This window comes from Bradyrhizobium sp. USDA 4461 (assembly GCF_054055655.1).
Genome location: NZ_JBSRXM010000001.1, coordinates 788,900 through 845,304, shown reverse-complemented (window position 1 = coordinate 845,304; position 56,405 = coordinate 788,900). Strand labels below are relative to the sequence as shown.

Here is a 56,405-nt window from a genome sequence, read left to right as displayed (position 1 = left end):
TCATCGAGGTCGTCAGCGTGGAGGAGGCGCCGGGGAATTTCTCGAACGCGAAGCGGGGAATCTTGGTGACGACGTAGTCGATGGTCGGCTCGAACGAGGCCGGCGTGGCGCCGCCGGTGATGTCGTTGGCGATCTCGTCGAGCGTGTAGCCGATCGCAAGCTTGGCCGCGACCTTGGCGATCGGGAAGCCGGTCGCCTTGGAAGCCAGTGCCGAAGAGCGCGACACGCGCGGGTTCATCTCGATCACGACCATGCGGCCGTCGTCCGGATTGATGCCGAACTGCACGTTGGAGCCGCCGGTCTCGACGCCGATCTCGCGCAGCACCGCAATCGATGCGTCGCGCATGATCTGGTATTCCTTGTCGGTCAGTGTCAGCGCCGGCGCCACCGTGATGGAATCGCCGGTGTGCACGCCCATCGGATCGACGTTCTCGATCGAGCAGATGATGATGCAATTGTCCTTCTTGTCGCGTACCACCTCCATCTCGAACTCTTTCCAGCCGAGAACGGATTCCTCGATCAGCACCTCGTTGGTCGGCGAGGCATCGAGACCGCGCTCGATGATGTCGAGATACTCTTCCTTGTTGTAGGCGATGCCGCCGCCGGTGCCGCCGAGCGTGAAGGAGGGGCGGATGATCGCGGGCAGGCCGATGTCGGACAGCGCCATCAGCGCTTCGGCCAATGCCTGTTGCTGGTAGCGCTTGCGCCGCTCGTTCTCGCCGGCTTCCCATTTGCGTTCGAAGGCTTCGAGCTCGGCGCCGGACAGCTTGGCCTGATCGGCGAGGTATTTGTCGCGGTCCGACTTCTTCAGCGCCGAGGCGTTGGCGAGCCGCGACCGCGGCGTCTGCAGCCCGATCTTCTCCATGGCGTCGCGGAACAGCTGGCGGTCCTCGGCCTTGTCGATCGCGTCCGCCGTGGCGCCGATCATCTCGACGTCGAACTTCTCCAGCGTGCCCTGCTTGCGCAGCGACAGCGCGCAGTTCAGTGCGGTCTGGCCGCCCATGGTCGGCAGCAGTGCGAAGCCGCCGGGCACGACATGGCGTTCCTTCTCGATGATCTTGGCGACGATCTCGGGCGTGATCGGCTCGATATAGGTCGCATCCGCCAGTTCCGGATCGGTCATGATGGTGGCCGGATTGGAATTGACGAGGACGACGCGGTAACCCTCCTCCTTCAGAGCCTTCACCGCCTGTGTGCCGGAATAGTCGAATTCGCAGGCCTGGCCGATCACGATGGGACCGGCGCCGATGATCAGGATGGTGGAGATGTCGGTTCTTTTGGGCATCAGCTCTCGCGGACTGGAATTTGGGCACAAAAAAAGGGCGCGCTTCCCGCGCGTCCCTCGAGCCCTGCGCTACATGTTGTAGCGCGGGAAGCGCGATCCCTCGCGCGCGGGTGGTCTTTAGACCAGTTTCCGCACCCGCGAAACCCCCAAAAACGCCCAATCAACCGCGATTCTGGGGGAAAATCCGCATTCGGCGTATGCCCGGTCAGGGGTGGTCAGAACGGCCGTGTATCCGGTAGGAGCCTGGCTTCGTCCTGCGGGCCGGTTGCCCAGTCCGTCTACGCCTCCGCCATGCTCAAGCTGCGCCGGACACGCTTTGCCCCGCCGGTCCGGCGTGGCTGGCTACGCGAAGCCCGTGAGGGCGAAGCGTGGAGGCCCGGCCTGGATTTGAACCAGGATAAACAGTGTTGCACCACTGCCGCGTCGACGCTTCCGCCACCGGGCCGAGCGGATCATTGCTGATTATTTCAGCGGCCGCTACGTTTACCTTTGGTTAACCCTAATTTCTTCTGCAACCTTGGGTCAGTGGTGGGCCACGAATGTCATCCGCCACGGGTTGTGCCCGATGTTGCGCGGCGCGCGGGTGGCGCTGAAGCCGGCGGCGCCGAGCTTTGCGATCATCTCGTCCTCGCGGTAGCGCTGCAGCCCGATCCGGGTGCGCAGCTGCCGATAGTCCGACAATGCGGTTGAGGCCAGCCCGACCAGCGCATCGCGCAGGAAGCCGTGGGTCGCCGCGAAGCGCAACAGCGCCACGACATCTCTCGCCATGCCGACTTCGGGCCGCAGGATATCGCCGAGCACGAACCGGCCCGAGGGTTTCAGCAGGCGGTGGATTACGTCGAACGCGTTGTCGAGCTCCTGCGGCGTCATGTATTGCGCCACCGAGTTCATCACCACGAGGTCGATCGTATCCGCCTCCATGTGCTTCAGGTCATCGAGCGAGCGGACACGGATCCTGGTGTCGGGCGCAAAGCGCGCGACCAGCCGGCCGCGCACGCCGGGCGCAGGCTCCGCCAGATAGAGCTGCGCGCAGGCATTGGCGACCTTGGTCGCCGACAGCGCCTCGCCGCAGGCATAGTCGAGCACCACGGCGTCGGGTGACGTGATGTAGCCGATGATGTCGTTTGCGATGACCTGGAAATGCAGGTCGCGGTGCAGTCGGCTCGCATAAATCGTATGTGTGGAATCGTAATAATCGATCCATTCATCCATCGCGTTTGGTATCCGGCAGAACGGGTTCCTGGTCTCCAGGAACGGGTGGGCTGATGATGCGTTAGCGGTCCGGCGGCCAATGTTCAATGCGCCGAAATACGGGGTTCCTAACAGGAAGGTTTACCGTGAGCAAAGCCAAGACTGACGCCAACAAGACCGACAAGATCTCGCCCGATCTCGACACGCCGAGTGACCTGCCGCAGGCTGCGGTGGACACGATCTCGGCCTCGCTCAATACGCTGCTGGCCGATGCTTTCGCGCTCTACCTCAAGACCAAGAATTTCCATTGGCATGTCAGCGGCCGGCATTTCCATGATTACCACCTGATGCTGGACGAGCAGTCGGAGGCGATCTTCGCGACCACCGATCAACTTGCCGAGCGGGTGCGTAAGCTCGGCGGCGCGACGCTGAAGTCGATCGGCGACATCGCCAAGCATCAGACCATTAAGGACAATGACGAGGCCTATGTCCCGCCGCGCGAAATGCTGCGCGAGCTGATGGAGGACAACAAGCACATCGCGGCCGCGATGCGCAAGGCGCACAAGGTCGCCGACGATCACGAGGATTCCGGCACCGCCGGTCTGCTCGAGACCTTCATCGACGAAACCGAGCGCCGCACCTGGTTCCTGTTCGAGGCCAGCCGCCAGGAAGGCAGCAACGCGGCCTGAGTTTCGCTCTGTGCTGCGGAGGGTGGGCAAAGGAGCGTGTCAGCGCCGTGCCCACCATTCCTGCTCCGTGCGCACGCTTCGCCCACGCTACAGGTGATCTCCGTTGCGCGGAGATGGATTGCTTCATCGGGCCTGTCGTCCGGCGGCGCTTGGCGCCGACCGGTGATCGCATTGACCGAGGATTACCGCTTCCACAACTGCAGCAGGGGCCCGGTCTTGCCGAGCACCGGATCGGTCGCAGGGATCGCGACCAGCGGGATCGTCTTAAGCGCCTTGACGTGGTTCTCCGGCGTCGGTCGCGTGATCTGCATCGGCGGCCCAGGCGGATAGGCGCCGACAACACAGAAATCGTCGCTTGCCGACAAGCACCGATGCCCGGTGCCGGCCGGCAGGATCGCGACGTCGCCGGCTGTGATGTCCAGCACACGTCCCTGCTCGCCGCCGAACTGCACGCGTGCACTGCCACGGGCAACGCCTAAAACCTCATGCACGGTGGCGTGGTAGTGGGTGTAATCGAAGACGCCGTTCCGCCACATCGCACCCCAGCCATTGCTCGCGAACAGCTGCTCGATCGTGGCCTCGGGATTGTCGGCAATGTCGACCGCGCCCTTGTAGACCAGGAACGGCATCGGGTTGTTCGGGACCAGCCCATCGTCCTCGAAGACGATCGCAAGCGGCTCGGCCCCGGCCTTGATTGCGGACATGGCATCCTCCGGACGTGTGAGCGAGACTATCCGCGGATCAACCCGCTGTCAGCGCCCGGCGTTCCTCGGGATGGCCGCCTCACCCGATCTTGGTCAGGTCGTCTTGGCCAGCCCGCTTTGGGCAGCGCGAACACCAGACAGGTCGTGGCGGCATGCGCGATCAGCTGCCGCGCACAAAGTTGAGCGGGGCATCGACAGCAATCCATCGCTCCATGCGGGGATAGTTGGATCGCTTCGTCGCTCGCGCTCCTCGCAAGACGGAGTGTTAAGCCGCGCTCTTCTTCTTCCGCATCAGGTCGGCGAACCGCTGGAACAGATAGTGCGAGTCGCGCGGGCCGGGCGAGGCTTCGGGGTGGTACTGCACCGAGAACACCGGCTTGTCCTCGAGCGCGATGCCGCAATTGGAGCCGTCGAACAGCGAGATATGGGTCTGGGTCGCGCCCTTCGGCAGCGTCGCCTGGTCGACGGCAAAGCCGTGGTTCATCGAGGTGATCTCGACCTTGCCGGTGGTCTCGTCCTTGACCGGATGGTTGGCGCCGTGATGGCCCTGATGCATCTTCATGGTCCTGGCGCCAACCGCGAGGCCGAGCATCTGGTGGCCGAGGCAGATGCCGAAGGTCGGCGTGCCCGAGGCAATCACCTTCTGGATCACGGGCACGGCATATTTGCCGGTCGCGGCGGGATCGCCGGGGCCGTTCGACAGGAACACGCCATCCGGCTTCATCGCCAGGATGTCCTCGGCCGCCGTCGTCGCCGGGACCACGGTCACCTTGGCGCCGACGCCGGCGAGCAGGCGCAGGATGTTGCGCTTGATGCCGTAGTCGATCGCGACCACGTTGAACTCCGGCGCGGTCTGCTGGCCAAAGCCCTTGCCCCATGCCCAGGGCGTCTCATCCCAGGTGAAACGCTGGCCGGAGGTGACCATCGGCACCAGATCCATGCCCTCGAGGCCGGGCCATTCGCGCGCCTCTTCCTTCAGGGCGTGCAGGTCGAACTCGCCGCTCCTGGAATGCGCGATCACCGCATTGGGCATGCCCTTGGAGCGGATCAGCGCGGTCAGCGCGCGGGTGTCTATGCCGGAGAGGCCGATGATGCCGCGTGCCTTCAACCATTGGTCGAGATGTTTGGTGGCGCGGTAATTCGAGGGATCGGTGATAGCGGAGCGCAGGATCACGCCGCGCGCGCCCGGCGTCGCCGCCATGTTCACCGTCTCGATGTCTTCCTCGTTGGTACCGACATTGCCGATGTGCGGGAAGGTGAAGGTGATGATCTGGCCGGCATAAGACGGATCGGTGAGGATCTCCTCATAGCCGGTCATCGCGGTGTTGAAGCAGACCTCGCCGACGGCGTGGCCTTCGGCGCCGAGACCGAAGCCTTCCAGCACGGTACCATCGGCGAGCACAAGGAGCGCGGTCGGTTTGTGGTCCGGCCAGGCGGGAGCGTTTTCAGGGGTTGTCATGAGCCCTTTAAATAGTCGCCGCACCCTGCGGCGTCAAAGCGAAAGGGCACGAATTCACACGGCAATGCCCCTCGATTTGACAGGCTGGAACGGCCTTTTAATCTAAAGTTCCCTGAAGCGGCCGTTTGCTTGCCGAAAATGACCCGGTCCGGAGCTCCCGCATGGATAACACGATGCCGATCCTGCTCGTCCCGGGCGTCATCTGCTCACCGCGGATTTTCGCTCCGGTGATCCCGGCGCTGTGGCGGTGCGGGCCGGTCACCGTCGCCAACCACGTCCGGGACGACAATATGGGCGCCATCGCCCGCCGCATCCTGGCCGAGGCGCCGCCACGCTTTGCCCTCGCCGGGCATTCCATGGGCGGCTACATCGCCTTCGAGATCATGCGACAGGCGCCCGAGCGGGTCGCCAAGCTGGCGCTGATGAGCACCCAGGCGCGGGCCGACACGCCGGAAGCCACCGGCCGCCGTCGCGGTATGATCGAGCGCGCCAGAAATGGCCAATATCGCAGCGTGGTCGACGAGCTCTATCCGGGCTTCGTGCATCCGTCGCGGCAGGGCGACGCCAGCCTGCGCCAGGTTGTTTATGACATGAGCGAGGATGTCGGCGCCGAGGCCTTCATCCGCCAGCAGAACGCGGTGCTCAGCCGGCCGGATTCGCGGCCGAGCATGGCCTGGATCAAGTGTCCGACCCTGGTACTGACGACGGATACCGACAACACCGTGCCGAATTCGCTGTCTGACGAGATGGCCAACGGCATTCCCGGGGCAAAGCTTGTCGTACTCGCCAATTGCGGTCACCTGCCGCAGCTGGAACAGCCGCAGGCTTGCGCCGATGCGTTGGTTGAATGGTTGCGGACTTAAGGTTGTTCTGCAGCCGCAAACTGCCTACATGAATGGATTACCGGTTCAAGGACACAGAGATGCTGCGCGACGATATCAACACTGCGGTCAAGGAAGCGATGAAGGCGAAGGACGAGCGCAAGCTCTCGACGCTGCGCATGGTCAATTCGACCATCAAGAACGCCGACATCGACGCGCGCGGGCAGGGCAAGCCGCCACTCTCCGATGCCGATCTGCTTGGGCTGCTGCAGAAGATGATCAAGCAGCGCCAGGAGTCGGTCGAGCTCTACGACAAGGGCGGCCGCGCCGAGCTCGCCGACCAGGAGCGTGCGGAGATCGCCGTGATCTCGGCATATCTGCCGAAGCAGATGTCCGACGACGACGTGAAGGCCGCGATCGCGGCCGTCATCGCCGAGACCAATGCCGCCGGGATCAAGGATATGGGCAAGGTGATCGGCACTCTGAAGGCGAAATACGCCGGCCAGATGGATTTCGGCAAGGCCAGCGGCCTCGTGAAGGCGGCGCTGGCGTCCTGATCTCGTGGCCCGGATGCAGCCAACGGGTCGCGCGAACGCGCGCCCGATGACAGGCTCCGCGAAATCCGGGTAAGTCCGTCCGATCGGTGAGGGCCCGGATTACGCTTGGCTCCATCCGGGCTACGCAGGACCCGCACTGTGCGGGTCGGATGGCAGCGGAGGCTTCCGATGTTTCGTGTCGCAGCGGACAGTCTGGAAGCTTACCTTGCCTTCGATCCCGGCCGCACCGCGGATCTCGAACAAGTGCATGCGGTGATGCGCAAGGCGGCGCCTTCGCTCAAGCGGCATTTCCATGCGGGTTCGCCGGCCGGCGGGGCGGGCATGCGCATGAACATGATCGGCTACGGCCAGTTTCGCTACGCCATCAAGTCCGGCAAGACGGCGGTCTGGCCGGTGATCGGGCTGGCGCTGCAGAAGAACTACATCAGCATCTATGTCGCGGTGACCCGTGGCGGCAAGCCGCTGGTGTCCTGCTATGCCGGCAAGCTCGGCGAATTGCGCGCGGGCGGCAACAATTTTAGCTTCGAGGCGTTTGTTGATCTGAAGGCGCCTGCGGTGGCAGCGCTGTTCGCCGAGGCTGCCGATATCTTCAAGGCGGATCAGGAGAACCCGGTCCGCTACATGCAAGGCAGCTGAGATCAGCTCACCGAAAAGCGGCGGCAGGGATTCCTGCAAGGCTTTCGGGTCGAAGTTCTGGATAAATGGAGACAGGCCATGGCCGATCAGCAAGCTCCTTCCGGTCCGGATCTGACACAAGGCGTGGCCCTCTCCGACTTCCCGGGCACGATGTTGCTCGGCCATGTCGGCGACGAGGACGTGCTGCTGGTGCGTTCGGGTGCGGACATCTTCGCCATCGACGCGCATTGCAGCCATTACCACGGCCCGCTCGCCGACGGTCTGGTCGAGGGCGAGACCGTGCATTGCCCCTGGCATCACGCCTGCTTCGACCTTCGCACCGGTGAAGCGACCGCCGCGCCCGCCTTCACCGCGCTCGCCGTCTGGAAGGTCGAGCGCGACGGCGATCGCATCATCGTGCGCGAGAAGCGCGCGCAGCCGAAACCCCGCGTCAGGGGTCCGGTCGATGCACCCGGCAGGATCGTGATTGTCGGCGGAGGCGCGGCAGGCTTTGCCGCCGCCGAGATGCTGCGGCGGCAGGACTATCGCGGCAGCATTGTCATGCTGAGCGGCGAGACCGCGCCGCCGCTGGATCGGCCGAACCTGTCAAAGGACTTCCTCGCCGGCAGCGCGCCGGAAGACTGGCTGCCGCTGAAGCCGGACAATTTCTACACGGACGCCGCGATCGACCTCCGGCTCAAGACCGAGGTCCAGTCGATCGACACCGGCCGCCTCAACGTCATCCTCGTCGGCGGCGAAGCCGTTCCCTACGACCGGCTGCTGCTGGCGACCGGCGCGGAGCCGATATGGCTGCCTATTCCGGGCGCCAACCAAGCCCACGTTCATGTGTTGCGCACCCTCGACGATTGCCGGGCGATCATCGCCGCGGCCGGCGGCGCGCGCCGTGCGGTGGTGATCGGTGCAAGCTTCATCGGGCTCGAGGTTGCGGCCTCGTTGCGCGCGCGGGAGATCGAGGTTCACGTGGTCGGGCTGGAGCAGCGGCCGATGGAGCGCGTGCTTGGGCCCGCCATGGGCGATTTCGTCCGTGCGCTGCACGAGAAGCATGGCGTCGTCTTCCACCTCGGCGACACTGTGACCACGATCGAGGGCAAGCGTGCGCATTTGAAGAGTGGGCCCGTGCTCGATGCTGACCTCGTCGTGGTCGGCGTCGGCGTGAAGCCGCGGCTGGCGCTGGCGGAAGCCGCCGGGCTCGCGATCGATCGCGGCGTGAAAGTCGACGCCTACCTCGAGACCAGCGTTCCCGGTGTCTACGCGGCTGGCGATATCGCGCGTTGGCCCGATCCGCATAGCGGCGAGAACATCCGGGTCGAGCACTGGGTGGTGGCGGAGCGCCAGGGCCAGACCGTCGCGCGGAATATGCTGGGGCAGCGTGAGGCGTTCGACGCAGTGCCGTTCTTCTGGAGCCAGCATTACGACGTGCCGATCAACTATGTCGGCCACGCCGAGCAGTGGGACGAGATCGCGGTGGACGGCAGCATTGCCGGACGGGATTGCGTGCTGCGCTACAAGCGCGGCGGGCGCGTGCTGGCGGTCGCGTCGATCTATCGCGACCTCGACAGCCTCAAGGCCGAGGTCGCAATGGAGCGGGCGGCGGCCTGACGGGTTTTCCCCTCAACGATGTTCGTAGCCCGGATGCAGCGAAGCGAAATCCGGGTGGGTCTGTCCACTTGATGAGAACCCCGGATTGCGCTTCGCTGCATCCGGGCTACGCATGATGGCAGGACTAAGCCCGGCCATGACAAGGGATGGAAGCAACGCAAGCCATGCTTAAGGAAGCCGCCACCTACGACGAGCTTTATCGGAACTTCCGCTGGGATATTCCGGCGCGCTTCAACATGGCGACCGCATGCTGCGACCGGCATGCCGACGGCTCGGGCCGGCTTGCGCTGATCTATGTCGACGAGGACGGCGGCACCACGCGCACCTCGTTCGACGAGGTCGCGGATGCCTCGCGCCGCTTCGCCAATGTGCTGACCGCCGACGGCCTGGTGCGCGGTGACCGCGTCGCGGTGTTCCTGTCGCAATCGCTGGAATTGCCGGTCGCGCATCTTGCGGCATTCCGCGCGGCTCTGATCTCGATCCCGCTGTTCGCGCTGTTCGGCGAGGACGCGCTCGAATTCCGGCTATCGAACTCGGCAGCAAAAGCCGTCATCACCGATGAAGCCGGCTGGGAAAAAATCGCAAAAATCCGCGATCGGCTGCCCCTGCTGAAGAGCGTCTATATCGTCGGCGACAAGACGCCGGCGGGGACAAAGCCGTTCTGGAGCGAGATCAAATCGGCGTCGCCGGAATTCGCCACCGTCGACACCTCGGCCGACGATCCCGCGCTGATCATCTACACGTCGGGCACCACGGGGAATCCGAAGGGCGCGTTGCATGCGCATCGCGTCGTGCTCGGCCATCTGCCCAATGTCGAGATGTGCCACAACTTCCTGCCGCGGCCGGGCGATCTGATGTGGACGCCGGCCGATTGGGCCTGGATCGGCGGGTTGATCAACGGCCTGCTCGCGTTCTGGTACCACGGCATCCCGATGGTCGGGCACCGCGCCCGCAAGTTCGAGCCGCAGGCGGCGATGCAGATGATGGCAGAGCTCGGCATCCGCAACGTGTTCCTGCCGCCGACCGCCCTGAAGCTGATGCGGCAGGCCGATGTGAAGAACTCCGGCGTCAGGCTGCGCAGCATCTTCACCGGCGGCGAGTCGCTCGGCGGCGAATTGCTCGGCTGGGTGCGCGAGACCTTCGGCATCGACGCCCATGAGGTGTTCGGCCAGACCGAATGCAATTTGGTGATCGGCTCCAACTCCAATCTGTTTCCGATCCGCCCTGGCGCGATGGGCCGCGCCACGCCGGGCTTCGATGTCCGCATCGTCAACGACAAGGGCGAGGAACTGCCGCGGGGACAACGCGGCATCATCGGCGTGCGCCAGCCCTGTCCGTGCACCATGATTGAGTATTGGCGCAACCCGGAAGCGACCCGTAAGAAATATGCCGGCGAATTCCTGCTGACCGGCGATCTCGGCGTGCAGGACGAGGACGGCTATTTCTGGTACGTCAGCCGCGAGGACGACGTCATCACCACGGCCGGCTATCGCGTCGGGCCGTCCGAGATCGAGCACACGCTGATGAAACATCCGGCGGTCGCGATGTCGGCGGTCGTCGGCATCCCCGATCCGATCCGCACCGAATCGATCAAGGCCTGGATCGTGCTGCGCCCGGGCTTCGCGCCGAGCGACGTGCTGGCGCGCGAGATCCAGGAGTTCGTCAAGGTGCAGCTCGCTGCCCACGAATATCCGCGCTTCGTGCAGTTCGCTGATAGCCTGCCGATGACGGCGACCGGCAAGGTGCTGCGGCGCGAGTTAAGGGCGTTGGGGTAGTCGGGCGCGCAGTCCCTCCACCGTCGTCCCGGGCAAGCGGAGCGCGACCCGGGACCCATAACCACGGGATGTAGTTGTTGCGCGACGCTGTGGCCCCAGCTAGCTCCATCCCCATGTTCGGTGGTTATGGGTCCCCTGAGTTCACAAACGAAGTGCAACACTTCCTTGAGGAGGTGTTGCGATGGGGCGGAGTTACGAGCAGCTATCCCTGGACGAGCGATGCGAGATTGCCCGGCTTTCAGCCAATGGCAGCTCGGTGCGGCAAATCGCGGCAGCTCTGGATCGCTCGCCATCAACGATCTCTCGGGAGCTGAACCGCAATTCTGGCGCCCAGGTCGGCTACAAACCCAGCTATGCCCAGCAACAGATGCGAGCGCGGCGCTGGACGGGCGTACGCCTCGAACGGGAGCCCGGCCTGCGCCGCGCGGTCTTGGAGCGCCTTGGTCGGGGCTGGTCGCCCGAGCAGGTCGCGGGCCGGCTGGCCCGCGAACACGGCCGCAAGGTGATCTCCCACGAGACCATCTACCGCTTCATATACGCCCAGATCCGACGCACCTCGGACTTCAGCTGGCGGCGTTATCTGCCACGCGGCAAGAGCAAACGCGGCTACCGCGGCAAGAAGGGCGGCAGTCCCGCAAGCTTCATAGAAGGCCGTGTTTCCTTGAACAAACGGCCTATCGAGGCCGCCGATCGCAATGCCCCCGGTCATTGGGAAGCCGACCTGATGATGTTCTCCAAATACGGTCAGGCGATCCTGACCGTGCACGAGCGCACCTCGCGCCTGCTGCTCGGCATCCGCATCGCCAGCAAGCTCGCGCGCGGTATCGCCCGTCATCTCGTCCGCTTGTTTGCTGCCTTGCCGGAAGGCCTGTGCCAGACCGTTACCTTCGACAATGGGACCGAGTTCGCCTGTCACCTGGAGCTGCACCGCCTCGCGATCGAGACCTTCTTCTGCGATCCGCACGCGCCCTGGCAGAAGGGCGGCATCGAGAATGCGATCGGTCGGATGCGCCGCTTCATTCCACGCAAAACCGATCTCGCGACCTTCCCGACGCGCCGCCTCCGCCAGTCGATCAACGCCTACAACAACACCCCGCGCAAATGCCTTGACTTCCAAACCCCTCTCGAGGCCTTCTCTCAAGTGTTGCACTTCGAGTGTGAATCCACCTCCCTGCTTTCGCAGGGACGACATCGGAGTATGGGACGGCTGTATCGCCAACCTCACCCCGGCATCGCAATTCCCAATTCCTTCAGCGCCGCCAGCATGCGTGCCGGCGGCTGCATCGGGATCACCATGGCCCTGCCGGTCTCGAGCAGGCTCTTCAGGCTGGAGAGGATTGCCGGCCAGCCGGTGCGGCCGCCGGACAGGATGTCGTCGCTGATCGGGCGGTCATGCGATTGCAGCAAGGTCAGCTTGACGCCGTCGCCGGCGGGCTCGATCTCCCAGGTGACGAGCGTCGGGCCGAGCTTCTCGACCAGCTGCGGCCAGTTGACGTTGAAGGTGACGGTCAGCCGCTTCAAGGGATCGCATTCGATCACCTCGCCGGAGATGTGCAGCGCGCCGTCGGGCGTGCGCACGATATAGGCGCCCCCGATCCGAAGCTCGACCTCGACCGCGTTGCCGGAGAAATACTGCCGGCTGAGTTCGGCATTCGTCAGGGCCTGCCACAGCTTGTCGGGCGTGGTGGCGATGTAGATCGCGTAGACGATCGCCGGCTTGAATGTCTCGATGTTCATGTCCGCACGGGTCCTTCGATAGATTTTCATGGTCATGCGAAGCCGTCGATCCCGAGCGCGGCAGGCGGGATCGGGACCACCTTGCCGGTCTCGAGCAGGCTCTTGAGTCCGGACAGGATCGCCGGCCAGCCCTTGGAGATGCCATCGAGCAGCTTGCTGCCGACGCCGAAGCCCTCATGGGTCACGGTCAGCTTCACGACGTTGCCGAACGGCTGCAGCGTGAACACGACCCTGGTGGCCGGTTCCTTGCGCATTTCAGGGTCGGCCTCGTGCTTGAACGTGTAGGCGAGGCGCCGCGGCCGGTCGGCCTCGAGGATCTCGCCGGTGTCGGTGGTCTGGCCGCTCATCACCAGCGCAAGCGGCGAGCCGACCTTCCAGTCCGATTTCAGCTCGGTGTCGAACCAGTACTGCCGCGTGAATGCGCTCGATGTCAGCGCGTCCCACAGCTTCTCCGGCGTGGTCTCGATATAGGTGACGTAAACGAATTCGGGCTTAGGCATGGTAAGCCTCCCTCGCACCGCTGGTGAGCAGGTCCGCCGGCAGTTCGCGCCCGGTCTCGAGGAAGCTCTTCAGGCTGGCAATGACCATCGGCCAGCCGCCGGAGATGTCGCGCAGTGTCTTCGGACCGAGGTTGTCGTGCGTCATGGTCAGCTTGACCACTCCGCCGTGGGGTTCGATGTCGAAGGTCACGCGCGAAACCTGCTCGCGCTCGGCGCCTTCCTTCACGACGTCCCAGCTGTAAGCGAGCCTCCTGGGTGGGTCGGCGATCAGCACCTCGCCCTGCACGCTGCGGCGGCCGTCCTTGGTCAAATGATAGGGCGAGCCGACCTTCCAGTCGGAGCCGACGCGGTATCCGAACCAGAAGCGCTCGGTGAACTCGCTCGATGTCAGCGCATGCCACAGCTTCTCGGCCGTGGTCTCGATATAGGTGACGTAGACGTAGTCCGGCTTACTCATCACGCTTCTCCAACTGTCGCTTCAATTCGCTGAGCGCGGCAAGTTTCCCGCGCTCGAACTTCCTGATCCACCGCTCGCCGATCTGATGGATCGGAACCGGGTTGAGGTAATGCAGTTTCTCGCGGCCATGCTTGATCGTGGTGACGAGATTGGCCTCCTCGAGAATCACAAGGTGCTTGGTGACGGCCTGACGCGTCATGTCGAGGCCGTCGCAGAGCTCGCCGAGCGTCTGCCCGTTCTGTTCGTGAAGCCGGTCAAGCAGCGTGCGCCGCGAGGCGTCCGCGAGGGCTTTGAAGACTTCATCCATGGTTCGAATAATAGGCAACCGAATGGTTGCATGTCAAGAGCGTGTGTTTGGACGCCCGCATCGTCGTGCTAGCGTCCCGCGCAGCCAACGCAGATTGGCGTGGAACATGGGTGGTGCGCATGGATGGTCGCGTTACGGCGGTTTGCTGCACGTTTGTTGTCGTCTTGCTCGCACATGCTGCGAGCGCCGAGCAGCCAAAGATCGGCGACCCGCCCGAAGCCTCCAACATGCGGCTGGTTGGAACCAACGATCTGCAGGCGCGTAGCGCCTATCAGCCGACCATCCATCACCAGGGCGACCGCTGGATCGCCTATATCGGCCATCACGGCGGCACCGACGACATTCCCGATCCGGTCAATCCGATGACCGGCAAGGCCGAGCCGAACGGCACCTCGATCGTCGACGTCACCGATCCCGCGCATCCCAGATATCTGCGGCACATTCCCGGGCAGGAGGGCAAATATGAATCCGGCGGCGCGCAGATGGTGCGGATCTGCGACGGCAAGGATCTGCCGCAGGGCGATCGCAACGCGGTCTACATGCTGCGCGCGGTTGGTACCGAGGGGCATGAAATCTGGAATGTCGCCGATCCCGCCAATCCTGTTCTCGTGACCCACATTGGCGAAGGCCTGAAGGACACGCACAAGAATTTCTGGGAATGCAGCACCGGCATTGCCTACCTGGTGTCGGGCGCGCCGGACTGGCGCACGCGGCGGATGACGCAAATCTACGATCTCTCCGATCCAGCGCATCCCCTGAAGATCAGGGATTTCGGCCTGCCCGGGCAGGAGCCGGGAGCGACCGGCGCGGTGCCGACCGAACTGCACGGGCCGATCTCGACCGGACCGCAGGGCAACCGCGTCTATTTCGGTTACGGCACCAACAAGGGCGGCTTCCTGCAGATCGTCGATCGCGACAAGCTGCTCAACGGACCGAAGCAGCCGACGCCGGACAATCTGACATTTCCCGAGATCGCGCGGATGCCGTTGTCGGCGATGAACGGCGCGCACACGGTGTTTCCGATGCCCGGCATGCCGATCGCCGAATTCGCCCGTGACAAGGACGGCAAGACCCGCGACATCGTGATGATCGTCGACGAGGCGATCCAGAACGAATGCGGCGAGGCGCGGCAGATGGTGTGGTTCGCCGACGTCACCACCGAAGCGCGGCCGATGCTGATCTCGAGCTACACCGTGCCCGAGGCCTCCGGCGCGTTCTGCGAGCGCGGCGGCCGGTTCGGCTCGCATTCGTCGAACGAGAGCATGGCGCCGGTCTACTACAAGAAGCTGGCCTTCATCGCCTTCTTCAATGCCGGCGTCCGCGCGCTCGACATCCGCGATCCCTATCACCCCAGGGAAGTCGGGTACTTCATTCCCTCCATCACAGCGGCGACCGACAAACGCTGCGTCACCATCGACGGCCGCGACCGCTGCAAGGTCGCGATCCAGACCAACAATGTCGAGACCGACGAACGCGGCTATATCTACGCGGTCGACCGCGCCAACACCGGCCTGCACATCCTCGAATTGACCGGTCAGGCGCGCGCCATCGCCGGTTTGCCGTGAGCGGGCGATGCGCGGCTGGCCGGTCATCGCGGCGATGTTCCTGGCGCTCGGCGGCCTGTCGGCCGTGGCTGGCTACGAGATGGCGCCGCCGCAGGCCGCTGCGTGGCGCGAGATCGCCTGGCCGTTCCCGCGCGACGGCTGGCCCGCCGGCCGTGCCTTCCGCTGTGGCGCGGCGGAGTGCGCCACCGAAATCGAAATCTATCTCAGGCCGAAGCTCGGCTTCTGCAATTGCGACAGCGGCGTCGCCGATGACGATGAGGTCGATCGCGTCGCCGATGCCGACATGATCAGCCCGCGTTTCGTGCCGCTGAAGGCGGGGAATCCCGTTGATGTCGCAGACATGCACGGACGGATCAGGGCATATGATCTCGATGGACATCGCGCCGCGATCGGCATCGCCGTGTCGCATCGCTGCGATCTGATGGCGATTGCGGCGCAAGGCGGCGGCGATGCCGCGCGGGTGCAAAGGGCGACGTTGAAGTTTCTGGGGTCACCAGAGATCAGGATGTGGATAGCGGCGGCGATGGAGGGGCGTTAAGCCGCGGCGTTCTGGATACCCCGCTTTCGCGGGGCATGATGGCGATGAGCAGGAATGGCTTCCTCTTCGCCCGTCGGACGTGCATAGTTCACCTTCACCGTCAGTGAGATTTCCATGTCCCTGCAAGCCTATTTCGCCTTTGTCGCCGCCTGCATTGCGCTGGCGCTGTTGCCCGGTCCGATCGTCACGATGGTGATCGCCAACGGGCTGCGCTACGGCACGCGCGCGGCGCTCACGAATGTGCTGGGCGCGCAGGTCGGGCTTGCGATCGTGATCGGCATCGTCGCGGTCGGCCTGACCTCGCTGATGGCCACCATGGGCTACTGGTTCAACTGGGTGCGCTTTGCCGGCGCCGCCTATCTGGTCTGGCTCGGCATCAAGCTGATCCGCTCGCCGGTCGAAGGCGTCGGCACCGACGACAGGCCGCCGCCGCCGCGCGGTGGCTTCTTCCTGCAGGGCTTTCTGGTGCTGCTCTCCAATCCGAAGGTGCTGGTGTTCTTCGGCGCCTTCATCCCGCAATTCATGGACATGGACAAGCCGCATCTGCCGCAGGTTGCGCTGCTCGGCGTCACCTTCATGGCAACCGCGGTGCTGACCGATGCCGCCTACGCGCTGGCGGCCGGCCGCGCCCGCACATTCTTCTCCAAGGAGCGGACCCGGCTGATGTCGCGGATCTCCGGCGGCTTCATGATCGGCGGCGGCATCTGGCTGGCGCTGACCCGGGCGCGGTGAGGCTCAGCTACGCTGCGATCCGTTCGACGACGTCGCGCACCAGGCCCGTCAGCAGCTCGAGCTTGTAGCTGGTCATCGGCAGCGGCTTGGCTCCCGTGACCGCAAGCTCGGCGGCTTGCGCAGCACTTGCCGCATTGGCCGGCTTTCCCTGTAGCGCCGCCTCACTTGCGGTGAGACGCAGCGGCACCGGCGCGATGCCGCCCGCGGTGATGTAAACCTGCTGGAACATGCCGCCTGAAACCACCGCCCGCACGCAGATCTCCACCAGCGGCCATTCCGCATAGGAGCGGCTGATGGCGCGCTTGTACAACGCCCGCTCGCCCGCGAGCGGGGCAAACAGCTCGATCCGTTCGATCCGTTCGCCCGCTGCGAGCAGATTGTCGGCGGTGCCGTTGCTGCCGTCGCCGAGCAAGTCGGGGATCGACAGTCCGCTGCGCCGGTCCGTGGTGACCGTCGCATCATAGGCCAGGAGCGCCGTCGCCATCGTCGATGGATGCGGCGCCACGCACGGGCCGAGATCGAACGCGACGTGATAGAGGTGGTTGCCCGATCGCGCCGGGCAGTCGGAGCCTCCCTTCTTGAGACAGCCGATCTGCGGATTGCGGAAATACCAGCAGCGCGAGCGCTGCGCGAGGTTGCCGCCGAGTGTCGCCATGTGCCGGATCTGCGGCGTCGCGAGGCCCTGCGCACTTGCGGCGATGCCGGGATAGGCCTGGGCAAGCCGCGTGTCGGACGCGATCGCCGCGATCGCGGTCAGGGCGCCGATGCGCGCCGCGCCGTCGGCGCCCCACGCGATCCCGATCGTCTCGGGACCGGCGGTGAGGTCGATCACCGCGCCGCATGACAGGCCGCTGCGGCGGCGTTCCGACAGGTCGGTGCCGGCGGCGCGGAATTCGGGCGCGCTGATGACTTCTGCGGTTGCGGCGCTCATGCAGCGTTCCTCCCTTTCAGCGCGGCGAGGATACGGTCGGGCCGGATCGGAATCTCGGTGAGGCGGATGCCGATGGCGTCATGGATCGCATTGGCGACGGCGGCCGAGGTCGGCACCGTCGAGGCCTCGCCGATGCCGACGCTGTTGCCGAGCACATGGTCGAAGCCGGCTTCGTCGAAATGCACGTCGATTTCGGGCGTGTCGGCGATGCCCGGGATGCGGTAATCCTCCATGCCGGCGGTCAGCACGTCGCCGCTGTTCGGATCGAGCTCGCGCGCCTCATACAGCGCGTAGCCGAGGCCCTGGATCACCGCGCCGCAGGCCTGGCTGCGCGCCAGCGCGGGCGACGCGATCTTGCCGACCGCAATGCCGGTGTGGACGTTGAGCACGCGGACATGGCCGAGCCAGGTGTCGACCTCGACCTCGATCACCTGCACCGAACTCGGCACGCCGGCGCCGACCGCGATGTTGGAGGAGCGCCGCATCATCCAGCCGAAAACCATGCCGATCAGGCCGAGCTCGCGCAGCGGCGAGCGGATGCCGGGCGCGGTGTTCTTGCCGTCCTCGCCGCGGGCCTCGGTCACCGCGATGTCGGGCGAGCGCGCGATCAGCTCGCGCCACGGCGCGTTCGAGCCGGGCGCAGGCTTTCGTGTGGCCTGCTCGAGGATCGCGGCCTTCAGCTTGCGCACCGCCTGCAAGGTCGGCGGCATCACCGAGGCGGTGACGCGGCTGCCGCCGGAGCCCGGTCCTTCGGGCAGCGCGGAATCGCCGATCCGCACATCGATATCGGAGGGCTCGAGATCGAACTCGCGCGCGATGGTGTCGGCAAGGATGCTGCGGGTGCCGGTGCCGATGTCCTGCGTCGCGGTGCTGGCGACGATGCGGCCGCCCTTGACCGCGACCTCGACCTTCACATTGGGCTGCCAGAGATAGAGCCAATAGCCGGTCGCGACTCCGATGCCGCGGCGATAGCGGCCGGTCTGCGATGGTTTGCGATTGCGCCAGATCTCGAGCCCGGAGGCCCAGTTGTAGAGCCGCTGACGGTTGGGATCGGGGTCCCAGCGCTTGCGCAGCGCGATTGGGTCGACCTTGAGCCGCAGCGCGGCCTCGTCGATCGATTGCTCGACCGCGAACGCCATCGGCGGACCGCCGGGGCCGCGGAAGGCGGCGCCGGGGGGCAGATTGCTGATGACGTCGAAATCCGAAAGATCCTTGGCCTCGGCCGGATAGATCAGCCGCGCTAGGCCCGCGATGGTCGAGTTGGTCGCGGCGCCCGTGTCGGCATGTGCGGTCACGGAGAGTGCTTTCAGCTTGCCCTCATCGGAAGGGAGCAGCGCGACCTTCAGTTCGGCGGCCGGCCGATAGCCGGCGACCGAGAGCTCTTCCTGCCGATCGTAGGCGACGCGCACCGGCGCTTTCGCCGCGCGCGCCAGCTCGATCGCGGCGATCGTCTCGGTACCGAGGCTCGACTTCGATCCGAAACCGCCGCCGACGTGTTCGGCGATCACGCGGACCTTGTCGTGATCGAGCTTGTAGCGTTTTGCGATCTGCTCCTTGAGGTGAAACACCTGCTGGGTCGAGGCGTGCAGGGTCAGCCGGTCGCCGTCGAAGCGCGCCACTGCGGCGTGCGGCTCGAGGCAGGCATGCTGCTGCGTGGCGGTGCGGAAGGTCGCTTCGACCAGCAGCCTGTTGCTCGCCTGGCGCGCCTCATCCACCCAGCTGCGCGCCTTCTTGGCGCGGGTCGAGAACACCGCGGTCGGGCCACGGATGTTCTGGTTCCACGGCGCCGGCCCGCCGGCCGCTTCCGAGACGTTGCCGGCGCGCTTGCGGCTCGCTTTGTCGAACACCACCGGCGCGCCGTCCTTGCGTCCGGCGTCGAGCCCGACCACCGCGGGCAACTTTTCGCAAGTCAGCTTGATCGCGGCGAGCGCTGCCAGCGCGGCCTCGCGATCGCTCGCTGCGACCGCCGCAATCGGCTCGCCGACATAGCGCACGATCTTGTCGTCGCCGAGCAGCGACACCGCGGTGACGCCGGCGAGCGCCCGTGCCGGTGCGAGATCGAGCGCGGTGATGCGCGCATGCGCCTCGCGCGAGCGCAGGATCAGGCCTTCGAGTTGGCCGTCATGCTTGATGTCGACGGTGTATTTCGCCGCGCCCGTCACCTTGTCGCGCGCTTCGATGCGGGGTGCTGCGACATTGTCGCCGTCGAAGCGTCCGGTGCAGGCATCCGCCACCGCGCGGAAGATCCCGTCATAGGCGCCGCAGCGGCAGAGATGGCCCGACAGCGCCGCGCCGATCTCCTCGCGCGACGGCACGGCCGTGCCCCGGGTTGCGCGCCATTGATCGCAGAACGCGACGGATTCCACGATGAAGCCCGGCGTGCAGAAGCCGCATTGCAGGGCGTCATGCGCCATGAACGCCTTCTGCACCGGATGCAGCCCGGCGGCACCGATGCCTTCCACTGTCGTCACCGCTTTGCCGGCGGCGGCCTGCGCCGGCATCAGGCAGCTTGTGACCGGCGCGCCATCGACCTGCACGGTGCAGGCGCCGCAGACGCCGGCGCCGCACACCAGCTTCGTGCCGGTGAGTTTGAGCTGGTCGCGCACGATGTCGATCAGGAGCGCGTCGGGATCGTCAGGCAGGGATTCGACGCGGCCGTTGACGGTCGTCGTGGTCATGACTGTCCTCCGATTATCCTGCGTGTCGGCTTGTTGCGGATTGCCGCCTTCCTGGCGGGCGGCTGTTGTGATTTCGACGAGGACTTTGTCTCGGATCTCGGCACAGCGCCGGCGCAGAGCGTCCGCACCATGATCGCCATGTCCTTCAGGAACGCATCGGCCGGCTGCATCGCCGGATATTGCGACTTCGCGGCGTGCATCGACATTTCGACCAGCCGCGCGAATTCCGCCGGCGACAGCCGCTGCGGCAGCATAAGCTGCTGCTTGCGCACGACCCGCGCGATGGTGGCGGCCATGCGCTCCGCGTGGCGCGCGGCATAGGTTTGATAGAGGTCGCGCGCGTGCACCAGGTGCTCGGAATACAATTCCTCGATATGCGGCGAGCCGTCCAGCGAGGCGATCATGGTCGAGATCCGCGCGGTCAGGCCCGCGGCGAGGATGTCGCCGAGATCGCCGCCCGCTGCCTCCGCCGCGGCGACGGTGCTGTCCTCGGCCGCGATGGCGCTCTCATGCACGCGCTCGATCACGGCGCGGAACAGCGCCTCCTTGGATTCGAAATGGTGATAGAGCGCCTGCCGCGTCAGGCCGGCCGCCTCGGCGACCTGCTCGATCGAGGAGCGGCGAAAGCCGTGCCGGCGGAAGACCAGCATGGTGGCATCGAGAATCCGGGTTTTCGGTTCCATTTGACGATTTTGACAATTTCAGGAGAACTGTCAAATCGCGATTTGGTGAGGGAGCGCCCGCGCCGCCCGTGCCTGTGTGAGCGGCGTCACGGATGGTCGCGCGCCGGCTGCGTAAAGCTTCGTCATGCGAGGGCGAGCCCGATCGCCCGGCGCTTGCGAGGATACGGACATGACACAGGTCTATTTCCATTGCTCGAATACGCGCGGCGTGCTGATGGATCGCCGCGGCACGTCGGTGGCCAGCCTCTCCGAGGCCTGCGAGGCGGCGACCTGCATGATGCGCTCGCTGGTTGCGACGGACAGTCTGGAAGATTGGCGCGATTGGGCCGTGCATGTCAGCGACGAGGACGGCGAGGAGATCGTGATCCTGCCGTTTGCATTCGTTCTCGGCAAGCCGCACTGAGGGCGAGCCATGCCGTCGTTGCAGCCGTCATTGTCATCTCTTCGCCGCGGCATGAATGCGATTACGGCCGGCTGGCGCAATTTGATCGCACGAGTTCGCGATCCCTACCGGCCCGAGCTGCACTACATGCGCGGGCCGGGCCCCAAATGGCATGCGAAGCATCCCGTTCAGGCTGTGCTGGTTGGTTGATGCAGACCCGATCGCGTCGATTCGATTTAGAACGCTCCTAAGAAATCGCGCCGACAGCCGAGGCGCATCGTCGCAGTTCCCCGCAATTCTCGTTGCGCGATCGCAACACGATTGCCGATAAGCCCCACACTGGACGAGTTCTAATCGCCGCGCGGCTGCGCGCGTCGTTCATCGTGTTAGTGACGGCAGCAATGGAGACTTTGGAATTCAGGTAACGAAATTGACTGCGACGACCAAATCCCTGCGGCGGTGGGGCGCCGTCCACAAATGGACCAGCCTGATCTGCACCTTGTTCATGCTGCTGTTGTGCATCACCGGCCTGCCGCTGATCTTCCACGACGAGATCGACGATCTTCTGCACAGTTCGGTCAAGCCGGCCGACGTGCCGGCCGGCACGCCGCCGGCCGATCTCGACCATTTGCTCGCCAACGCGCTGGCGCGGGCGCCGGGCAAGGTGCCGCATTTCCTGATCTGGGATCGCGACGAGCCCGGCGCGATCTGGGTCAGCGTCGGTCCGACGATCGACGCCGATCCGACCAACAATTTGCTGGTCCGGATGGACACCCATAGCGGCGCCTATCTCGATTCGCCCGATGTCACCGGCCGCTTCACCTACATCATGCTGAAGCTGCACACCGACATGTTCGCGGGCCTCCCGGGGAAACTGTTCCTCGGCTTCATGGGAATCCTGTTCTGTGTCGCGATCATTTCCGGCATCGTGGTCTATGCGCCGTCGATGCGGAAGCTGCGCTTCGGCACCTACCGCGCAAAACGGACCCGCGTCGTGCGCTGGCTCGACGTCCACAATCTCGCCGGCATCCTGCTGGTGGCCTGGACGCTGGTGGTCGGCTTCACCGGTGTCATCAACACCTGGGCCGATCTCGTGCTCAAGATGTGGCAATTCGGCCAGCTCGCCGAAATGACCGCGCAGTACAAGGACCGGCCGGTGCCCTCGAAGCTGACCTCGCTGAACGGCGCGGTCGAGGTGGCGCGGCATGCGGTGCCCGGCATGACGCCGAGCTTCGTCGCCTTCCCGGGGACGCTGTTCAGCAGCAAGAGCCACTATACGGTGTTCCTCCATGGCGATACGCCGCTGACCTCGCGGCTGCTGAAGCCCGCTTTGATCGATGCCGAAACCGGCACGCTAACCGACAGCCGCGACATGCCCTGGTATGTCTCGACGCTGTATATCTCGCAGCCGCTGCATTTCGGCGATTACGGCGGCATGCCGCTGAAGATCGTGTGGGCACTGCTCGACATCCTCACCATCTTCATCCTGGTGACCGGCGTGTATCTATGGATGCGCCGGCGCCGGGCAGGCGTCAGCCAGGAGCGCGCCATCGCCAACGCAGCGTCGATCGACAGCCCCGCACTCATGTCGTGACGTCCGCATGCTCGCACATCGCTCATTGACCCGGATCTTCGCCGCACCGCTCGTGATCGCGATCGTGAGCACGGTCGGACTGATCAGCGCGCTGGTCGGCGACGGCTGGTGGGATGCCGTCTCCTGGGCCGCGCTCGGCCTGCCTGTGCTGCTCTATCTCGTGTTCATCTGGCGGCGCCGGCCGAACTGAAGCTCGCATCTTACGATGCGATCCGACCTCTCCCCGCACGCGGGGCGAGGTGAAGCGGAGTCCGTTCGACGTTCTAGATCAGCGCTTCCGCGCGCAACGTCATTTCGATCTCGCCAAGGATGCGCGCCAGCCGCTCGGCCCATGCGGTTTCGCCGGCCTGGTCGGAGATCAGGTCCTGGCGGATTTCGATGCCCGAATTCATCAGGCCGCGCTGCTCGCCATGCACCGGGATCGTGTAGTCGGTCTCGTCGCTGACCGCATAGGGCTCGTTGTCGCCGACCACGAGATCGCCCTCGCTGCGCAGATGCTTCAGCAGCAGCGGCGGCAGGGCCTTGTCGTGGTGATACAGCGTGCCGATGTGCCAGGGCCGCGCGATGCCGGCATAGACCGGCGTGAAGCTGTGCAGCGACACCAGCACCGTCGGCATGCCCTGGCGCGTGCGCGCGTCGATGATCTCGTCGATGCGCGCGTGATAGGGATCGAAGATCTGCGCGCGGCGCAACTCCGCGGCCTCGCGCGACAGGCCTTCATTGCCGGGCACCGTGGTGGCTTCGCTGATCAGCGGCACCGAGCTTGCGACATGCGGCGGGCGGTTGCAGTCGATCACGAGCCGCGAGTAGCGCTGTGCGATCAAATGCACGCCGAGCAGGTCGGAGAGCTGGGTTGCGACGCCGGCGATGCCGATGTCCCAGGCGATGTGCCGGACCAGCTCGGTTTCGGGCAGACCGAGATCGCCGAGCGGGGCGGGAATCAGCCTGCCGAAGTGATCGCAGGTGAATAGGAACGGTGAGCGGCCGGCAGCATTACGTTCAAGAACCGGTGAGACATCGGTGCTTGCGAGCAACAGAGATGAACCACCACCGTAATTCACGGGCCTTTTTCCTCAACTTTGCCTATTCAAGCGGCATGCTGGTCTGGAATCGAGCAGCTTTCTCTATAGATTATAATGTCCGGAATCACGATGATTGTTTGAAGATGCCGCTGCTGACTATCCATCACAAGACCGTTTATCGCTACGCGCGCCCGGTGGCGTTCGGCGAACACCGCATCATGCTGCGCCCCCGCGACGGCCATGATCTGCGCGTGCTCGACAGCGCGCTTGTGATCGATCCGCAGCCGATGTCGCTGCGCTGGATCCACGACGTGTTCGGCAACAGCGTGGCGATCGCCTCCTTCGACGAGCGCGCCGACACGCTGTCCTTTGTCTCGACCGCGACGGTGGAGCACAATCCGGCCGACACGTTTGCGCTGACGCCGGACGACCCTGCGTACTTCTATCCGTTCCTCTACGACGATGAGGAATTCCCCGATCTGCAGCAGTTCATCACGCCGCAATATGGCGATCCGAACGGCGAGCTGTCGGCCTGGGCGCGGAGCTTCCTCGATGTCGAGGCGCCGACGCTGACTTTCAAGATCCTCAGCGACATGACCCATGGCATTCGCGAGGCGTTCAGCTATCGCAAGCGCTACGAGCAGGGCACCCAGCATCCGCTCGACACGCTGCGCACGAAGTCCGGCACCTGCCGCGACTATGCGCTGTTCATGATCGAGGCGCTGCGCCGGCTCGGCATCGCCGCGCGCTTCGTCTCCGGCTATCTCGCGATGCCGCCCGGCAGCGCGCATGGCTATGTCGGCGGCGGCTCGACCCACGCCTGGGTGCAGGTCTATCTGCCGAGCGCGGGCTGGATCGAATTCGATCCGACCAACGGCATCGTCGGCACGCGCGATCTGATCCGCGTCGCGGTGGCGCGCGATCCGCGCCAGGCGGTCCCGCTGCATGGCGTCTATCTCGGTGCCGCGGATGCATTCCTGGCGATGGACGTCGACATCAAGGTGGTGTCGGTCGGCGAGAGCGTGACGGAGCAGGAGACAGCCTGACGATGCAGATCAAGGTCGGCTTCGAGATCACCTACACGGCGGCGCAGCCGACCCCGATGGTGATCATGCTGTCGATCCATCCGTCGCGCTATGCCGACGTCGTCGGCACCGAGCGCATCTCGACCGAGCCGGATGTTCCGATCGGGCTTTATCGCGACGGCTTCGGCAATGTCTGCGGCCGTCTGGTCGCCCCTAGCGGTGGCGTCACCTTCCGCGGCAGCGCGCTGGTGCGCGATTCCGGATTGCCTGACGTCGTCAATCCGGCGGCCCAGCAGATTCCGATCGAGCAATTGCCCGACGACATGCTGCTCTATCTGATGCCGAGCCGCTATTGCGAAACCGACAAGCTGACCGACATCGCCTGGTCGCTGTTCGGCAATACGCCGCCGGGCTGGGCGCGGGTGCAGGCGATCACCGATTTCGTGCATCACCACGTGACGTTCGGCTACCAGCACGCCCATCACATGAAGTCGGCGCATGACGTCTATGAAAGCCGCGCCGGCGTCTGCCGCGACTTCGCGCATCTGGCGCTCACCTTCTGCCGCTGCATGGGCATTCCGGCGCGCTACTGCACCGGTTATCTCGGCGACATCGGGGTGCCGCCGGATCCCGCGCCGATGGATTTTTCCGGCTGGTTCGAGGTCTATCTGTCCGGCCAGTGGTACACCTTCGATGCCCGCCACAATGTGCCGCGGATCGGCCGCATCCTGATGGCGACCGGCCGCGACGCCGCCGACGTCGCGCTGACCACGAGCTTCGGCCGCATGACGCTGGCGAAGTTTGTGGTGGTGACGGATGAGGTGGTGGCCTAGCGTCGTCGGCCTTTTTCTGTCATTCCGGGGCGGTGCGCAGCATCGAACCCTCAGGTGCGCAATTGCGCACCGAGAATCTCGAGATTCCGGGTTCGCGTCTGCGACGCCCCGGAATGACCAGGTATCGATGACCTCCGACCTTCTTTTCGTCTACGGCACGCTGATGCGCGGCTTCGACCATCCGATGGCGAAGCTGCTCGCGGGCAATGCCGAATTTCTTGGATCAGCGCAGTGCCGCGGCCGGCTCTATCTGGTGAAGCATTATCCGGGCCTCGTCGTGTCGGACGATGCCGCCGACATCGTGCACGGCGAATTGTTCCGCCTGCGCGAGCCTGAGGCCATGCTGCGCGAATTCGACATGTATGAAGCTTGCGGCGACGGCTTTCCGCCGCCGACCGAATATCTCCGCGAGCTGCTCACGGTCACGCTCGCCGACGGCAGCGTGCGCGAGGCGTGGACCTATCTCTACAATTGGCCGGTCGTCGAGCTGCCGCGGATCGCGTCGGGAAAATTCCTGGAGCACTAAAACGCGATGTGATTTGGTTGAATCATCATCGCGCTTTGGCTTCTTATTTGAGCATGGTCTTTCGGAAAACCGCTTCGCACTTTTCCGGATCGTGCTCTCGCTGCTTCAGATTTCCCGCTCGACGCGGATGTCGACCTCGCGCTCGACGAAGCTCCATTCCTCGGTCGCGCGCAGCATGCCGGCCAGCTCGTCGAACAGGCTGATATGATCGGGTGCGAACTCGAACCAGGTCAGGAAGTCGAATGGCATACCGAGGTCGCGGCAGTGAAACAGCTGGCGGGCGATGGCAGGAAGGAATTTCATTGTGCCCGAGATGTGGTGCGACTTGTCCTCGAAGATCTTGCGCCGCTCTTCCTGCGTCAGCTCCCACCACGCCGCGGATTTCCGGATCGGGATCAGCGCCGCGTGCGTCGCCTCGCTGCGGCCGAGCCCCGCCTGCACGGCGGTGAGCTTCTCGCGCTCTTCCTTCTCGGTGTAGCGCAGATTGCTGACGACGCCGGCGAGCCGCCAGGAGGTCTGCGCCGGCAACAGCGGCAGCGCGATCGACTCGCTCGCAACGATTGACAGCGCCGCGACCTTCGGCAGCGTCTCGCCCTTGACCCGCGCGATGGAGGTGACTTGCCAGCCGCCGCTTTGCCCGCCTCTGAATGTCGTGAACATGGCCTATCCAATCCCGGAAGCGGGGAGGGGGCAAGGTGGCTGAAACGTCTCTCCACCGAGGAATCCGGGGTAGCCCGGTGGGCGTCAGGGCCTGTGAATAGGTCGGAAAAATCCTACATTCTTCGTCCAATGGGCGGATGCCCCTATATGGCTAGCCGGTTGACCTGCGACTCACCGGATACCACGCTAAAACCGACCCATGCGTTTCACGCCCGAATTCCTCGATGAACTGCGCGCCCGGCTTCCGGTCTCGGAAGTCGTGGGCCGGCGCGTCAAGCTGAAGAAGGCCGGACGGGAGTGGAAGGGGCTGTCGCCGTTCCAGCAGGAGAAGACGCCGTCGTTCTTCGTCAACGACCAGAAGCAGGCCTGGTTCGACTTCTCGTCCGGGCTGAACGGCAACATCTTCGACTTCCTGATGAAGACCGAGGGCGTCACGTTTCCCGAAGCGGTGGAGCGCCTCGCCGCGATGGCGGGTGTTCCGCTGCCGGCCGTGACGCCCGATGCGGCACGGCACGAACAGCATCGCCGCACCCTGTACGACGTCATGGAACTGGCGACCAAGTTCTTCGCCGATACGCTGGCCTCGCGCCACGGCGCCAAGGCGCGCGGCTATCTCGCCGACCGCAGCATCTCGCCGGCGACCCAGCTCCAGTTCCGGATGGGTTATGCGCCGCCGGATCGTTTCGCACTGAAGGAGCACCTCGGCGCGCAGGGCATTTCCACCGAGGACATGGTGGAAGCGGGGCTTCTGGTGTCCGGCGAGGACAAGCCGGTGCCGTTCGATCGCTTCCGCGACCGCGTCATGTTTCCGATCACGGATGGTCGCGGCCGTGTCATCGCGTTCGGCGGCCGCGCGCTGGAGAAGGACGTTCCGGCCAAGTACCTGAACTCGCCGGAAACCACGCTGTTTCACAAGGGCGACAATCTCTACAACCTGTTCACCGCGCGGCAGGCCGCGCATGACGGCGCTCAGCTGATCGTCGTCGAAGGCTATGTCGACGTCATCGCGATGGTGACGTCAGGCTTTCCCGGCGCCGTCGCGCCGCTCGGCACCGCGCTGACCGAGAACCAGCTCGCGCTGCTCTGGAAGATGGTCGACGAGCCGATCCTCTGCTTCGACGGCGACCGTGCCGGCCAGAAGGCGGCGTATCGTGCTGCGGACCTCGCCCTGCCGCAGCTCAAGCCCGGCAAGAGCCTGCGCATCGCGCTGCTGCCGGAAGGACAGGACCCCGACGATCTCGCCCGCTCTGGCGGTCGTGCCGCGATCGAGGAGGTGATCTCGGTCGCGCGCCCGCTCGCCGACCTGATCTGGTCGCGCGAGATCGAGGGCGGCAATTTCGATACGCCCGAACGCCGCGCAGCGCTGGAGGCGCGGATCGGCGAGCTCACCAATGGCATCCGCGACGAGGTGGTGCGGCGCTATTACCGGCAGGACTTGCAGGAGCGGCTGCAACGCAGCTTTGCCCCGGAAGGCGGTCGTGGCGGTTACGGCCGCGGCGGCTATGGCCGGGGCAATTTCGGCGGCGGCCGCGGCGGCGAATCACCCCGCGCCTTTGCCCCCCGTAGCCCGGCCCAGGGCGGGCGGTTCGCGCCCAAAGGGGCCGCACCGGCCCTTTCCCGTGGACCCTATCAGGCCGCGAGCCCCCAGCTCGCCAACAGCCCGATCATGCGCGGCCAGCGCAGCGCGATCTCCCGCCGCGAGGCGCTGATCCTGCAATCGCTGATCAACCACCCCTGGCTGCTGCACGATCATCTCGAGGAGGTGGCGGCGCTGGAGCTCGCCCATCCCGAAGCCCACAAGCTCAGGGCCGCCATTATCGCGGCCTTTGCCCACGATCATCACCACTCCCCGGACGCCGAGGAGCAGGCCGAGAAGATGCGGGCCGATCTCGAAGCAGGCGGATTATCGCAGATTCTTCAAAGGGTTGAGCGGGCGATCACAACCCAGGCGGTGTGGGGCGCACAGATTGGCGCGGCACGCGAGGATGTTTTATCGACCTGGCGTCAACTGGTTGCCTTGCATCAGAAAACCCACGCCTTACTTAGGGAAAGAAAAGATGCGGAAGCGGCTTTGGCTGAAGACTCCAGCGAGGCTAATCTGGCATGGTTGCAGGATATCCAGGCCCGGATGGCAGAAGCCGACGGCACCGAAGCCCTGATTGAAGGGTTCGGCGAATTATCGGGCCGGTTCCAGCGTAATGTCTGATAACAAAAATGCTGCGGACGGCGCCGGCCGCACCCGCAAAAAGACTCGCCAAATCCATGGTTTGGCTGCAAAAACAGGGTTAAGCGAAACTTAATAGCCTCGCGGCTATTCAAGATTGGAAACCGTCGAGACGGATGACAGGGGTGGCGAGGTCTTGCGCCGCCCTTTGTGCGTCGAGAGAGTAAATCTAGATATCATGCCGATGTGTGCGCGTGGCGCCATTTTGCATGACCGCGTTTCGGGAGCTTAGTGAATGGCCACCAAGGCAAAGACGCTGCAGGTTAAGGACAAGGAAAAAGACGACAAGGCAGCGGATGCTCCTGAGAAGGATTCCGCTGACGCGCCGTCGCCGTTGCTCGACCTGTCGGATGCCGCGGTGAAGAAGATGATCAAGCAGGCCAAGAAGCGCGGCTTCGTGACCTTCGATCAGCTCAACGAAGTGCTGCCCTCCGACACGACGTCGCCCGAACAGATCGAAGACATCATGTCGATGCTCTCAGACATGGGCATCAACGTCACTGAGGCCGACGATAGCGAAGGCGAGGACGAGAAGGACGACGGCGACGACGAGACCGACAACGAGCTCGTCGAGGTCACGCAGAAGGCCGTCACCGAGGTCAAGAAGTCGGAGCCCGGCGAGCGCACCGACGATCCCGTGCGCATGTATCTGCGCGAGATGGGCACGGTGGAATTGCTCTCCCGCGAAGGCGAAATCGCAATCGCAAAGCGCATCGAGGCCGGCCGCGAGGCGATGATCGCGGGGCTGTGCGAAAGCCCGCTGACCTTCCAGGCCATCATCATCTGGCGCGACGAGCTCAACGAAGGCAAGATCTTCCTCCGCGACATCATCGATCTCGAAGCCACCTATGCCGGCCCGGAATCGAAAGGCGGCATCAATCCGAACCTGATCGGCAACAACGGTGCCGAAGGCGCGGCTGCTGAAGGCAATGGCGGCGATGCGCAAGCCAGCGCGCCGGCCCATGTCGCGCCGCCGGCAGCTCCGCCGTCGCCGACCCCGTTCCGCGCCGCGCCGGCCGGTGGCGAAGCCGGCGGCGAGGAGAAGGATCCCGCCGAGGCCGCCGCCGAAGGCGACATGGACGACGACGAGTTCGAGAACCAGATGTCGCTCGCGGCCATCGAGGCCGAGCTGAAGCCGAAGGTGGTCGAGACCTTCGACAAGATCGCATCCGAGTACAAGAAGCTGCGGCGCCTGCAGGAACAGGACATCGCCAACCAGCTGCAGAGCGAGTCGCTGTCGCCCTCGCAGGAGCGCAAGTACAAGAAGCTGAAGGACGAGATCATCGTCGAGGTGAAGTCGCTGCGCCTCAACCAGGCCCGCATCGATTCGCTGGTCGAGCAGCTCTACGACATCAACAAGAAGCTGGTTTCGTTCGAGGGCCGCCTGCTGCGCCTCGGCGACAGCCACGGCGTCGCCCGCGAGGACTTTTTGCGCAACTATCAGGGGTCCGAACTTGACCCCCGCTGGCTCAACCGTGTCTCGAAGCTCTCGGCCAAGGGCTGGAAGAACTTCGTCCATCACGAGAAGGACCGCATCAAGGACCTGCGCCACGAGATCCAGTCGCTGGCGGCGCTCACCGGGCTCGAGATCGGCGAATTCCGCAAGATCGTGCACGGCGTGCAGAAGGGCGAGCGCGAGGCCCGTCAGGCCAAGAAAGAGATGGTGGAAGCCAACCTCCGTCTCGTGATCTCGATCGCCAAGAAATACACCAACCGCGGCTTGCAGTTCCTCGACCTGATCCAGGAAGGCAATATCGGCCTGATGAAGGCGGTCGACAAGTTCGAGTACCGCCGCGGCTACAAGTTCTCGACCTACGCCACCTGGTGGATCCGGCAGGCGATCACCCGTTCGATCGCCGACCAGGCCCGCACCATCCGCATCCCCGTGCACATGATCGAGACGATCAACAAGATCGTCCGCACCTCGCGCCAGATGCTGAACGAGATCGGCCGCGAGCCGACCCCGGAAGAGCTCGCCGAGAAGCTCGGCATGCCGCTGGAGAAGGTCCGCAAGGTCCTCAAGATCGCCAAGGAGCCGCTGTCGCTCGAAACGCCGGTGGGTGACGAAGAGGATTCGCATCTCGGCGATTTCATCGAGGACAAGAACGCGATCCTGCCGATCGATGCGGCGATCCAGTCCAATCTGCGCGAGACCACGACGCGCGTCTTGGCCTCGCTCACGCCGCGCGAAGAGCGCGTGCTGCGCATGCGCTTCGGCATCGGCATGAACACCGACCACACGCTGGAAGAGGTCGGCCAGCAGTTCTCGGTCACGAGAGAGCGCATCCGCCAGATCGAAGCCAAGGCGCTGCGCAAGCTGAAGCACCCGTCGCGGTCGCGCAAGCTGCGGAGCTTCCTCGATAACTAAGTCGATCGGTATTCATCGAAACAAGAACGGCGGGCCCAGGCCCGCCGTTTTTTGTTTGTAGGATTCGTCATTCCGGGGCGGCGCGTAGCGCCGAGCCCGGAATCCATTCTACCGCGAAACGCGCGGCCCGATGGATTCCGGGCTCGCGCTTTGCGCGCCCCGGAATGACGAAAGAAATGGCGATCGGCGATGACCGAATGGGTGGTCGGTTCGCGTCACGCTACTTCTTCTTCGTCCCAACCCGCTCGATGCTCTTGATCTCGAGCGGCGGGCGGCCGCCCTTTTCGGCGATCTCGCGGTCCTGGTCGCGCAGGAAGGCGCGCACCGGCTCGTCGCCGTCGAGCCCGCCCAACAGCTCCGAGGGCACGCGGCGGTTGGAGCGCTGCGAGCCGTCTTCATAGAAGACGTTGAAGAAGGCGAATTCGCCTTTGGGATTGGTCCCGGGTTTTTTCGGCATGCGCGGCTTGTCCTCGATCGTGCGGCTGAAGTCAAAGCAAATCGCGCTAGTGTCAATGCTGATCTGCGGTGCGCGAGCGGGCGTATCGGCGTGAATTCGATGCGGCCTTGCCACGCGTCGTCAAAGATTCCTTCTGGACACGATCCTTTGCCGAGATCAAGATTGCGCGGCAACCGGAGGTGGTATCCCATGATGTCCGACGACATGGCCGCAGCACTGGACGGCAGGCTCAGCGAGCTCAAGACGGCTTGGGGACTCGACGGGCTGACCATACGACGAACACTGAGCGGCAAGTCGGGTGCGGACGTGCTGCTCGTCGATTCAAAGGGATCCTATGACGGCTCCGCGATCCTGAAAATTTTCCCTGAGGGGCAGACCGCAGAAATTTCCCGCCATCATGAAGCGATCGATGAGGGGGGAGCGTTCGCCGAGAAGCGCTTTCCCAAGCTTGCGCGCCAGCACGAGGGCGGAGGTGGTCGGCCGCGCTGATGACCATCGCCGGAGACGGCCTGAAATATGTCGATCCGCTAGCGGACGTCACGGAAGCAGAGCGGACCAAGGCGATCGGAGAGGTGCTGCAGGGAATCCTTGCCGGCTGGAACAACGATGCCAGGGCCGCGGATGATACCTCCGCCTACGACCTGATCAGTCAATGGCTCGGATCGAAGCTCAATGTCGGCGGGCGGCTGGATCAGGTGTTTGAGACGATGACCGGGCTCGACAGATCGGTAAAGGGCTTTCGGGATGTCGATCTCGAGTTGCCGAACCCGCTTGCCTGTTCAGCTCCCAGTTCGCCGCTTCGAAGCATCAAGTTCTCGCCGATCGTCGGTCGCGGTCATGGAGATTTGCACGGCCGCAACATCCTCATTCACGCCCCGGGCGGCACCGAAACAAGCTTCTACCTAATCGATTTCGAGCACTATCGAAGGCCCGTCGCGCTGCTGTTCGATCTCGCCTATCTCGAAATATCCCAGTTCCTATCCATGCGGTCCACGGCTTCCCGCGCGAGGTGGCTGGACCTCGTCAGCGTGACGGCGCGGCTGCTGAGTCGATCAGACGCCATCGGTGCCTCTAAGCATGCCGATGACGAGGGGTTGATCCGCTTTTCGGGAATGATCCGGGACAATCTGTTCTCCTGGCAGGCGGGGCGGTTTCCTAGCCGCAGAGAGGACGTGGAACGACAGTATCGCCTTGCCTGCATCGCGGCGGGACTTAACTACGCCAGCAAAAGATCCCTGGATCAAACTCAGGCGCAGTCGACCAAGCTGAAGGAGTTTGCCTTCCTCTACGCCGCTCAGCATCTGAAGGAACTCTATCAATTCGAGCGCATCGCCCTTCCACAAGGCGAGCAGATGCGATCCATGCAGATCCGGGCAAGCGACAATACTTGGCGCGAGGTCTGGCGGGCGGCAGACAGCTTCAACTCGGCGCGAAATGCCTACGTCCTGGTCGCCGGCACCGCTGTTCGTCGTTTGGCGCCAGAGGAGCGCGAGGCAATCACCCGTTTACCGTGGTCGCTGGTGATCGACTTCGATTCAGCTAGCGACGGCAGCAGTCTTTCCGAAGCGGCGCAGGCCGGAAAGAGAAACATCAGGGGGGTTCATCGGATCCTTTCCTCACAGTCCGAGGTAGACGTGAATTTCAATGTCGGTGTCGCTTGGTTTATGGCCGATGGATGGCAGCGCGTCGCGACTAGCATCCCCGCGTCGACCGGCGAGTGGCGCAGGACGATGCCGCGCGAGCTTCGCAGGCTGGCGACAAAGGTCCGCGCGCAAACGACGCCTCGGCCACTCACGGTGGTTTTCCTCGCCGAGGCAATAGACCCGAGCCGGTTGCGTGGGGTGTACGCAGCGCTTACCGAACAAGTCGAGAATGTCAAGGTCGTCGTCGTGGAAAACGGCCCCAACGACAAGACGTCCGAGATACTGACAGAAGAGGGCGCATCCCCCGAACGGATCGCTTGCCGCTACAACGATCTTGCTATCGGCATCTCCGAGATGATCGGCGATCCTGAAATCGAAGTGACCATTCGCATCCCTGCCCGCTCCGACGATAGTTCGAAGTTGACCAAGGTCGCGATACAGCCCGACCTTTATGCAAAGTTTTCGGAATCGATCGAGCTCGTGCACGACGGATTGGCACGTTCCGATTTGGAGAAGAATGTCAACGGGCCGAGCTTCCGCGACGGCGCCGAGGTCTCTTGGCAGGATCTCAATCGCAGCCTCGACGTGCCTCGCGACGTCACCAACGAGATTCGCGCTCAACTCACCAGGCTGCTGGACGATCTCCGCGCGGTAGCCGTCAGCCTGCGCCACAAACCCGGCGCGGGCGCAACGACGGTGGTCAGGCGGCTGGCGTGGGATCTGAGGAATCTCTATCCGACTATTCTCATTAAGTCGTTCAACAACTTGACGGTTGATCATATCGACACGGTTTCTCAGCTTTCCGGATTGCCGATCTTCATCGTTGCCGAGCAGGCGAGACTGTTGGATACCGACAGGGACCGGTTGTTTTCGGAACTTAGAAGCCGCAACCTGAACTTCGTCTTTCTGGACGTTGTGCGGTCGCGTCACCTTTCGCCCGGGGGAGCGTTGTCCTACCTGCTGGAAGACCAGATGGTGGCCAGCGAGGCCCAGCGATTCTATGAGCGCTATGTACAATGGTGTGCCGCGAACCGCAGGGGCGAGTTGCAGCGGCTGACGACGGACACAAATCTCAGCGATTTTCGATCGCCTTTTTTTTACAGCCTGTATGCTTTCGAAAACAAGTTCAACAATGTCCAGGATTATGTCTCGGCGTATTTCGATGAACTGTCGGACGAACAGCGTGAGCTGCTAGCGTTTCTTGCGCTGATCAGCGTCTATTCGCAGCAGGCATTGCCATTTTCATCACTGAAGATCATGTCGCGGTCCGACTTGCCGGCCGAAGTTCGTCTGTCCGAAGTGCTGGGCGAGGCCGCGAACAAGCTGGTGCTGTTCAATGGTACCGAGCTCAAGATCGTCCACCCGCGGATCGCCAGGGAAATCTTGCAGCGGCATCTACGCCCCGAAGACTGCGCACATAGCAGCGACTGGAAGGCGCTTCTACCTGGCTTCTGTGTCCAATTCATCGAACGAATTGCCAACAAGGCGCATTTCGACAGTGAGATTATTGAAGGCATCCTGACCTATCTCTTCATCGTGCGAACCGAGTTCGGCGAAGAGCGTGCTCATTTCTCGGAGCTTGTGGAGGATATCCCTGAAGCGAGCCGGCGACGCGTGCTCGCCGCGTTGTGTGAGAAGTTCGACAGCAACCCGCATTTTTGGCATCATCTGGGGAGATTATTGCTCTTCCAGCGCTCTGATTCTTATCGAGTGGCTGCGGAATGCTACGAGAAGGCCATCGCGCTTAGTGACCTTGACGGTACGCACCACCACGGGCTTGGCATGGTCTATCGAGACGAGGTGCGCGCCTTGATATGGCCCTACCTCGGGCCGCACGAGACCCTGAACGAGCGGCTCCAGATCATCAAGCCGACCTACCAAGCTGCCGCGAAATCCTTCGAGCGTGCGCGCGAGCTCAGTGCCACTGACGCCTATCCGAGGGTCAGTCATATTCAGATGATCACCCGGACGATCGAGGAACTGCTCAAGAAATCTGACGTCAAGACCTATTCCGAACTGCTAGATCGACGCGACGCCGTCGCTGAGTGGTGTGTTCAGGAATTGTCGGTCGCGCAAACCCTCGTTGAGGATGTCAGATTCATCAATGCCGAGCGGCAACCCAATCGGATCGAGGTCGAGGCCGCCGGGAAGGTCGACGAGTTCTTTGACAATTTCGATTCGGTCGTCAAGGGCCTGACCGCGTTGCTTGATCGTGGAATTGGCGGGGCGACTACGGTTAGGCGTTCTCTGGCCCGCTGCTATCTCCGGCAGGCGTCGGGAAATCTGTCGCAGCTGGATCAGGCTCGCGCACGTCGCGTGGTCGAGCTTACGCAAAAGAACCTTGCTGCCAATCCGCGGTCTGGCGATGACCTGCGCTTATGGATCCAGGCCTTCCGCTTGCTGCCCGAATTCACCATCGGCGAGGCCATCGAGCGGTTCAGCCACTGGGCGGAGGACGCTGGCGCGATCGATGCCTGGTACTATCTCTATATCTTTCATTTCCTGAACTCGGTGCGAGGCGCGAGGTCCAGTCTCGACGAGGCGAAGCGATACATCGAGCGGTGCAGGAAGGGCGCGCCGGAACTGGTGTCGAAGCGCTCGTTCGAATGGATCGCCGCCGACAGGTTGAGGCGCCCGTGCCCACTGCTGAACCACCTGGAACTCGGTCCGTGGCGGGCGCAGGAAGATCTGTTTGCGCACAACGACCGGCTGCAGCCGCAGACGGGAATTATCGTCGACATCTCGAAGGGGACCAGCGGGAAGATCGACGTCAATGGACTGAGTGCCTTCTTTGCGCCGACGCGCGGACGCCTCAACCGCGCCACCTACTTGAATGCGCAGGTGACGTTCTATCTCGGCTTCAGCTACGAAGGGCTCCGTGCATGGAACGTGCAGCCTTCGCGGGGTTGATGCGGAGGCTGCGTGGCCGGTGCGCCGGGCCGCCGAGTTTGGCGCTCGGTCGAGAGTTCAGCGGTGCATGGGGGCCGCCATTCTCAGCAAATCGGCTTCGCATCTGGCCACGCGGTGGGGGGCGGCCGCCTTTTTGGGCGATCCCGCGGACCTGATCGCGCGGGACGGCGCACCGGTTCGTCACCGTCGAGCCCGCCCAGTAGCGCCGACGGACGCGGACGACATATACGCCTCAGCCCTCGAACAGCACGAATGCCGCCCACACGCTGGCGTCGGCCGAACCCGCGACCTTGCCGTCGCGCGCATCGCGTCGGGTCTGGCGCAGCGCATCCGAATAGGTCAGGCCTGCCGCGAGGTGCTCGTAGAAGCGCACGGTGAAGTTCGCGGTGCCTTCGTCGGCGACCGGCCACAGCGTCAGCAGCGCGCGGCGCACGCCGGCGATGCCGAGCGCGGTCGGCAGGCCGCGCAGGCCGCTGACGAAACTCTCGTCGCCGCGGCCGGTCTCGCAGGCCGACAGCACCAGCAGATCGAGCCCGGACAGGTCCCAGTCCATCACTTCGAAGGCGTAGAGATAGCCGTCCTTGTCGTCGCGCAGCGGCCAGCGGCTATCGCCGGCGCCCGACAGCACGATCCCGCTCTGCCACAGCGTATCGAGGCCGGACGCGGTGCTGTCGTGATAGAAGCCGTGCGTCGCCAGATGCGCGATGCGCACCCTTCCGATCGCCCCGCGCAGCGCGGCTTCGCTGACGCCTTGCCCGGTCATCATCTCGACCGGCGCGCCGCGGGCGCGGGCGAGCTTGGCGATCGCCTCGATCTCGGTCTTCGTGCCGGGTAGCGGCATCGGACCCGGCACGCCGTATTCGATGCCGCCGGCGAGCAGCATCGCGCCGGTCCTGTCGAGCGTCTCGCGCGCATGGATCGCGATCAGCGCGTCGGGGCTGGTCAGCATCCGGATCGTGGTGCGGTCCTCCAGCAGGCCGCCATCGGCGCCCGGCAGCAGCGCGAACGGCACGGCAAACAGGAAACCGTCCGGCACCACATAGAGCGTGGTCTTGTCCTTCAGCAGCGGCTCCAGCGGCGCCAGCAGCCGCGCGCGCAGAGTCTGGAAGCGGCCCTTGGCGTCGGACGCCTTGCTATCGGTTGCCTTGTTGTCGGCATCAGCCACGCTGGCCCGCGTCGAGCGCAGCCGCGCGATCTCGGTGCGCACGCCGGTGTCGACCATCCGGCCGGGATCGCCGAGGTCGACCACGCGCGGCTCGCTCATTGCGGTCTCGACGATGGCGTAGAGCACGGTCGCCGCCAGTGGCTCCTTCGCCTGCCGGTCCGCCTTCCACTGCCGGGTGATGAAGTAGTTGACCACGGCCTCCTGCGGTCCGAGCAGCCGCGATGGCCGGATCGGATCCTGCGGCAGCTTCACGCCGATCGCGTCGAGCCGCTTGTTGAGCGCCTTCTCGGCCGCGTCCTGCCGCCCCCACACCGACCGCGCCCAGTCGTCGAGATTGCCCGACGAGAACAGCTCCTGCTTCTCGCCATTGAGCCGCAGCGCCGCGCGCAGCAGCGTCGCGGTCTCTTCGTCCTTGCCGGCCATTTGCGTCTCGAGCTGGCGCAACGCCGTGGCGTCGCCGCCACCGAGCGTCTTCCAGCGCAGCACGGCGGCGGCAAACGCCGGCTGCGCCACCGATGAGCCGGCTCCGGTGGCGAAGCGGCCGAACGCGAACAAGAGATGGTCGGCATGGGCGCGGATCGCCTCCGCGACGGCGCGATCGCCCGCGGTGCCGACCTCGCGCTTCATCCAGTCGAACATCTCGCGGTCGAGCGCGGTGAAGGCCTGCACCGCGCGGTTCGGATCGGTCGCGATCAGGGCGGTCGCGATGCCGAGCTTGATCTCGAAGCTCAGCGGATGCTGCGCGGTGAAGGCCCTGGTTGAGATCGCAAGCGCCGTCTCGCGCAGCCGCATGCCCGCGTCCGGCTCGCCGCGCTGCTCGTGCTGGCCGGCGGCCAGCACCGCAGCCTTGATGCGCAGGAAGTCCGCAAAGTTCTCCTCATTGGCGACGATCGCCTCCAGCCGCGCCAGGTCGGCCTGTGACATCGCGGCGTCGCCGGCTGCGAGCATGTCGGTGTAGAACAGCCAGGCGTCGGCCTGTCCGGCGAAGCTCGGATCCTTCGGCGCCATTGCGACCGCGATCGCGCGGTGGCGGCGGAAATAGCGGCGGGCGTCGTCGAAGCGGCTGAGGTTGAGGAAGTCCTGCCCGGCGTTGTTGACCGTCACCAGCGTGTTGAGATGGTTCTCGCCGTAACGCTTGACGCGCTTCTCGATCGCGAACAGATCGAGCTCCAGCGCCTTCGCCGGCGCGCCGATCTCGCGCAGCATGTCGGCATAATTGTTGGCGAGCTTTGCGGTGGTGCGATGGTCGGGCCCCAGCGCCTTCTCCGAGCGCTCGAAATTGTGCCGGCCCAGATTGGTCGCCGACGCCGCCGAGCCGTTGGTCGACAGCGCCACCGCGAGCTTGTCGCTGGCGATCAGCGATTCCTCGGAGCCTCCGCCCCAAGTGGCGTTGAAGGCCGCGATCGCCTTCGTGTAGAGCGGAACGGCCTCCGCGATCCGGGCGTGGTCGGACAGCAGGATGGCGTACATCAGGAGCACGTCGGCATTGCCCGGCGGCGATTGCGCGGATGCCTTGCCCTGGAACGCGCGCACGAACAGTTTTTCGGCGAGATCGTCGCGCTTGACCGCGCGCAGCGTGGCGGTCGCGTTGAAATATTGCTCCATGACGAACTGCGCGTCGTCGAGCCTGTCCGCGGCGTCGAGCGCGGCAACGAGCTGGGCACAGCCGGTATCGATCTTGCCGCCGCGTGTCAGCGTGATGGCGTTCTTCATCTGCGCGGCGATCGCCTGCACGTTGGCGGCAGCTTGCGCCGGCGCCTGTTTGGCGCGCGCGTCCTGCGCCGCGGCGTTCTCGATCGGTCCGGTCACGTCGGCGCCGAACGCAAGCATCAGGCCGATCGCCGCGGCGGCCGCGCGCGGGCGTGTGAAATGTCCGGCTATTTTCATCCGCAGCGTGTCCCCATCATGGTGCGCGTCTCGGGGCGCATTGCCCGCGGAAGACGCCCGGTCGGCGCAGCCACCGATTAGCTGCGCCGATTGACCCGAGCAAGACGCGGCAGGCTGCGCGATCGTCGCGAAACCGGCCGGCGGCCCGTTCATCTTGGTCGCGGCCGGCGACGTCCGCGTTCACCCGGCGCTCTGCTGGTCGGTTGTATGCCAGCGACGCCGCTGCTTCGGATGATGGTACCGGCAGCGGCGCGGCGGGCGCCTCGCGAAAGCGCACGGCGATCGAAATACGACGGATTTCTGACCATCGTCACTTGCGCCATCGCGCCCGATTCGCGTATGAGGCGCATCTTTCCTCTTCTGCAACTTTCTTTTTTTTGAGAAGCCGATCGATGTCCAACGTCACCCTCGAGGCCAACAAGGCGCTCGTGCTCGCGCATCATGATGCGGTGACCAACCGCCTCGATCCCGATGCGATCCGCGCGCAGCTGGCGGTCGACTTCTTCGACCACGCCGCGGGCAAGCGGATGAGCGCCGAAGAGGTGATCGCGCATGCGGCCGCCATGCATGAGACATTCGCCGAGCTGTCCGCGGTGGCCGAATGCCTGGTCGCCGAGCGCGACATCGTCGCCGGCCGGTTCGTCTGGCGCGGCCGCCACCGCAGCCCGTGGCGCGGCATCGCCTCGACCGGCCGTCACGTCGAGTTTCGCGGCATGACATTCTGGCGGATCCGCGACGGCAAGATCTCCGAGCGCTGGGCGGAGATCGACTTCGTCGATCTGGAGCGCCAGCTCAGGGACTGAGCTTTCGTCACCCTCTTCCTGTCCTGTCGTGGAGCAACAGCGGCCGGTTTTGACCGGACGGATCGTTGACGCGCGTGATCGGCGCCATCGATTTCATGTCACGCTCATCTTGACCAAGGGTTGCCGTTGGATGAGAATAAACCTTTGGATTGCTAAATGATATTTCGAAACGGGCATCGATTTGCTCGTGTCGAGGATATTTGCGATGGCCATACTGGAAACGATCGCGAACCGCCAGGCGCAGTGGTCGGAGACCGCAAACCAGCTGAAATCGACTATCGACCGGGCGCGCAAGTCGGCCTTCGCGCTGTCGTCGCTCGGTGCGATCCTGGCGGCGGTGGCCAGCCAGCTGCCAGACCACACGACGGCGCCGCGCACCACTGTCGCGATCGCAGGCGCGGTCAGCCTCGCCCTCGCGACCTTCTTCACCCAGCGTCTGCTCGGCGCCGATCGGATATCGGCCTGGGTGCGCGTGCGCGCGATCTCCGAGCGGCTGAAGCGCGAGGCCTATCGCTTTGCCGCAAGTGCTGCGCCCTATGACGACCCGGCCAGGGCGGACGCGCTGCTCGATGAGGAAGGGCGAAAGATCGAGGCCGATGGTGAGGACCTGCTGCCGCAGCTGGTGCGCGCCGCGAAGCAGGGCTCGGTGCCGCGCGCGAGCCTGGAGCAGGACGAGTATATCAAGCAGCGCGTGCAGGGGCCCATCGCGTGGTTCACCGAAAGGGCCGACAGCAATCAGGTCGTCGCATCGTGGCTGCGGCGCGTCGAATTCGCGCTCGCCGCGCTGGCGACCCTGCTGACGGCGATTGCCGGCGTCGAGGCGAAGCCCGTGATCGCGGGCGTTCCGTTCGACATTGTCGCCTTCACGGCGGTGCTGACCACGCTCGGAGGCGCGGTGCTCGCCCACATCGAAGCCTCGCGCTACGATTTCCTGGTGACCGCCTATCGCGCCACGGCGCGGCGGCTCGAGGACACCAACAATCGGCGACCCGCCTCGTGGTCCGACTTCGTCAACGAATGCGAGAACATCCTCGCGACAGAGAACACCTCCTGGATCGCCAAGTTCACCGGCAAGACCGAGGCGAAGCCGGGCGGGTGACGGCCCGCGTGGTTTGGGCAAAATCTGCACAACTCCGCCGCGCTCCGACCGTGATCCCCCGCCATCGTCGGTGGCATGCATCACAGGCTGACAAGTCACGCCAAACCGATCGCGAGCGCCGCGGCCAACTGGCCGCCGCTGCGCCGCTTCATCGCCGCCGAACATCGCCTCGGCCTGGTGATGGCGCAGCGGCGATGTTCGGCGGCGCTTTACGAATTCGTGCGGTTCGGCGTGAAGCAGGCCTGGGCCTGCCTGTTCGGCGGCATCGCGGTGGCGCTGATGATCGGCACCTGGCGCTTCTATCCACAGGATGCGCCGCTTGCGCGCTACGACTTCCTGTTTGTTTCAATGCTCGCCGTCCAGATCGCGCTGCTGGCCGGACGGCTCGAGACCTGGGAGGAGGCGCGGGTCATCCTGATCTACCATGTCGTCGGCACCGCGATGGAGCTCTTCAAGACCTCGGTCGGCTCCTGGATCTATCCGGAGCCCAGCATCTTCCACGTCGGCGGCGTGCCGCTGTTCTCGGGCTTCATGTATTCCTGCATCGGCAGCTACATCTGCCGCTGCTGGCGGCTGTTCGATTTCCGCTTTATCCGGCATCCGCGCCGCCTCGCCCTGATCGCCCTCAGCGTCGCGATCTATGTCAACTTCTTCAGCCATCACTACATCGTCGATCTGCGCTGGCTGCTGTTCGGCTGGGCGATCTGGCTGTTCGGCCGCACCCGCATCCATTTCAAGGTCTGGACCGGCTATCGCGCCATGCCGCTGCTGCTCGGCCTCGTGCTGGTGGCGCTGTTCATCTGGTTCACCGAAAACATCGGCACCTTCACCAGGACCTGGCTCTATCCCTCGCAGCGGCTCGGCTGGTCGATGGTTTCGATCGACAAGCTCGGGTCGTGGTTCTTGCTCGTGATCGTCAGCTACACGCTGGTGAGCCTGGTCAATGCGCCGCTTGCGTGGAGGGGCGAGGGTGCGGGTGCCGATGTGCGGCGGGATCACAAAGCCGTCGGCGGAATGTCGGTGCCGACGCTTTGACTGCCTCGTTTGCTCCATGGCATGATCGGCCATTCGAAGCAGGAGGGATTGTTGCATGCTCAGGTGTCGTTTGGCGGTTGTGTTCGGCGCCTTGCTGCTTGCCAGCCCCTCCTACGCCGCCCGCTGCGGCGGCAGTTTTCCGGCCTTCGTGCAGGCGTTCTCGCAGGAGGCGGCCGCGGCCGGCATCCAGCAGGACGTGATCTCGCAGGCGCTCGGCGGGGTGCAGCAGGATGGCGGCGTGCTCGCCTTCGACCGGCGGCAGCGCTACACCTTCAACAAGACCTTCGAGCAGTATGTCGCAACCCGCGTCGGCTCCGGGCGCATCAATGGCGGCCGCGCGATGTTGCAGCGTCACGCCGCGCTGTTGTCGAAGATCGAGCAGCAATACGGCGTGCCGCGCCAGATCCTGGTCGCGATCTGGGGGCTGGAGACCGATTTCGGCAAGGGCGACATGGGCAAGCTGCCGGTGTTCCGGGTGCTTGCCACGCTGGCGCATGATTGCCGGCGGACCGATCTGTTCCAGGGCGAGCTGCTCGCCGCGCTCAAGATCCTGCAGCGCGGCGATCTCCGTCTCAACGACATGATCGGCGCCTATGCCGGCGAGATCGGCCAGACCCAATTCCTGCCGTCGTCCTACATCAAATATGGCGTCGATTTCGACGGCGACGGCCATGTCGATCTGCGCCACTCGGTGCCCGACGTGCTGGCCTCGACCGCCAATCTGCTGCACGCGAACGGCTTCAAGATGGGCGCGCCCTATGGCGAAGGCAGCGCGAATTTCGAAGCGATGCGCGAGTGGAACAGGGCGGTGATCTATCGCAAGACTATCGGGTATTTCGCCGATCAGCTCGTGGGGCGGTGACCGCCTTGCGGTCATCCCGGGGCGCGCCTCGGCGCGAACCCGGGATCTCGAGCCGCATATTCGGTGTCATTCCCCGATGCGTAATTGCGTATCTGAGGGCGCGCGCAGCGCGAGCCCGGAATCCATCGACCCGCATAACCTGCTGAGAAATGGATTCCGGGCTCTCGCTGCGCGAGCCCCGGAATGACGCGGTGAGAATGAGCGACGTCCCATGGAAACCATCGGCAGCCAAAAGATCTGGTCGTTCTTCGACCGCCGCGGATGCCAGGTCGCGAGGAATTCGGCGGTGCGCCAGGGGCCGGGGCATCGCGTCGGCTCCTATCTCGAGCTCGCCACCAAGATCGCCGAGCTGCAATTCCTCAACCGCGACCATGTGCTGCTGTTTCGCGGCCAGGGCGCGGATCACCGCAATATCAAGAACAACTCGTCGCTGAAGCCGACGCTGTTCCGCGGCGGCCGCGGCAACCCGGACCGCGCCACGCTGGCTGAGCGGTTCGAGGCCCTGCGCCGGGCCGAGCAGATCCTGATCGCCGACTACGCCAAGGCAAAGCTGCTCGGGCTGGAGCGGCTGAAGCGGCATCGCATCCTGCGCTGGTCGATCCTGCAGCATTACGAGGTCTGCACCACGCCGCTGCTCGACGTCACCCATTCGATCCGGATCGCCGCCTCCTTTGCCTCGCTGGCGGAGACCGGCGCCGCCTTCCTCTATGTGCTCGGCGTGCCGAACCTGAGCGGCGCGATCACCGCGAGCGCCGAGGCCGGGTTGCAGATCGTGCGGCTCTCCAGCGTGTGCCCGCCGGCGGCGGTGCGGCCGCATATCCAGGAGGGCTATCTGCTCGGCGAGTACCCCGAGATATCCGGCACCGACGAGCGGGAAAACTATTTCCCCTACGAGATGGATTTCGGCCGGCGGCTGGTGGCGAAATTCTCGTTCGCGCCGGCGTCGTTCTGGAAGAACGACAATTTCCCGCAGGTGACGCGAAGCGCGTTGTATCCGTCGCAGAACAGCGATCCGCTGTTTCGGCTGGCGCTCGGGGTGAAGAAGCAGTTGGGCGGGTGAACAGTGCCAGGCGTGGCTCATTGAACGCGCCACAGACTCGGTGTTGTCCCGGGCTTGACCCGGGACCCATAACCACAGGGTTGTGTTGTTGAAGCGAGCTGTGGTCCCAGCAATGCGCCACAATGGCCCGCTGTGGTCATGGGTCCCTGCCTTCGCCGGGACGACGAGCAGGGAGCGCGCGCTCATTCACGGCTGTCATCGCCCGGCTCGACCGGGCGATCCAGTACGCCGCGGCCTTTCGATTCAAGCACGGACGTCTCTGGAATACTGGATCACCCGCTTTAGCGGGTGATGACATCACATTATCTCGCGGCGCCGTCATGCGTTCATTTCGCATCCCCCGCCAGCTTCGCCGTCGCCTTCTCGATCTGCCGTTGCAGCACCTTCCAATAGGTACCGGGGCGGAAGCGCTGCAGCAGGTCCATGAAGCGGGCGTCGTTGCCGATCAGGATGCGCGGCTGGTTCTTTTCGATGCCGGTGATGATGCGCTGCGCGGCGGCGGTCGGCGTGGTCCTGGCCAGCGCCTCGAAACGCTCGATCGACTGGACGCGGCGGGCATTGTCGGTGACGCCGATCCCCGTGCGCGAGTTGCGCGCGATGTTGGTGGCGACGCCGCCGGGATGCACCACGGAGAGCTTGATCGGGCTGTTCGCCACCGCAAGCTCGTGGCGCAGGCTCTCCGAGAAGCCGCGCACCGCGAACTTGGCCGCGCAATAGGCGCTCTGGCCGGGCGGGGCGATGATGCCGAAGATCGAAGAGACGTTGACGATATGCGCCTCGCGCTGCCGCGAAAGCAGCGGCAGGAAGGCGCGGGTGCCGTGCACCACGCCCCAGAAATTGATGTTGAACAGCCACTCCATCTGCGCCTGATCGATCTCGTCGAACTGGCCGAGCAGCGCGACGCCGGCATTGTTGACGACGATGTTGAGCGTGGGGTGCGCGGCGCCGGCGGCTTGTGCGAACGCGGCGATCTCTTCGGGCTCGCTGACGTCGAGCCGATGCACCGTGACCTTGCGGGAGCTCACCTTGGCGATCTCGGCGGCGGTGGCCTGCAGGCCGGCCTCGTCGCGGTCGGCGATCGCGAGGTCACAACCGCGCAGCGCGAGTTCATGCGCGAGCGCGCGGCCGATGCCGCTGGCGGCCCCGGTCACGGCGGCGGCGGATCCAGAGATCGCGGTCATGTCAGGTCGGCTCCATCTGAACAAGGGGGCGGTTGCGAGGCGGGAACATGGCGGTTTCCTCACTTTTCTCAAATTGGAACTGAACATCCAGCCATTTTAGGCATTCAACATTTGTTAGGTGCTCGAATCGAAGCTTCAAACCAAGGGAGGCCTACCGTGGGACAGTCAAAGCCCTATCGCGCGAAGGCCCTGGTCGTCGAGGACGATCCAATGCAGCGCGAGATGATCAGCCTCCTGTTGGAGGAGAGCGAGTTCGACGTGATCTCGTGCGAGAGCGCCGAGGCCGCCGAGCTGGTGCTGCAGGGCAACGGCGACAATGTCGTGCTGATGATGACGGACGTCGAACTGGCCGGACACATGACCGGTATCGAGCTCGCTTATGCCGCGAAGAAATACAAACCCGATCTCGATGTGGTCGTCACCTCGGGCAGGCCGTTGCGGCAGCGCCTGCCCGACGGCGCGATGTTCTGGTCGAAGCCCTGGGCGCCGCTCGACGTGATCCGCCTCGCCGAGACCAAGGCGTCGGAGATATCGCGCGGCGGGTCGCGTCGATCCTGACAAGGCGCCTGCGTTCGTAACGGAGCTGCCGGCGCGGCGAAGGACGGAAGAAAGGAAGGAAGGGTGCTGCTTCCACCCGCCCGGCGGTCGTGATATTTCCGACGGCCGACCACGTGTGGTCGGTTCGAGGATTTGACATGACCTGGTCCTTCCTGCTGACCACCCTGATCGTCGTCGCCTCGCCCGGCACCGGCGTGCTCTATACCCTGGCGGTGGCGCTGACCCGCGGTTCGCGCGCCAGCGTGGCGGCGGCGTTCGGCTGCACGCTCGGGATCGTGCCGCAGATGATTGCGGCGATGCTCGGGCTTGCCGCCATCCTGCACACCAGCGCGATGGCGTTCGCTGCGCTGAAATGGGGCGGCGTGGTCTACCTGCTCTACATGGCCTGGCAGGCGCTGCGCGAGCGCGGCGCGCTCGCCGTCGATACCGGGATCAAGCCGCGCTCGAGCGGGCGGGTGATCGTGACCGCGATCCTGATCAACATTCTCAATCCGAAGCTGTCGATCTTCTTCCTGGCCTTCCTGCCGCAGTTCATCGCCGTCGACGAGCCGCACCCGCTGACGCGGATGGTCGAGCTCAGCTGCGTATTCATGGCGATGACGTTTGCCGTGTTCGCGGTCTATGGGCTGTTCGCGGCCTCGGTGCGCGACCGCGTCATCACCCGGCCCAAGGTGATGGCCTGGCTGCGGCGCAGCTTTGCCGCGGGCTTTGCCGTGCTCGGCGCCAAGCTCGCCCTCGCGGAGCGCTGACGCCGCCGTCGCGCAGCGCCCCGATCGAGGCAATAAAAAAGCAGGCCTTGCGCCTGCTGCTGCCTTGCACCCCGTCCGCCTCTTGCGCCCGTCGGTCTCGGGCCGATCGATGTAAGGGTGAATTTGCGGTTGATGAGTCCGGGGCTGGCGTCGCTCCGGCCGGTCGTCCCGGTCCGGGTGCCCGGGCAGGGCAGGAGCCGCTACCCGGGCTGGAATTCGCTACTTCTTGGCGGCCTTCTTCTTCGTCGCCTTTTTCGCCTTCGCCTTCTTCGCCTTCTTCGCTTTCTTAGCCATAGTATCCTCTCAAGGTTTCATGGATTGAACGCGACTCCGAGGCATGCTTGGCGGAGGGCCAGCCTCGCAACATCCTCAGTATCAAACTCAGCAGATTCGGAGGCGGCTGCCGCGTGCTGTCACGACGCCGTCATCGTGTTATCCACAGCTGTTACGTGTTTTTGCCGGTTTTTTCGCACGCATGCGCGGGTCGCGCGCGGTGTCGTCGCATCCGGCATGCTTAACGATGCGCAAACGGCGGATGCGGACATCTTCATCAATTCAAAACCACGGTGCGGATCGACACCTTGTGGGTGACGGTCCGTTAAGCGCCGCGGCCGCATCCTGCACCGCAAGGCAACGCGGATTGTCATTGGCAAACGCCCTTGGGGCGCGCGGAAGGCTATTTCAGAAGAGGCGAGGCCGATAGCGGTCTCGGACAGGGGCGATGTTGAGCGTTCCGACGCTTTGGACGGTATTCATTGTCAATTTTCTCGCGCTCGGCCTGATCTGGGCCTATGTCGCGCGCAGCTATCCTGCTTTCGGCGCGGCCCGGTTCTGGACCGCATCCGCCTTCACAGCCTCCGCCGGCGCCGCCTGCGCGATGCTCCGCGTCACGGTGACGGACTCGCTCGTGCCGCTGCTTGCGGGCGGGACGCTGATGGTGTTCGCCGCCGGCCTCGCCGCGATGGGCATCGAGCGGTTCTACGACAAGCCGGTGCGCTGGCGCAGCACCGCGCTGTCAGCCGCGCTCGCCTTCGCCGGCCTCGGCGTCTTCATCTTTGCCTATGACAGCATGCCGATGCGCATTCTGGTCTACACGGTCGCGCAGGTCATGCCGCTGGCGCTGACGCTGAAGCTGTTGCTGTCGCCCGAGAACGGCCGGGTCAGCCCCGGCGCGCGGCTCGCCGGCATCGTCGCCTCGGTGCTGATCGGCATCTACGCGCTGCGCCTGGTCGGCGCCCTGCTGCAGCCCGGCGAATTCTCCTTCGTCCGCTTCAATGCCAGCCAGTCGCTGGTGATCCTGCTGATGGTGTTCCTGTCGATGGCGCTCAATTTCGGCTTCCTGCTGATGGCGATCGACCGGCTGCGCAGCGAGGTCGCCGACCTCGCGCTGCTCGACGATCTCACCGGCGTCGGCAACCGCCGTCATCTGCTGCAACGATTGACCCAGGAATGCGCGCGCTCCGACCGCAACGGCGAGGCGTTCGCGCTCTTGGTCATCGACCTCGACGGCTTCAAGAGCATCAACGACACCCACGGCCACGCCGCCGGCGACGCCTGCCTGCAGCATTTCACGCTGATGGCGCAGACCCGGCTCCGCCCGGGCGACATGCTGGCCCGCACCGGCGGCGACGAGTTCTGCATCGTGCTGCCGTCCTCGACGCTGCGCGAGGGCGCGATGATCGCGCGCCGCGTGCTGGAGGTCTGCCGCGCCGATGCCGAGCAGTGCACCGGCCGTGACATCCCGATCGCGGTCTCGATCGGCATCGCGCAATGGACCCGCGAGATCGGCATGCATCCCGACCGCCTGATCGCCGCCGCCGACCACGCGCTGTACGACGCCAAGAAGGGCGGCAAGAACGGCTACGCGGCCTATGAACCGAAGCCGGCGCCGGAGATCGTCGATGCGCTGGAGGCCGCCCTGCGCAAGCGCGCCTGAGCGTGCTAATGTTGTGTCTCTGACAGTCCATTCCGTCATTCCGGGGCGCGACGACGTCGCGAACCCGGAATCCAGAGGTCGTGGATCGTGATTCCGGGTTCTCGCTTCGCGAGCCCCGGAATGACACTGAGTGAATGCCCCGGATCGTTCCGCAATGATGTCCCGCCTGCTCGCCGCGCTTCTCGCGCTCGTGATCTCCTCCGCCGCCCTGGCTGAAACCTCCGATCTCGCTGCGATCGCGCGGTCGCAGGGCACGCCCGAGATTCCCGGCCTGACGATGGTCTGGCTGTCGCCCTGGGGCGACGTCGCCCACGCGCATCCCTGGCGCAACATTATCGTGCACCAGACCGAGGGGCCGGCCGGTTCGGCACGCTCCGGCGCGCAACAGCAGCACAAGAACCCGACCAGGCGCGGCGTCATGGTCTGGGTCGAGACCGACGGCACGGTCTATTGGGCGGTCGCCGACAATCTGGTGCCGACCCACACCGACGGCGCCGATCGCAACGACAACAAATACATCGACAACAGCAAGACCTATCATCGGGTCAACAAGGACAGCTCGATCGGCGTCGAGTTCGCCGGCAATTATCCCGACGTCACCAAGGGCCCGACCGACGCCCAGATCGCCGCCTGGCGCGTGCTGGTGCGCGTGCTGCGCGCGCGCTACCGCATTCCGCTCGACCACGTCTATGCGCACAACTGGATCGACTTCAAGGATGCCCGCTACTGCGAAGGTTGCGCGCTTGCGACCATGGCGCGGGAGTGGGGCGAGTAGTGTCATGCTTGGACAGGGTCCGCTCAGCTCAGCAAACAGCCGTCATCGCCCGGCTTGACCGGGCGATCCAGTATCCAGAGGCAGCCGTTATATTACTCGCCCGCCCTCTCTTGACCGCCGCGGCGTACTGGGTCCCCCGCTTCCGCGGAGGACGACAGTGAAGTTGCTGAGAACGCTACCACAAAAGCGAAAAGGCCGGCGTCGCTGCCGGCTTTCGTGTCTGCTAGCCCGGACATTCTCCTTCAGCGTTAACGACGCTTAACGATTTCCAGCCCGAGCGACATCGCTTCGAAGTTTGTTAGAGTTTGCTGAGTAGTTCTCCAGGCACAGGGGAATCTGGGGAAAGACATGGGTCGGCGGGCCAAACGCGGAAAGACAAAGACCGAGGCGCTCGCACTGCCGGTGATGGGGCGAGTTGCAATCGGCGTCATCGCCGCTGCTGCATTGGGGGATGGTTTGCTGTGGCGCCCGGCGAGCGTTCAGCCGACACGCAAGCCGTCGGCGCAGCAGGCCGCGGTGCCGTCAACGCCGGCTCACGCATCGACTGCGGTTCGCGTCGCGGCGCCGGCCCCGGCTCCGGTCCCGGTCCCAGTCCCGGCGCCTGCGCCCCTGGTCGAGCCGCCCAAAGCCGCTGATGGTCCCGGAAAATTCGTTCGACAGGTGGTCGACTACGCCAGCCGTCAGACGCCGGGAACCGTCGTCATCGATACCGGAAACACGTTCCTCTATCTCGTTCTGAACGACAGGCAGGCGATGCGCTACGGCATCGGTGTCGGCCGCGAAGGGTTCACCTGGTCCGGCGAACAGACGGTGGCCCGCAAGACGGAATGGCCGGATTGGCGTCCGCCGCCGGAGATGCTCACGCGGCAACCTTATCTGCCGCGGTTCATGGCAGGCGGACCCGGCAATCCGCTTGGCGCCCGGGCGATGTATCTGGGCGAGACCGAATATCGAATTCACGGCACCAACAAGCCCGATACGATCGGCAGGCGGGTTTCGTCGGGCTGTATCCGGCTGACCAATGACGACGTCACGGACCTTTATGAGCGGGTGAAGGTCGGAGCCAAGGTGATCGTGCTGCCGGCAACCTCAGCCCATCGGCCATCCGAGGCCGCGCCGTCCGACGCTGCCCTCCGGTCGCCGTCGAACCGGCCCTTGGCAGCCAACGCGCAGATGTAGCTCTTGAGGCTCATGCGTATACACGGCCCCGGATGGGCGGAGCCAACGGGTCCGCGCAGCGCGCGGCCCGATGACAAACTCCGCGATACCCATCATCTCCCCGGCAAAAGATTGATGGTTGTCGCCTCGCTTCACCCATTATACGGACCAATGATGACCATTGTCCGAGAGTTCGACGGAATGGCGATGGACATAGTATCGAATGGGAAATCGAGACCGCAGATATTGGTCTATGCTGTTCTTGGCAGTTCCGGTGACAGGTCCGCTCCGGGATCGAACGAACTTGGAGCCACATATTCGACGCGCTGGATTCCACCATCCATGCAGAGCGCGATGCCGTAGCGGTGCGGTCAAGATTTGAAAAGCCGTTCGAGCCTACCTGCATGGCCAACGAATTCTCCAGCTACGTTGCGATGATTGAACTCGTCGGCTCGCTGGATCTGCATCTTCGAATGAGCGGTTCCGTGGCAAGTGAGAGCGGTAATTCTACGGTGCCGCCTTCGATGGTCGAAAAAAGCGATGTGGGCTAAAGTTGAGTTGGGGGCAGTCTGAGCGCACAGGTCGACCATGACGACTAAGCAACCGAACTTCCGTTCGCCGAAGGCATTGATGGCCGGCGCACAAGATGCATGGCATCGGCTATTCGAGCATTGCCCCGTCCCGATACTTTTGCTCACGCCCGACCTGAAGATTGTCAACGGCAATGATGCCTATCTGGGCGGCGTCTCTCGCTCGCGAGATACGCTTGCCGGTTTGGACATGTTCGATGCCTTCCCCGACAATCCACATCTGACACACGCGGACGGCGTTGCCAATCTGGCGGCGTCGTTTGGGAAGGTCCTTCAGGAGAAACGTGGGCAGGTCATGCCTCTCCAGAGATATGACATCCAGCCTGAGGGGCGACCGTGGCAGGTCCGCTATTGGCATCCCAAGAACTGGCCGGTGCTTGATGACGACGGCTCAATCGTCGCGGTGGTCCATCACGTCACCGATGCAACCACCTCTGTTCTGGCTAGAAAGTCCGAGAGAGCGGGTCCGCCTCCTGCTTCGTCAGAAGCCCTCTTGCAATCGGCCGACCAAGCCATTTTCGAAGCGCGCGAAACCGCGAGACAGACCCGCGAGGCGATCTTGGTGTCCCGCGCGCTGATCGAGGAAAGTTTGCCGTCTTCGATGCTCCGCGGCCCAAGCTAAAAGGCGCGGCCGAATTCGACGCGAGGTTTGGCTGAGGGCTTGATCGATGCATGACGTTTCCGAACTGCCGCTCCTGCAATCAGCGCTGAACGAGGCCTTGGCCATTACAGGTCAGGAGCTCGGCAACATTCAACTCATCGACTGGAAGATGGGTCACCTGGAGATCATGGCTCAGCAGGGCTTTACCGAAGAGTTTCTCGACTGCTTTCGTCGTGTAACGATCCGGGACGGGTGTGCGTGCGGTCGCGCTCTTTTCAATCGGCAGCCGGTCGTTATCCATGACGTCACGCTGGACCCACGATTTTTCCCGTTTCGGAATGTCGCTGAACGGGCCGGTTTCAAGGCTGTACAGTCAACCCCGCTTCTCACCAATTCTGGCGCTCTTGTCGGGGTCCTCTCGACACACGGCCCACATGCTCCGAGTGAAGAGCAACTGGGTTCGATCAGAAGCTTGGCCATACGAACAGCTCACAGCATACTTCGCGCGCGCGCCGAGAAATCCAGTTTTCCGGATTTGGACGGCTTTGCCATGCGTCGGCGGCTGCAAACGGTGCTTGCATAACCGCAAACGACGCCCGACTAACCGCGTCGAACGATCGGAACCGCTGCCCTTAGCCGACATGGCCAGGAGCGCCTCTTGACACCATGTCAAAAGCCAGCCGTAGGACGGGTGGAGCGCAGAGCAATACCCATCAATCTTCTGCTGCGAGGTGAGATGATGGGGATCGCGGAGTTATCACCGGGCCGCGCGCTGCGCGGACCCATCCGACAGATGCAGTCATCTCAGCGGCTGAGGCGCTTCCGATCAGCGTGCGTTGCCAGGGCGCGTTCCAATTCGCGGGTGCGTTTGGCGATGTCATCCAACTCGAAGCTCTGCGACGTCATGAAGGCCCCCGAGCCCGCATCAGGGTCGCTCGCGAGACGGCGGGTTTCGCTCAAGTGATGAGAGAGCCAGGCCTTCTGCTCTGCCTGCAGCCTCACGCGCGCTCCGCCGCTTTCTCGCTGCAGCAGCAGTTGGTAGGCAGCGTTCAGCCGGGCATCCCATTTGTCGATCTCGGCTTTACCGCAATCGAGCATCTTGCTCGAAACACCGTCCGAACGCTCAACGCATGCCGCCATCTCGTCGTCCGATTGCGCGTGGGCGCACGCAGCGATGAGCACGAGCAGGCCGGCAAGGCCATATTTGAAGGTCACGGGAGAGGGCGCCTATCGTTTAACGACGCGCGATGGCGCAATGATTTCGTGTCGCTTTTGCGGCGACGACGAAGTAGCCCGTTGGAGCCAACGGGTCCGCGCAGCGTGCGGCCGCGTAGCCCCATTGCATAGCGGCCAGAACTGCAGGAAGGCATTGCCCAGCTAGCGGTGGTCTTATACCATCGGCAAGGTCAAGGGGGGCAGCCTTGGAAAGAGACGAACTTGAGCGCCTGGCGGGCCGCCGGTTGCGGCTGAGCTTCGAGGAGATCGTAAACCATCCTCGGCTGCCGGAAGCGCGGCGCGCCTACATCGCGGCCTTTTGCGACTTGTACGAGGGTGATCCGTTCCTGGTTCGCCTGCTGCTCCAGGCCGGCCGATTCCTCGTTTTTCTGAGCGCAGCGGTGCTCGAAGCCGCACAGGATCCGGCCCGCCGCGAAACCTGGTTCACGGTCACCGCGCTGAAGCGGCAGCTCAATATGCACGGACACGCGAGTGACCGGCAGGTGGATCATCTGCTGGCACGGCTGTGCGAGGTCGGATTCATCTCGCAGAGCCGAGCGCCGGCCGACCGGCGTGTGCGACTGCTGGCGACCACGGACAAGCTGCGCTCGCATCATGCCGAGTGGCTTGCGACCCACTTCGTGCCGCTTGCCAAATTGTACCCCGATCACGACTACAGCCCGGTTCTGTCCCGAAATCAGGCCTTCAATGTCACCCACTGCCGCGTCGGCCTGCCGTTCTTTCCGGTCTCCGTTCGCCTCATGATGACGCTACCGGATACGATGCTGTTCTTTTCCCATGCCGCGGGGCCGCTGATTCAAAATGCGGTCCTGAAGGCTGCCATGGATGCGGGCGATCCGACCGCGGCCATCCCCTACATGGATGTGGCGGAGCGCTTCGGCGTTTCACGAACTCATATCCGCAACCTGATGAACGCCGCGCAGGCGGCCGGTCTCGTCAGGATCCTTGGGCGCGGCGGGCGGAGCATCGAGATCACGCCGCGCCACTGGGTGAGCTACGATCGTGGCCTTGCAGTTGGAATGTACCTGCACGACGCGGTCAACCTCGTCGCGATGCGCGATTGGACCGAGACCCAGCGCCGCTCCGCCGCTCGCCTGTTGACCGTGGGGTGACTCTGTTCGCAGCTTTTCCCGGTGCCTTCGATAGGCGCAAAGTTTTCCGACTGCGTCTCGCTCGGAAAGGCTAGATTTATCTGCGGTCCGACCTTGCCCCCATGGGCCCGTTTATTTTTCAGTTTCATTGCTTGAGGAATTTTTTTGATGACCGAAATCGATAGCGGCGTGCACGGCTCCACTGCGGGGCCGCTCCGTTCGCTTGTATACGCCTTGTTTATTGCGATCATGGCCGCTTTTGGCCTGTACGCCGTCTTCGTCGCAGGTCCTGCCATGCGCGCCGCCGCACACGACGACCTCGTGAGGAGGGTTGCTGACGAAGATCGCCAATTCTGCGGAAAGTTCGGAATCGGCGCGGGCACAGACACGTTCGCTGCATGCAGGGGAGAGCTGTCGATTGTCCGGCAACGGCAGGTCGATCGCGACAACGCCGCCGCCCAAGGTCTGCTTTAGCGCTTCAACCTCGATATTTCTTCCGCAAAGGATTTGTCTATGGTCAAACGTTCGATGTTTGGATTGGGAGTTGCCGCGATCTGGATCGGTTCGGCCTCGGCGCAGGAGGCTCCTCCCTCCTATCAGGCCGATCCGATGGTCTATAAGGTCATCTTCGAAGATCAAAGCTTTCGTGTAATCGCGGCGACCTGGAAGAAAGGCACAACGGACAAGCCGCATTCGCACCCGCTTCCTTTCGTGGTCTACGCGCTCGATGATTGCGCCGTGCGGGTCCACAATCCGGACGGCACGACGCGCGAACTGAAGAACAAGGCCGGAGCGGCCAGCGCGGGGCCCATCACTGCCTCGCATACGGCTGAAAACGTCGGCGACACGGACTGTCGAGCGCTTCTGGTGGAGCGAAAGTAATCCGGCCATGAGACACTGGACTTGCATCATGCGTTACCGGATCGCTCCGATCGTCATCACCCTGGCTGCATTGCTTGGCGCAATCGCGTCGCCGGCACGGGCCGACGAAACGACCGATACACGAGAGCCCGTGCAGCGAACCGACATCGAGAAAGCCTTCGTGCTGGAGCAAATGCGGCTGTTCCTGGCCTCCATCGTGGAGGTCGAGGAAGGGCTTGGCTCGGGCGATCTGGATCTGGTCGCGCGTGAAGCAGCGGCGCGCGGTCGCAAGGCCAATGCCGCGCTGGTCCGGCCGGCGACCCTGGCCGCCAAGGAAAGCGACGCCTGGAAGGCGATGATCGGCTCGGTCCGGAGCGGCTTTGACCAGATCGCTGAGCAGGCGGCTGCGCGCGCGCCGGCGGCAAAAATCAACAAGACGCTTGCCGACACGATGAGGAATTGCGTTGCCTGCCATCAAGCCTATCGCATTTCCGCGGAAGCGCGTTAGGCTCGGCGGTTGAGATCGACTTGTTGTCCATAGCCGGCTTCGGCGGGGCAATGTCCCTCGGTTGGGACATCGGCACGAAGCGTGGCGGCATCTGCGTGCCGGGCGCGGCGTCCTGCGCCGCGCGGTACTGCCGGTTGCCTCGCCGATCGCAGCGCTTCTGACCGCCGGGGGTTGGATCGCTCCCTTCCGAGATGCGGTGCTGAAGCGGTCCTGATCGTCGTATGAACGGGCTCACACGCCCGAAAGGTCGGCCGCGGTATTTTGCAATCCGGTACCTCCGTATATGCTGGCGGGAGCCTTCCCGGAGTGATGCTGTTGGCAGAACGCCTCGATCGGAGATTGTCGGCAATTCTGGCCGCGGACGTGGCCGGCTATAGCCGCCTGATGGGCGCCGACGAAGAGGGGACGCTGGTGCAGTTGCGCGGGCATCGCAACGGCGTCGTCGAGCCCAAGATCACCGAGCACCGCGGCAGGCTGGTCAAGACCACTGGAGATGGCATGCTGGCGGAGTTTGCCAGCGCCGTGGACGCCGTGCGCTGCGCGGTCGACATCCAGCTCGCAACGGCGAGCGCCAATCTCAGTGTCGCCAGTTCTAAACGTGTCGAATTTCGCATCGGCGTGCACGTCGGCGATATCATTTCCGAGGACGGCGACATTTTCGGCGATGGCGTCAACATCGCCGCGCGTCTGGAGGGTCTTGCCGATCCCGGCGGCATCTGCGTCTCAGCGAGGGTGCAGGAGGACGTCGACGGGCGGCTCGAC

General features: G+C 64.4%; 54 protein-coding genes, 1 tRNA gene and 1 pseudogene (2 of these 56 running past the window's edge). 38 read left to right on the top strand and 18 right to left on the bottom strand.

The window, feature by feature from the left end; all coding sequences use genetic code 11:
* The 3 genes from carB to ACVINW_RS04015 all read right to left on the bottom strand — a co-directional run.
* Positions 1–1,285: the start of a carbamoyl-phosphate synthase large subunit gene (gene carB, locus ACVINW_RS04025; protein WP_456750117.1), read on the bottom strand. The gene continues 2,180 nt to the left of window position 1, outside the view; 1,285 of the gene's 3,465 nt are visible here — the first part of the coding sequence; it begins with the start codon at positions 1,283–1,285; the stop codon falls past the left edge of the window.
* Between the two features lie 369 nt (positions 1,286–1,654).
* A tRNA-OTHER gene (locus ACVINW_RS04020) sits at positions 1,655–1,730 on the bottom strand.
* Between the two features lie 77 nt (positions 1,731–1,807).
* Positions 1,808–2,497, bottom strand: coding sequence for a class I SAM-dependent methyltransferase (locus ACVINW_RS04015; protein ID WP_456750116.1), 690 nt, complete (start codon positions 2,495–2,497; stop codon positions 1,808–1,810).
* A gap of 125 nt (positions 2,498–2,622) precedes the next feature.
* Between ACVINW_RS04015 and ACVINW_RS04010 the strand changes: the two genes are divergently transcribed.
* Positions 2,623–3,165, top strand: coding sequence for a Dps family protein (locus ACVINW_RS04010; protein WP_456750115.1), 543 nt, complete (start codon positions 2,623–2,625; stop codon positions 3,163–3,165).
* Positions 3,166–3,347: 182 nt separating this feature from the next.
* On the opposite strand, the gene ACVINW_RS04005 is transcribed toward ACVINW_RS04010, so the two are convergent.
* Positions 3,348–3,869, bottom strand: coding sequence for a cupin domain-containing protein (locus tag ACVINW_RS04005; protein WP_456750114.1), 522 nt, complete (start codon positions 3,867–3,869; stop codon positions 3,348–3,350).
* Between the two features lie 265 nt (positions 3,870–4,134).
* Positions 4,135–5,328 carry a glutamine-hydrolyzing carbamoyl-phosphate synthase small subunit gene (carA, locus tag ACVINW_RS04000; protein ID WP_456750113.1) on the bottom strand — a complete coding sequence of 398 codons (1,194 nt, stop codon included), beginning with the start codon at positions 5,326–5,328 and terminating at the stop codon, positions 4,135–4,137.
* Between the two features lie 161 nt (positions 5,329–5,489).
* On the opposite strand from carA, the gene ACVINW_RS03995 reads away from it, so the two are divergent.
* The 6 genes and pseudogenes from ACVINW_RS03995 to ACVINW_RS03970 all read left to right on the top strand — a co-directional run.
* Positions 5,490–6,191: an alpha/beta fold hydrolase gene (locus ACVINW_RS03995; protein WP_456750112.1), complete on the top strand. Its 702-nt coding sequence runs from the start codon at positions 5,490–5,492 to the stop codon at positions 6,189–6,191.
* Between the two features lie 59 nt (positions 6,192–6,250).
* Complete coding sequence (locus tag ACVINW_RS03990; protein WP_456750111.1) at positions 6,251–6,706, top strand: GatB/YqeY domain-containing protein; 456 nt, start codon at positions 6,251–6,253, stop codon at positions 6,704–6,706.
* Positions 6,707–6,874: 168 nt separating this feature from the next.
* Positions 6,875–7,342 (top strand): hypothetical protein, encoded by a 468-nt coding sequence (locus tag ACVINW_RS03985; RefSeq protein ID WP_456750110.1) that lies wholly within the window; start codon positions 6,875–6,877, stop codon positions 7,340–7,342.
* A 78-nt stretch (positions 7,343–7,420) separates the two neighbouring features.
* Complete coding sequence (locus ACVINW_RS03980; protein WP_456750109.1) at positions 7,421–8,941, top strand: FAD-dependent oxidoreductase; 1,521 nt, start codon at positions 7,421–7,423, stop codon at positions 8,939–8,941.
* Between the two features lie 164 nt (positions 8,942–9,105).
* A complete protein-coding gene (locus ACVINW_RS03975) occupies positions 9,106–10,716 on the top strand; it encodes an acyl-CoA synthetase (protein WP_456750108.1) in 1,611 nt (536 codons plus the stop codon).
* 181 nt (positions 10,717–10,897) lie between these two features.
* A pseudogene (locus tag ACVINW_RS03970) lies at positions 10,898–11,884 on the top strand (IS30 family transposase); the annotation flags it as partial.
* Between the two features lie 53 nt (positions 11,885–11,937).
* Here ACVINW_RS03970 and ACVINW_RS03965 read toward each other — a convergent pair.
* Genes ACVINW_RS03965 through ACVINW_RS03950 form a run of 4 tightly spaced genes read right to left on the bottom strand, consistent with a single transcriptional unit; the run spans position 11,938 to position 13,717 of the window.
* Positions 11,938–12,453, bottom strand: a complete 516-nt coding sequence (locus ACVINW_RS03965; RefSeq protein WP_456750107.1) for an SRPBCC family protein — start codon at positions 12,451–12,453, stop codon at positions 11,938–11,940.
* A gap of 32 nt (positions 12,454–12,485) precedes the next feature.
* Positions 12,486–12,953, bottom strand: coding sequence for an SRPBCC family protein (locus ACVINW_RS03960; protein ID WP_456750106.1), 468 nt, complete (start codon positions 12,951–12,953; stop codon positions 12,486–12,488).
* The gene (locus ACVINW_RS03955; RefSeq protein WP_456750105.1) at positions 12,946–13,410 is read right to left on the bottom strand and encodes an SRPBCC family protein; all 465 of its coding nucleotides are present in this window, start codon (positions 13,408–13,410) and stop codon (positions 12,946–12,948) included. The genes ACVINW_RS03960 and ACVINW_RS03955 overlap by 8 nt, the downstream gene beginning before the upstream one ends.
* Complete coding sequence (locus ACVINW_RS03950) at positions 13,403–13,717, bottom strand: ArsR/SmtB family transcription factor (RefSeq protein ID WP_212011557.1); 315 nt, start codon at positions 13,715–13,717, stop codon at positions 13,403–13,405. Before ACVINW_RS03950 ends, ACVINW_RS03955 begins: the two co-directional genes overlap by 8 nt.
* A gap of 119 nt (positions 13,718–13,836) precedes the next feature.
* Between ACVINW_RS03950 and ACVINW_RS03945 the strand changes: the two genes are divergently transcribed.
* The 3 genes from ACVINW_RS03945 (at position 13,837) to ACVINW_RS03935 (ending at position 16,552) form a co-directional block, all read left to right on the top strand.
* Entirely contained in the window at positions 13,837–15,282 is a 1,446-nt protein-coding gene (locus tag ACVINW_RS03945; RefSeq protein WP_456750104.1) for an LVIVD repeat-containing protein, read from the top strand.
* A 7-nt stretch (positions 15,283–15,289) separates the two neighbouring features.
* The gene (locus ACVINW_RS03940; RefSeq protein ID WP_456750103.1) at positions 15,290–15,820 is read left to right on the top strand and encodes a hypothetical protein; all 531 of its coding nucleotides are present in this window, start codon (positions 15,290–15,292) and stop codon (positions 15,818–15,820) included.
* 114 nt (positions 15,821–15,934) lie between these two features.
* Positions 15,935–16,552 carry a LysE family translocator gene (locus ACVINW_RS03935; protein ID WP_456750102.1) on the top strand — a complete coding sequence of 206 codons (618 nt, stop codon included), beginning with the start codon at positions 15,935–15,937 and terminating at the stop codon, positions 16,550–16,552.
* Between the two features lie 7 nt (positions 16,553–16,559).
* Here the strand turns inward: ACVINW_RS03935 and ACVINW_RS03930 are convergent, their stop codons facing one another.
* Genes ACVINW_RS03930 through ACVINW_RS03920 form a run of 3 tightly spaced genes read right to left on the bottom strand, consistent with a single transcriptional unit; the run spans position 16,560 to position 20,844 of the window.
* Entirely contained in the window at positions 16,560–17,483 is a 924-nt protein-coding gene (locus ACVINW_RS03930) for an FAD binding domain-containing protein (RefSeq protein WP_456750101.1), read from the bottom strand.
* Entirely contained in the window at positions 17,480–20,161 is a 2,682-nt protein-coding gene (locus tag ACVINW_RS03925; protein WP_456750100.1) for a molybdopterin-dependent oxidoreductase, read from the bottom strand. Before ACVINW_RS03925 ends, ACVINW_RS03930 begins: the two co-directional genes overlap by 4 nt.
* Positions 20,158–20,844, bottom strand: a complete 687-nt coding sequence (locus ACVINW_RS03920; protein ID WP_456750099.1) for a TetR/AcrR family transcriptional regulator — start codon at positions 20,842–20,844, stop codon at positions 20,158–20,160. Before ACVINW_RS03920 ends, ACVINW_RS03925 begins: the two co-directional genes overlap by 4 nt.
* Before the next feature lie 169 nt (positions 20,845–21,013).
* Between ACVINW_RS03920 and ACVINW_RS03915 the strand changes: the two genes are divergently transcribed.
* The 3 genes from ACVINW_RS03915 to ACVINW_RS03905 all read left to right on the top strand — a co-directional run bounded on the left by ACVINW_RS03915 (position 21,014) and on the right by ACVINW_RS03905 (position 23,010).
* Entirely contained in the window at positions 21,014–21,247 is a 234-nt protein-coding gene (locus tag ACVINW_RS03915) for a DUF6894 family protein (RefSeq protein WP_456750098.1), read from the top strand.
* Positions 21,248–21,656: 409 nt separating this feature from the next.
* Complete coding sequence (locus ACVINW_RS03910; RefSeq protein WP_456750097.1) at positions 21,657–22,820, top strand: PepSY-associated TM helix domain-containing protein; 1,164 nt, start codon at positions 21,657–21,659, stop codon at positions 22,818–22,820.
* Between the two features lie 7 nt (positions 22,821–22,827).
* Positions 22,828–23,010: a hypothetical protein gene (locus ACVINW_RS03905; protein WP_456750096.1), complete on the top strand. Its 183-nt coding sequence runs from the start codon at positions 22,828–22,830 to the stop codon at positions 23,008–23,010.
* Positions 23,011–23,083: 73 nt separating this feature from the next.
* On the opposite strand, the gene ACVINW_RS03900 is transcribed toward ACVINW_RS03905, so the two are convergent.
* Complete coding sequence (locus tag ACVINW_RS03900) at positions 23,084–23,881, bottom strand: N-formylglutamate amidohydrolase (protein WP_456750095.1); 798 nt, start codon at positions 23,879–23,881, stop codon at positions 23,084–23,086.
* 104 nt (positions 23,882–23,985) lie between these two features.
* On the opposite strand from ACVINW_RS03900, the gene ACVINW_RS03895 reads away from it, so the two are divergent.
* The 3 genes from ACVINW_RS03895 (at position 23,986) to ACVINW_RS03885 (ending at position 26,226) form a co-directional block, all read left to right on the top strand.
* Positions 23,986–24,888, top strand: coding sequence for a transglutaminase family protein (locus ACVINW_RS03895; RefSeq protein WP_456750094.1), 903 nt, complete (start codon positions 23,986–23,988; stop codon positions 24,886–24,888).
* 2 nt (positions 24,889–24,890) lie between these two features.
* Positions 24,891–25,700 (top strand): transglutaminase-like domain-containing protein, encoded by an 810-nt coding sequence (locus ACVINW_RS03890; protein WP_456750093.1) that lies wholly within the window; start codon positions 24,891–24,893, stop codon positions 25,698–25,700.
* Positions 25,701–25,827: 127 nt separating this feature from the next.
* Positions 25,828–26,226: a gamma-glutamylcyclotransferase family protein gene (locus ACVINW_RS03885; protein ID WP_456750092.1), complete on the top strand. Its 399-nt coding sequence runs from the start codon at positions 25,828–25,830 to the stop codon at positions 26,224–26,226.
* Between the two features lie 105 nt (positions 26,227–26,331).
* Here ACVINW_RS03885 and ACVINW_RS03880 read toward each other — a convergent pair whose 3' ends face one another.
* On the bottom strand, positions 26,332–26,886 hold the full coding sequence (locus ACVINW_RS03880; RefSeq protein ID WP_456750091.1) for a chlorite dismutase family protein: 555 nt from the start codon (positions 26,884–26,886) through the stop codon (positions 26,332–26,334).
* Between the two features lie 199 nt (positions 26,887–27,085).
* Between ACVINW_RS03880 and dnaG the strand changes: the two genes are divergently transcribed.
* Positions 27,086–29,092 (top strand): DNA primase, encoded by a 2,007-nt coding sequence (gene dnaG / locus ACVINW_RS03875; RefSeq protein ID WP_456750090.1) that lies wholly within the window; start codon positions 27,086–27,088, stop codon positions 29,090–29,092.
* A gap of 253 nt (positions 29,093–29,345) precedes the next feature.
* Entirely contained in the window at positions 29,346–31,478 is a 2,133-nt protein-coding gene (gene rpoD, locus ACVINW_RS03870; protein WP_456750089.1) for an RNA polymerase sigma factor RpoD, read from the top strand.
* A gap of 220 nt (positions 31,479–31,698) precedes the next feature.
* Here the strand turns inward: rpoD and ACVINW_RS03865 are convergent, their stop codons facing one another.
* Entirely contained in the window at positions 31,699–31,935 is a 237-nt protein-coding gene (locus ACVINW_RS03865) for a hypothetical protein (RefSeq protein WP_456750088.1), read from the bottom strand.
* A gap of 189 nt (positions 31,936–32,124) precedes the next feature.
* On the opposite strand from ACVINW_RS03865, the gene ACVINW_RS03860 reads away from it, so the two are divergent.
* Entirely contained in the window at positions 32,125–32,424 is a 300-nt protein-coding gene (locus ACVINW_RS03860; RefSeq protein WP_456750087.1) for a hypothetical protein, read from the top strand.
* Positions 32,424–36,488, top strand: coding sequence for a P-loop NTPase (locus ACVINW_RS03855; protein WP_456750086.1), 4,065 nt, complete (start codon positions 32,424–32,426; stop codon positions 36,486–36,488). The genes ACVINW_RS03860 and ACVINW_RS03855 overlap by 1 nt, the downstream gene beginning before the upstream one ends.
* 232 nt (positions 36,489–36,720) lie before the next feature.
* Here the strand turns inward: ACVINW_RS03855 and ACVINW_RS03850 are convergent, their stop codons facing one another.
* Positions 36,721–39,540 (bottom strand): CHAT domain-containing protein, encoded by a 2,820-nt coding sequence (locus ACVINW_RS03850; protein WP_456750085.1) that lies wholly within the window; start codon positions 39,538–39,540, stop codon positions 36,721–36,723.
* 392 nt (positions 39,541–39,932) lie between these two features.
* Between ACVINW_RS03850 and ACVINW_RS03845 the strand changes: the two genes are divergently transcribed.
* The 5 genes from ACVINW_RS03845 to ACVINW_RS03825 all read left to right on the top strand — a co-directional run bounded on the left by ACVINW_RS03845 (position 39,933) and on the right by ACVINW_RS03825 (position 44,399).
* Complete coding sequence (locus tag ACVINW_RS03845) at positions 39,933–40,343, top strand: ester cyclase (protein ID WP_456750084.1); 411 nt, start codon at positions 39,933–39,935, stop codon at positions 40,341–40,343.
* 205 nt (positions 40,344–40,548) lie between these two features.
* Positions 40,549–41,442: a DUF4231 domain-containing protein gene (locus ACVINW_RS03840; protein ID WP_456750083.1), complete on the top strand. Its 894-nt coding sequence runs from the start codon at positions 40,549–40,551 to the stop codon at positions 41,440–41,442.
* A 75-nt stretch (positions 41,443–41,517) separates the two neighbouring features.
* On the top strand, positions 41,518–42,477 hold the full coding sequence (locus ACVINW_RS03835; protein WP_456750082.1) for a DUF817 domain-containing protein: 960 nt from the start codon (positions 41,518–41,520) through the stop codon (positions 42,475–42,477).
* Positions 42,478–42,532: 55 nt separating this feature from the next.
* Positions 42,533–43,339: a lytic murein transglycosylase gene (locus ACVINW_RS03830; protein WP_456750081.1), complete on the top strand. Its 807-nt coding sequence runs from the start codon at positions 42,533–42,535 to the stop codon at positions 43,337–43,339.
* Positions 43,340–43,550: 211 nt separating this feature from the next.
* The gene (locus ACVINW_RS03825) at positions 43,551–44,399 is read left to right on the top strand and encodes an FRG domain-containing protein (RefSeq protein ID WP_456750080.1); all 849 of its coding nucleotides are present in this window, start codon (positions 43,551–43,553) and stop codon (positions 44,397–44,399) included.
* A 326-nt stretch (positions 44,400–44,725) separates the two neighbouring features.
* Here ACVINW_RS03825 and ACVINW_RS03820 read toward each other — a convergent pair whose 3' ends face one another.
* Positions 44,726–45,580: an SDR family NAD(P)-dependent oxidoreductase gene (locus ACVINW_RS03820; protein ID WP_456750079.1), complete on the bottom strand. Its 855-nt coding sequence runs from the start codon at positions 45,578–45,580 to the stop codon at positions 44,726–44,728.
* 156 nt (positions 45,581–45,736) lie between these two features.
* Between ACVINW_RS03820 and ACVINW_RS03815 the strand changes: the two genes are divergently transcribed.
* From ACVINW_RS03815 to ACVINW_RS03780, 8 genes are all read left to right on the top strand, one after another.
* Entirely contained in the window at positions 45,737–46,138 is a 402-nt protein-coding gene (locus ACVINW_RS03815; RefSeq protein ID WP_456750078.1) for a response regulator, read from the top strand.
* Positions 46,139–46,275: 137 nt separating this feature from the next.
* Complete coding sequence (locus ACVINW_RS03810) at positions 46,276–46,887, top strand: LysE family translocator (protein ID WP_456750077.1); 612 nt, start codon at positions 46,276–46,278, stop codon at positions 46,885–46,887.
* Between the two features lie 721 nt (positions 46,888–47,608).
* A complete protein-coding gene (locus ACVINW_RS03805) occupies positions 47,609–48,823 on the top strand; it encodes a GGDEF domain-containing protein (protein WP_456750076.1) in 1,215 nt (404 codons plus the stop codon).
* A 154-nt stretch (positions 48,824–48,977) separates the two neighbouring features.
* On the top strand, positions 48,978–49,598 hold the full coding sequence (locus ACVINW_RS03800; protein WP_456750075.1) for a peptidoglycan recognition protein family protein: 621 nt from the start codon (positions 48,978–48,980) through the stop codon (positions 49,596–49,598).
* A 348-nt stretch (positions 49,599–49,946) separates the two neighbouring features.
* Positions 49,947–50,777 (top strand): L,D-transpeptidase, encoded by an 831-nt coding sequence (locus tag ACVINW_RS03795; protein WP_456750074.1) that lies wholly within the window; start codon positions 49,947–49,949, stop codon positions 50,775–50,777.
* A 383-nt stretch (positions 50,778–51,160) separates the two neighbouring features.
* Positions 51,161–51,307: a hypothetical protein gene (locus tag ACVINW_RS03790; RefSeq protein ID WP_456750073.1), complete on the top strand. Its 147-nt coding sequence runs from the start codon at positions 51,161–51,163 to the stop codon at positions 51,305–51,307.
* A 37-nt stretch (positions 51,308–51,344) separates the two neighbouring features.
* Positions 51,345–51,968: a PAS domain-containing protein gene (locus ACVINW_RS03785; protein WP_456750072.1), complete on the top strand. Its 624-nt coding sequence runs from the start codon at positions 51,345–51,347 to the stop codon at positions 51,966–51,968.
* A 46-nt stretch (positions 51,969–52,014) separates the two neighbouring features.
* Entirely contained in the window at positions 52,015–52,530 is a 516-nt protein-coding gene (locus tag ACVINW_RS03780) for a GAF domain-containing protein (protein WP_456750071.1), read from the top strand.
* Between the two features lie 221 nt (positions 52,531–52,751).
* Here ACVINW_RS03780 and ACVINW_RS03775 read toward each other — a convergent pair whose 3' ends face one another.
* Positions 52,752–53,162, bottom strand: coding sequence for a lysozyme inhibitor LprI family protein (locus tag ACVINW_RS03775; RefSeq protein ID WP_456750070.1), 411 nt, complete (start codon positions 53,160–53,162; stop codon positions 52,752–52,754).
* Between the two features lie 206 nt (positions 53,163–53,368).
* On the opposite strand from ACVINW_RS03775, the gene ACVINW_RS03770 reads away from it, so the two are divergent.
* From ACVINW_RS03770 to ACVINW_RS03750, 5 genes are all read left to right on the top strand, one after another.
* Positions 53,369–54,295, top strand: a complete 927-nt coding sequence (locus tag ACVINW_RS03770) for a hypothetical protein (protein WP_456750069.1) — start codon at positions 53,369–53,371, stop codon at positions 54,293–54,295.
* 147 nt (positions 54,296–54,442) lie between these two features.
* Complete coding sequence (locus ACVINW_RS03765) at positions 54,443–54,748, top strand: hypothetical protein (RefSeq protein ID WP_456750068.1); 306 nt, start codon at positions 54,443–54,445, stop codon at positions 54,746–54,748.
* Positions 54,749–54,787: 39 nt separating this feature from the next.
* Positions 54,788–55,156: a hypothetical protein gene (locus tag ACVINW_RS03760; RefSeq protein ID WP_456750067.1), complete on the top strand. Its 369-nt coding sequence runs from the start codon at positions 54,788–54,790 to the stop codon at positions 55,154–55,156.
* Between the two features lie 28 nt (positions 55,157–55,184).
* Positions 55,185–55,643: a hypothetical protein gene (locus ACVINW_RS03755; protein WP_456750066.1), complete on the top strand. Its 459-nt coding sequence runs from the start codon at positions 55,185–55,187 to the stop codon at positions 55,641–55,643.
* Between the two features lie 309 nt (positions 55,644–55,952).
* Positions 55,953–56,405 carry the start of an adenylate/guanylate cyclase domain-containing protein gene (locus ACVINW_RS03750; protein WP_456756286.1) on the top strand. The gene runs 1,317 nt beyond the window's last position, so only the first 453 of its 1,770 coding nucleotides appear in the window; the start codon lies at positions 55,953–55,955; its stop codon lies beyond the right edge, outside the window.

Bases quoted from the DNA above. Each gene is read 5' to 3' on its own strand.
- ACVINW_RS03800 (WP_456750075.1), top strand. From the start codon at position 48,978: ATGATGTCCCGCCTGCTCGCCGCGCTTCTCGCGCTCGTGATCTCCTCC.
- ACVINW_RS03930 (WP_456750101.1), bottom strand. From the start codon at position 17,483: ATGAGCGCCGCAACCGCAGAAGTCATCAGCGCGCCCGAATTCCGCGCC.
- ACVINW_RS03790 (WP_456750073.1), top strand. From the start codon at position 51,161: ATGGCCAACGAATTCTCCAGCTACGTTGCGATGATTGAACTCGTCGGC.
- ACVINW_RS03820 (WP_456750079.1), bottom strand. From the start codon at position 45,580: ATGACCGCGATCTCTGGATCCGCCGCCGCCGTGACCGGGGCCGCCAGC.
- ACVINW_RS03845 (WP_456750084.1), top strand. From the start codon at position 39,933: ATGTCCAACGTCACCCTCGAGGCCAACAAGGCGCTCGTGCTCGCGCAT.
- ACVINW_RS03810 (WP_456750077.1), top strand. From the start codon at position 46,276: ATGACCTGGTCCTTCCTGCTGACCACCCTGATCGTCGTCGCCTCGCCC.
- ACVINW_RS04005 (WP_456750114.1), bottom strand. From the start codon at position 3,869: ATGTCCGCAATCAAGGCCGGGGCCGAGCCGCTTGCGATCGTCTTCGAG.
- ACVINW_RS03975 (WP_456750108.1), top strand. From the start codon at position 9,106: ATGCTTAAGGAAGCCGCCACCTACGACGAGCTTTATCGGAACTTCCGC.
- ACVINW_RS03960 (WP_456750106.1), bottom strand. From the start codon at position 12,953: ATGCCTAAGCCCGAATTCGTTTACGTCACCTATATCGAGACCACGCCG.
- ACVINW_RS03890 (WP_456750093.1), top strand. From the start codon at position 24,891: ATGCAGATCAAGGTCGGCTTCGAGATCACCTACACGGCGGCGCAGCCG.
- ACVINW_RS03780 (WP_456750071.1), top strand. From the start codon at position 52,015: ATGCATGACGTTTCCGAACTGCCGCTCCTGCAATCAGCGCTGAACGAG.
- ACVINW_RS03940 (WP_456750103.1), top strand. From the start codon at position 15,290: ATGCGCGGCTGGCCGGTCATCGCGGCGATGTTCCTGGCGCTCGGCGGC.
- ACVINW_RS04015 (WP_456750116.1), bottom strand. From the start codon at position 2,497: ATGGATGAATGGATCGATTATTACGATTCCACACATACGATTTATGCG.
- ACVINW_RS03825 (WP_456750080.1), top strand. From the start codon at position 43,551: ATGGAAACCATCGGCAGCCAAAAGATCTGGTCGTTCTTCGACCGCCGC.
- ACVINW_RS03925 (WP_456750100.1), bottom strand. From the start codon at position 20,161: ATGACCACGACGACCGTCAACGGCCGCGTCGAATCCCTGCCTGACGAT.
- ACVINW_RS03945 (WP_456750104.1), top strand. From the start codon at position 13,837: ATGGATGGTCGCGTTACGGCGGTTTGCTGCACGTTTGTTGTCGTCTTG.
- ACVINW_RS03965 (WP_456750107.1), bottom strand. From the start codon at position 12,453: ATGAACATCGAGACATTCAAGCCGGCGATCGTCTACGCGATCTACATC.
- ACVINW_RS03895 (WP_456750094.1), top strand. From the start codon at position 23,986: ATGCCGCTGCTGACTATCCATCACAAGACCGTTTATCGCTACGCGCGC.
- ACVINW_RS03985 (WP_456750110.1), top strand. From the start codon at position 6,875: ATGTTTCGTGTCGCAGCGGACAGTCTGGAAGCTTACCTTGCCTTCGAT.
- dnaG (WP_456750090.1), top strand. From the start codon at position 27,086: ATGCGTTTCACGCCCGAATTCCTCGATGAACTGCGCGCCCGGCTTCCG.
- rpoD (WP_456750089.1), top strand. From the start codon at position 29,346: ATGGCCACCAAGGCAAAGACGCTGCAGGTTAAGGACAAGGAAAAAGAC.
- ACVINW_RS03765 (WP_456750068.1), top strand. From the start codon at position 54,443: ATGACCGAAATCGATAGCGGCGTGCACGGCTCCACTGCGGGGCCGCTC.
- ACVINW_RS03835 (WP_456750082.1), top strand. From the start codon at position 41,518: ATGCATCACAGGCTGACAAGTCACGCCAAACCGATCGCGAGCGCCGCG.
- ACVINW_RS03920 (WP_456750099.1), bottom strand. From the start codon at position 20,844: ATGGAACCGAAAACCCGGATTCTCGATGCCACCATGCTGGTCTTCCGC.
- ACVINW_RS03850 (WP_456750085.1), bottom strand. From the start codon at position 39,540: ATGAAAATAGCCGGACATTTCACACGCCCGCGCGCGGCCGCCGCGGCG.
- ACVINW_RS03840 (WP_456750083.1), top strand. From the start codon at position 40,549: ATGGCCATACTGGAAACGATCGCGAACCGCCAGGCGCAGTGGTCGGAG.
- ACVINW_RS03915 (WP_456750098.1), top strand. From the start codon at position 21,014: ATGACACAGGTCTATTTCCATTGCTCGAATACGCGCGGCGTGCTGATG.
- ACVINW_RS03855 (WP_456750086.1), top strand. From the start codon at position 32,424: ATGACCATCGCCGGAGACGGCCTGAAATATGTCGATCCGCTAGCGGAC.
- ACVINW_RS03760 (WP_456750067.1), top strand. From the start codon at position 54,788: ATGGTCAAACGTTCGATGTTTGGATTGGGAGTTGCCGCGATCTGGATC.
- carA (WP_456750113.1), bottom strand. From the start codon at position 5,328: ATGACAACCCCTGAAAACGCTCCCGCCTGGCCGGACCACAAACCGACC.
- ACVINW_RS03990 (WP_456750111.1), top strand. From the start codon at position 6,251: ATGCTGCGCGACGATATCAACACTGCGGTCAAGGAAGCGATGAAGGCG.
- ACVINW_RS03905 (WP_456750096.1), top strand. From the start codon at position 22,828: ATGCTCGCACATCGCTCATTGACCCGGATCTTCGCCGCACCGCTCGTG.
- ACVINW_RS03880 (WP_456750091.1), bottom strand. From the start codon at position 26,886: ATGTTCACGACATTCAGAGGCGGGCAAAGCGGCGGCTGGCAAGTCACC.
- ACVINW_RS03980 (WP_456750109.1), top strand. From the start codon at position 7,421: ATGGCCGATCAGCAAGCTCCTTCCGGTCCGGATCTGACACAAGGCGTG.
- ACVINW_RS03785 (WP_456750072.1), top strand. From the start codon at position 51,345: ATGACGACTAAGCAACCGAACTTCCGTTCGCCGAAGGCATTGATGGCC.
- ACVINW_RS03995 (WP_456750112.1), top strand. From the start codon at position 5,490: ATGGATAACACGATGCCGATCCTGCTCGTCCCGGGCGTCATCTGCTCA.
- ACVINW_RS03860 (WP_456750087.1), top strand. From the start codon at position 32,125: ATGATGTCCGACGACATGGCCGCAGCACTGGACGGCAGGCTCAGCGAG.
- ACVINW_RS03830 (WP_456750081.1), top strand. From the start codon at position 42,533: ATGCTCAGGTGTCGTTTGGCGGTTGTGTTCGGCGCCTTGCTGCTTGCC.
- ACVINW_RS03950 (WP_212011557.1), bottom strand. From the start codon at position 13,717: ATGGATGAAGTCTTCAAAGCCCTCGCGGACGCCTCGCGGCGCACGCTG.
- ACVINW_RS03865 (WP_456750088.1), bottom strand. From the start codon at position 31,935: ATGCCGAAAAAACCCGGGACCAATCCCAAAGGCGAATTCGCCTTCTTC.
- ACVINW_RS03805 (WP_456750076.1), top strand. From the start codon at position 47,609: ATGTTGAGCGTTCCGACGCTTTGGACGGTATTCATTGTCAATTTTCTC.
- ACVINW_RS03885 (WP_456750092.1), top strand. From the start codon at position 25,828: ATGACCTCCGACCTTCTTTTCGTCTACGGCACGCTGATGCGCGGCTTC.
- ACVINW_RS03755 (WP_456750066.1), top strand. From the start codon at position 55,185: ATGCGTTACCGGATCGCTCCGATCGTCATCACCCTGGCTGCATTGCTT.
- ACVINW_RS03955 (WP_456750105.1), bottom strand. From the start codon at position 13,410: ATGAGTAAGCCGGACTACGTCTACGTCACCTATATCGAGACCACGGCC.
- ACVINW_RS03935 (WP_456750102.1), top strand. From the start codon at position 15,935: ATGTCCCTGCAAGCCTATTTCGCCTTTGTCGCCGCCTGCATTGCGCTG.
- ACVINW_RS03795 (WP_456750074.1), top strand. From the start codon at position 49,947: ATGGGTCGGCGGGCCAAACGCGGAAAGACAAAGACCGAGGCGCTCGCA.